This window comes from Nonomuraea sp. NPDC048916 (genome assembly GCF_040649575.1).
Classification (GTDB): domain Bacteria; phylum Actinomycetota; class Actinomycetes; order Streptosporangiales; family Streptosporangiaceae; genus Nonomuraea.
Window position 1 is genome coordinate 54,956 of record NZ_JBEZFS010000023.1, and the last position, 56,730, is coordinate 111,685.

A 56,730-nucleotide genomic window follows, 5' to 3' on the forward strand; every position below is an offset into this window, starting at 1 on the left:
ACCATGCCCTCGACGATCCGCGGCGGCGGCTGCCGTGTCCCGCCGGTCCGCGCGGAGCGCCAGACCCTCACCGGCACGGCGCCCATCCGGAACGCCGACGCGGTGAAACGCGGCGCGGTGGTGGAGACGAGCAGCCGGAACCGCTCCCCCGGCAGCACGCTGACGCGGTCGGCGTAGCCCTCGATCTCGTGCTCGCCACCGCGTTCGGTGATGCGCCACGGCGCGGGCTCGGCGGGCGGCGCCTGCGCGGGCGCGGCGCGTTCGGAAGCGGAGACGGACGCCGAGGCCGGCCCGGGGGCGGCGGGCGCGGAGGCGGCGCCGCAACCGGCGGCCAGCAGGACCAGGACGGCGAGAACATGACGCACGATCACCCATGCTCACGCCCGTCCCGGCTGGGCGCCCGCCCTTGGCGAAGTCCTTACCCGTTCCGGGTCGAACCCCGGCTCAGCAGGGCAGCACGCAGGACGGGCTCCTGACCTCGTACGCCTGCCCGGTCGGCTCGGGGACGCCGTCCTTCAGCGCGAACACCGTGACGGCGTCGGAGTGCTGGTTGGCCACGTACATGCGGTCGCCGTCGATCGCGAAGTGCCGCGGCCAGTCGCCGCCCGACGAGACCTCGGCGACCGGCGAGAGGTCGTCGGCCCGCAGCACCGAGATCGTGTTGGGGCCGCGGTTGCCCACGTAGACGAGGCCGTCCGCCACGGCGAGGTGCGAGGGCTGGTTGACGCCCTCTCGCCGGGAGGCGGGCGCGCCCTGCCTGCTCTCCCCGTCGATGACCGTGACGATGCCGTCGAGCTCGCCCACCACGTAGAGGCGCGAGCCGGCGAAGGCCATGTGCCGCGGACCGGTGCCGGGGGCCAGCCGCAAAGGCTCCAGCGGCGTGCCGTCGAGCGTGTAGCGGCGGATCTCGTCGGCGCCCAGGTCGCTGACGTGCAGGAGGTCCTCGTGGAAGACGCACTGATGGGCGTGTGAGCCCTCCTGCCGGTCGCGCACCGGGCCCGACCCCTCGTGGCGCAGCACGATCGGCTTCCCGGTGAACGCCCCTTCGGGACCGAGGTGGTGCAGGCCGGCGGTGCCGTCGCCGTAGTTGGCGACCGCGAGAAGCGTGCCCGACGGGTGTACGGCGACGTGGCAGGGGCTGTCGCCGTCGCTGGAGCGCTCGTCCAGCGGTTTGAGGCCGCCTTCGGTGGTGAGCGCCGTCAGCCAGCCCTGCGCCAGCTCCCCGGCCGCGTACAGCACCGGCAGCGTGGGGTGCGCGGCGAGGAACGACGGCGAGGCGAGGCGGGTCAGCCCGTCGCCGATCGTCAGGATGCCGGGGCCATAGCCGCCGATGTACAGGCACTTCACAGGCAGGGTCCTCTCATGCTTGACTGAGGCAATGAATTCGTTGACAAAAGCAAGGGTTTCTGAGATCAGGGCCTTCAACCGGTTCTATACGAAGGTGATGGGGATCCTCCAGGCGGGCATGCTCGGCTCGCCCTACTCGCTGACCGAGATCAGGGTGCTGTTCGAGCTCGCGCACGCGGGCCGGCTGGAGACCGGTGAGCTGCGCGCCCTGCTCGACCTGGACGCGGGCTATCTCAGCAGGATCCTCGGCCGGTTCGAGGCCGACGGCCTGATCTCCAGGGAACGTTCGGCCGGCGACGCGCGCAAGCAGGTGGTGTGGCTGACCGAGGCGGGCACGGCCACGTTCGGCGGGCTCGACGAGCGCTCCAGCGAGCGGATCGAGCAGTTGCTGGCCGGGCTGCCCGACGAGCGGCAGCAGCGGCTGGTGTCAAGCATGGCGACGATCCGGGAGCTGCTCGGCGCGCGCCCCGAGCGCGAGCCGTACCTGATCAGGCCGCCGCGCACGGGCGACCTGGGCTGGGTCGCCTACCGGCACGGCGAGCTCTACAGCGCGGAGTGGGGCTGGGGCATGGAGTTCGAGCGGCTCGTGGCCCGGATCGTCGGCGCCTACGACCCGGCGCGCGACGCGGGGTGGATCGCCGAGGTCGGCGGCGAGCGCGCGGGGTGCGTGTTCTGCGTGCACAAGGACGACACGACCGCTCAGCTGCGGATGCTGCTCGTCGAGCCGTCCGCGCGCGGCCTGGGCCTCGGACGCGGGCTCGTCGAGGAGTGCGTGCGCCACGCGCGCGAACGCGGCTACGAGCGCATCACGCTATGGACCCGCGACTGCCTGACCGGCGCCCGGCGCATCTACGAGGCGGCCGGGTTCGAGCTGGAATCGCAGGAGCGGGGGACGGAGAACGGGATCGAGGTCAACGAGCAGATGTGGACCCTCGACCTGCGCCGCCCGTCCTAGCGCGCGTGGGTGAGCCTGGCGGCCGCCGGTCGTCCCGTGCCCGGGGCAGGGGACGTTCGAGCTGATCCGACCGGCCCGCGAGAGTGGGCCCGTCGGCCCGTCCCGCACATTCGCATATCGGTGTAGTAGCGAAAACATTAACGCCTGGGAAATACAAGTGATCTAGATTACGATTCGCGAATTGATCACCTTTATCCGCCGAGGGGGCGACGATGTCGCACACCGACCACGAAAGTATGGAGAACAGCGGCAGACACATCCGTGACGAAGGCGGCCGGCTCGGTTCGGCCGTCGCCCAGCACCGTAAGGACCTGAACTCCCTCGTCGCCTACTTCGGCAATCCGGCGACCGACGAGGCGGCACAGATCTTCCGCAAGGGCCAGGACGGTCATCCCGGCTTCGACAGCGCCGATGACGACCTGGAAAGAGCCGTGAAAAACGTCGAGGCGGCCTACGAGGCCATCGGCCGGGCGCTCCTGGCGATGAGCGAGAACATCAAGATCGCGGACTGGGCCAGCATGGTCGACAACACCCCGGTGAAAGCGGTCATCGAATTCGCCGAGCGCAAGAACGACAAGGTCGGCGTGCCGACCACCCTGGCCGAAAGCCGCTGAGCCGAGGAGGTCATCGTGCCCATCGGGCTGGCAACGAAGGTCGCGCTGGGGGGCATGGCCGGCGCCGGCCTGGCCGGCGCGTTAGCGCCTGAGTTCCTGTTCGGCATCCATTACCTGGAAGGTGATCCTGACCGGATCCGCGAGGCGGCCGACAAACTCGACGCCATCGCCGACAAGCTCGACGAACACCATCGAGAGGCGCACGCCGCCGCCGAAGAGGTATGGAAGAAGAGCTCCGGAGAAGCGGTCGACGATTTCAAGAAGTTCTGGGAGGAGACGTACGGTCCGGCCGTCTTCCAGATCTCCCTCAAACACCGCCAGGCGGCGATGGCGTGCCGTGCCTATGCCCATGTCATCGAGCAGGTGAACCACGCGCTGAAAGTGCTGTGCTGGATCCTGACCGTGGACATGATGTACACCATCGGATATCAGGTGCTCACCTGGAAGTTGTTTCAGGCGATCATGAAAAGGCAGGCGATCCTGCTCAAGATCTCCGCCCATCGATTCGTCTCGTTACTCCTGCCCACTTTTCTCTACTGGGTCGCCGACAGCGCGGCCTACGCCACGGGTGAGGTGGTGCTTCCCCTGGGCCTCAACCATCTGGGCGGGATGAAGACGGACCTGTCCGGCAACGAGGTGAAGTCGGCCGGCTACAACCTCAAAGCCTTCCGCGAGCACTTCGTGGCGAACATGGCCTTCGACGGGATCATCGACGGTGGCGTGCTGCTGATGTCGAAGGTGCCCGGACTGCGGGTTCTCGGCAACAACCTCACCCTGCCGAACGGGGTGACGCTGAACACCGGCAACTTCCTCCCCCGGATGGCGGCCTCGACGACGTACTCGATGACCCTGGACGCGCAACACGGGGACAATCCCCTGCCCGGGTCGGAGAACGGCCTCACCGAGCAGGAGATGTATCAGAAGTTCCTCATCCACGGGACACGCAGTCTCATTCCTCGGATCTTCTGACCTAAGGAAGCCGGACCGCGGGCCCCGCGCCGTTCTGCCTGCACGGCCCTGCCTGCGCCGCGCCGGCCCCACCGCCCCGGGCTGTGCCGCCGTATCCGTGGCGCCTACCGGCGCCGGGGCTGATCGCCCTGTCGGTCGTCGCCGAGATAGGGCCGCGTCACGTCCATGAGGCGCCGCGCCGCGTCCTCGGTCGCGCGCCGGGCCGCGTCCATGATGGCGTCGGCGAGCTCCTGCGAGCCCAGCTTCATCGCCCTGGGGTCGATGCGCAGCGAGGTCAGCTGCCCCGAGGACGAGACCTGGACCCTGATCTTGTCGTCCGCGCTCGTGGCCTGACCGCGCACCTCGCCGACCTGCTCCATGACGTCGGAGAGCTCCCTGGAATTGGCCTTGAACTCCGCCATGAGCCGGTCGAGATCGGGGTCACCGCTTGAACCATCCCGAAGCACCATGAAGTGGGACTTTATCCGATACCGGAGTGAACGCCCAGCGACCCGCGCGTCCAGGATGTGGTCGTGTTCCAGGCGTGTTCCAGGCGCGTTCCAGGCATATTCCAGACGCATCTCCAAACATCCTTCAGGCGCATCTCAGACGCATTCCAGACGTACTCCCGGCGCGCTTCAGACGCGCGGAAGCCCGGGCGCCACGCGGGCTCCCGGGCTTCGGCGGGCTCAGCGCTGCGCCTGGAACATCCAGCGCTGCTTGTCGATGTCCTGGGCGACGCTGATGATCAGGTCCTGGCTGACCGGATCCGGCTCCTCGGTCGCCTCGACCCGCTCGCGCATCCGCTGGCCGATGCCGTCGAGGATGTCGCTCATGGTGGCGATGACCTTGCCGTCCTCGATCCAGCCCCGCTCCGGCTGGGTCAGCTTGGTGGACTTGCCGAGCGTGGTGGAGCGTCCGTCCGGATTCAGGCCGATCGCCGCGGCCCGCTCGGCGATGACGTCGGCGTGCCGCCTCGCCAGCGACGTCACCTCGTCCAACTGAAGGTGGACCGGGCGGAAGTGCGAGCCGATCACGTTCCAGTGCATCTGCTTCGTGACCAGCGAAAGGTCGATGAGATCGACCAGGGCTCCCTGCAGGGCCTCCGCGACCGTGTTCTTCGCGTCGCCCGATAGCGGGCCCGTGATCTTAGCCATGTCGTGTTCCTCCCCGTTGGTTCGACAACATGCTCACCTCTATATGAACCAAATCGGTCGTTCTAATCATCTGGTTGACACTGCAATAGTGACAGTGTCATTGTGAAGGTATGAGCGACACCTGGACCATCGGCGAGCTGGCGGAGCGCGCGGCCGACGTGCTGCGCGGCGACGCCCAGCCGGTCAACGGCCGGGTCCGCGACGTGCCGGGCGAGCGCCTGATCAGGTGGTATACGACGATCGGCCTCGTCGACCCTCCCCTGTCCAGGCGCGGCCGGATCGCCCGCTACGGCCGGCGCCACCTGCTGCAACTGGTCGCCGTCAAGCGGCTGCAGGCGGCCGGGCGGTCGATCGCGGACATCCAGACGGCCCTCGCCGGGGCGACCGACTCCATGCTCGAAGCCGCTGCCCAGCCACTCGACGACGCTCCCGTCCCGGCGCCGGAGACGGCCGGGCTCGACACCGGGGCCGCCCGGGCCCGGTTCTGGACTCGGCCGCCGGACTCCGCGCACGGTCCAGGCGACACCCGAGCGCCAGGCGACGTTCACGAGACGGCCGGGCCGGACGGACGGGGCGGCGCCCGCGACTCGGACGTTCCCTTCGGGCCGGACAACGCACACGATTCGGGCGCACCTCGCGGGCCGGACGACGCGCACCGGGCGGATGGCGTACGGACCTCCGGCGACGGGGCGCGTCGTACCGAGGTGGCGGCGGGCGCGCGGGCCGGTCCCGAGCGCGACGCGACGGACGGGACGCGGCTCACGGCCGGAGGGCTGGTGCGAGGGGTCAGGCTCGCGACCGGGGTGACGCTGGTGCTCGACGACGCCGGCCGTACCCCGACTTCAGATGACATCAAGGCGGTGCTGACCGCGGCCGGGCCGCTGCTGGCGGCGCTCGAAGAGAGGAAGCTCCTATGAAGATCACTTCGCTCGAGCCGGGCCGGTGCCTTCCGGTGCCGGACGCCGGGTTCGGCGCGCTGCGCACCGAACGGGGCAACCTGCCGCTGGAGAGCGTCGACGTGACGGCCGGCATCTCCGGCCTGATCGCCGGCGTCGAGGTGGCGCAGGGCTTCCGCAACCCGTTCGACGTCACGCTGGAGGCCACGTACGTCTTCCCGCTCCCGGACAGGGCGGCGGTGACGGCGTTCAGGATGGAGGCGGACGACCGGGTCATCGAAGGCGTGCTCAAGGAACGAGGCGAGGCCAGGGCCGACTACGACCAGGCGTTGCGCGAGGGCCGCCGGGCCGCGATCGCCGAGGAGGAGCGGCCGGACGTGTTCACGATCAGGGTCGGCAACATCCTGCCCGGCGAACGCGTCACGGTCCGGCTGACGCTGAGCCAGCCGCTGCCGTACGAGGACGGCGCGGCCACGTTCCGCTTCCCGCTGGTCGTCGCGCCCCGTTACGTCCCGGGCACGCCGCTCGACGGCCCGTCCTCGGGTGACGGCACCGTGCCCGACACCGACGCGGTGCCCGACGCCTCACGCGTCACTCCCCCGGTGCTGCTGCCCGGCTTCCCCGACCCGGTGCGCCTGTCGCTCGCCGCGACCATCGACCCGGCCGGGCTGGAGCTGCGCGAGGTGGCCTCCAGCCTGCACGTGGTCGAGGAGGAGGGACGAGAGGAGGGCCACACGGTACGGCTGCGCCCTGGTGAGCGGCTCGACCGCGACTTCATCCTGCGGCTGTCGTTCGAGGCGTCCACGGCGTTGCGGCTCGACGGCGAGGGGACGTTCTCGCTGACCGTCGTGCCGCCGCCGCTGCAGGCCACCCGGACACCCCGCGACCTGGTGCTGCTCCTGGATCGTTCGGGCAGCATGGCCGGCTGGAAGATGGTCGCCGCCCGCCGGGCCGCCGCCCGCATCGTCGACACGCTCACCACGGCGGACCGCTTCGCGGTGCTGACCTTCGACTCGGTGGTGGAGCAGGCGTTCGAGGGGCTCGTGGCGGCGTCCGACCGCAACCGCTACCGGGCCGTCGAGCACCTGGCCCGCCTCGACGCCCGTGGCGGCACCGAGCTGCTGGAGCCGCTGCGCCAGGCCGTTTCCCTACTAAAGCCCGCCGAGGGCAGGGAGCGGGTCCTGGTCCTGGTCACCGACGGGCAGGTGGGCAACGAGGACCAGATCCTGGAGCGGGCGGGCGGCGCCCTTTCGGCCATGCGGGTCCACGTGGTGGGCATCGACCGGGCGGTGAACACCGGATTCCTGGGCCGGCTGGCCGGGCTGGGCGCGGGCCGGTGCGAGCTGGTCGAGTCCGAGGACCGGCTCGACGCCGCCATGGAGCAGATCCATCGGCGGATCGGCGCGCCCCTGGTGACGGACCTGTCGCTCAAGGGCCTCGACGTGGAGCCCGGCACGGTGACCCATCTGGGCTCGATGTTCCCGGGGGTGCCACTGCGGGTGTACGGCCGTCGCCGTTCCGGCGAGTCGGTGACCGTACGCGGCCTGGCCGCGGGCGCGCCGTGGGAGCAGCAGGTCACGGGCACGGTGGTGGACGACCCCGCGCTCCGCGCCGTCTGGGCCCGCGCCCATCTGCGCGAGCTGGAGGACCGCTACGCCATGGGCGAGCACGAGCTGGAGTCCGAGATCGTGCGGGTCTCGCTCGAGTACGGCGTGCTGTGCCGCTTCACGGCCTACGTGGCGGTGGACACCCGGCAGGTCGCCGAGGGCGCGCCGGAGCACAAGGTGATCCAGCCGGTGGAGCCGCCGAGCGGCTGGGAGATGCCCGCCGGCCCGCCGCCGGTGTCCGGGTTCATGGCCCAGGCGGCGGTGATGGCGGCGCCCGGCGGGTTCCGCGCGAGGTCGGCGAGCTTCGAGTCGGCTCTGGAGGACGAGGGCTTCCGCGGCGGGCCGACGGGCCGTCCGGGTGGTCCGATCGGTGGCTCGGCGCCCGGCTCCGCCGGGCCGCGCAGGCCGGTCTTCGCGCCTCCGCCCGCTCCCCGGCCGGCCCCCCGCGCGCCGCACGGCCTGGACGCGGTGCGGCCGCAGCTGACGGCCGAGCTCGACCGGCTCAAGGCACTGCCCGTGGCCGACGCGTTCTACCTGGCCGACCTGGGCTCCCGGCTCGCCGCCCTGGCCGCCTACCTGGGCGATCACGCGGAGCTCTCCGCGCTGGCCCGCGAGCTGGAGGCGGCCGAGCGGCCGGGCGCGGACCTGGAGGCGCTGCGGGCGAAGGCCGTCGAGGTGCTCACCGTGCTCACCGGCGGCGCTCCCCGGGGCGGCCCGTCCCAGGAGCCACGCCGCCCCTTCTGGAAGCGCGCCTGACCGGACGGCGGCCGATCGGGTCCGCGAAGCCGATGCCGAGCCCTCCGGACGCGCGTCATGGACCGGCCTCGTTCCCGGCGCCCCGGGACCGGGAACGAGGCCGGCGCGCGATCACATCAGCGGAGTCCATTCCTTGAGCAGCACGACCTCGTAGCCGTCCACCGCCGTGTAGGGGTCGGTGCGCAGGATGTCGCGGAGTTCCGCCTCGTCCGTCACCTCGTACACGTGCAGGGCACCGCTGTCGTCCGCCCAGGGGCCGGCGGTCACCAGCCGCCCCTCCGCCTGGAGCGCCCGCAGGTGCTCCCGGTGGGCCGGACGGGCCTCGAGCCGCCGAGGGTCGCCGTCGAAGGCCAGTTGCAACACGTATCTCGCCATGCCCGGCACGCTAGGCCCCCGGCCCGCGAGAGCTCAGCATCGCCGGGCACGCGCGTGGTGTATCACCGGACACATGACGTACGCGCTGGACGACCTGCCGATGTTCCGCGACCTGGGCGAGCGGCTCGAACCGTTGGCCCGGCGCCGCCGCTACTCCGCCGGGCAGGTGCTGTGCACCGAGGGCGACCCGGCCGACCACCTGATCGTGCTGCTCGACGGCCAGGTCAGGGCGGAGCGGGTGGGCCCGGACGGCAGGGCGGTGGTGCTCGCCGTGGAGGACGCGCCGGTGGCCTTCGACAAGACGGCGCTGCTGGTGAACGGCCCGCACCGGGCCACGCTGACCGCCGTCACCCCGGTCGGGGTGGCCTACCTGCCCGCCTCGGCCGTGCTCGGCCTGATCGCCGCCGAGCCGGCGGTGGCGGCCCGGCTCCTGCGCACGCTCGCGCGGACCGTCCGCGACCTGGACGAGCGCCTCACGGACGCGGTCGTCCTCGACGTGCCGGGACGGGTCGCCAAGTGGCTGCTCCGGCACACCCCGGCGAGCACAACCGGCGCGGGCCTTGCGGGCGGTGCGGCGGGCGCGGGCGGTGCGGTGCGGTTGTGCGCCGGGCAGGCCGGGCTCGGGGCGGAGATCGGCGCGACCCGGGTGAGCGTCAACCGGGCGCTGCGGTCGTTCGAGCGGCGCGGGCTGATCGAGATCGGCGCCGGTGAGGTGAAAGTGGTCGACGCCGGGACCCTGGCCAGAATCGCCGGTATGCCTATACTCCGGAAATGATCGCGTATGAAGGTTTCGGCGGGCGGGTGGGCAGGACGTTCGCGGGGTCGGAGTCGTGGTGGCCACCGCGGCCCACGCCCGGCCCCGGAGCTCCGAACATCGTGATCGTCCTCGTCGACGACGTGGGCTTCGGCGACCTGGGCTGCTACGGCTCCGAGATCCCCACGCCGCATCTGGACGAGCTGGCCGGGCAGGGCGTCCAGTGGACCGACTTCCACGTCACGCCGATGTGCTCGCCCACCCGGGCGGCGTTGCTGACCGGCGTCGACCCGCACCTGGCCGGGGTGGGGCATGTGGCCAACTCCGATCCCGGGTTCCCCGGTTACGCGGGCGAGCTCGCCCCGGACGCCGTCACGATGGCCGAGATCTTCCGGGCGGCCGGCTGGCAGACGATGGCCGTGGGCAAGTGGCACCTGACCAAGGATTCGGACATGTCGGACGCCGGGCCCCGGCACGCCTGGCCGTTGCGGCGGGGGTTCGACCGGTTCTACGGGTTCCTGGAGGCGTTCACCGACTTCCACCACCCGCATCGGCTCATCCGCGACAACTCCCCCGTCGAGGTGGACCGCTATCCGGACGGTTACCACCTGACCGACGACCTCACCCGGGAGGCCGTCGCGATGATCAGGCAGGCGAGCGGGTCTCAGGCGCCCTTCCTGCTGTATCTGGCGCACGGTGCCGCCCATGCCCCACTTCAAGCCCCGCCAGGCGATATTTCGTGGCACAGGGGTAGGTACGACAAGGGCTGGGACGTGATCCGCGACCGCCGCTTCGCCCGCCAGCTCGACCTGGGCCTCTTCCCGCCCGGCACACGGCTGCCACCCCGCAACCCCGAGCCCGGCGACGACGTCCCCGCCTGGAACGACCTGTCCCCCGACCGGCAACGTGTGTTCGCCCGCTACATGGAGGTCTACGCCGCCATGATCACCGGCATCGACCGCAGTGTGGGCGCCCTGCGCGAGACCCTGAGCGAGCTGGGCGAGCTGGACAACACGATCTTCGTCTTCACCTCCGACAACGGCGCGTCGAGGGAGGGCGAGGAGCACGGCACCACCCAGTACCTGCGCACCCTGCTGTCCGCCAACAGCCGCCACGACAGGGAGGACCCCGCCGCCGACCTGGCCCGCCTCGACCTGATCGGCGGCCCCCGCACGCTCTCGCACTACCCGCGCGGCTGGGCGATGGCCTCGAACACCCCCTTCCGCCTGTACAAGCGCAACACCCACGCGGGCGGCCACGCGGTGCCGTTCCTGATCTCCTGGCCGGCGGGCCTGCCCCAGCGGGGCGAGCGCCGCGGCCAGTGGGCCTACGTCACGGACGTCCTGCCCACCCTGATCGAGCTGACCGGCGTCGACGCGCCCGAGGGGCTGCCCAGGAAGGGCGCCTCGCTGGTCAGGGCCGTCCACGACGCCCAGGCCGTACACGATCACCAGGAGCAGCTCGCCGAACTGCAGGGACACCGCGGCTACCGGCGCGGGGACTGGGAGATCGTCACCCGGCACGCTCCGCTGACCCCCTTCGGCGAGCACGAGTGGGAGCTGTACCACCGGCCGAGCGACCCCACCCAGCTGCGTGACAGAGCGGCCGAACGGCCGGAGAAGGTGCGGGAGCTGGCCGCGGCGTGGGAGGAGGCGGCCCGTGCCGGGCAGGTGTATCCGCTCGACGAGGGCTCGCGCCTGCGCTACCTGCTGCGGCCGCCGTGGCATCGCGACGCCCGGCCGGTACGGCTGACGCCGCACACGCACACGCTGGAGCGGTGGCAGGCGTTGCAGCTCGTCCAGTGGCGCTCGTTCACGGTCGAGGCCCGCGTCGGCGCTCCGGGCCGGGGCGTGCTGGTGGCGCACGGCGGGCAGGGCGGCGGCTACCTGCTCTACGTCGAGGACGAGCTGGTGTTCGCGTACAACGGCTACGGCGAGCTGCGCCTGCTCCGCGCGGGCGCCCCGGGCGCGCACATCAGGCTGGAGGTCACCGCGCCGGGCGGCTGGCGGTGGGACGCGGCCGTGACCGTGGACGGCGAGCCGCGCGGCACGCTGACCGGCCTGCCGATGTTCGCGGCGTTCTGCCCCATGGAGGGGATCGACGTCGGCGTCGACCGCCGCTCCCCCGTCTCCTGGGACGTGTACGAGCGCCACGGCCCGTTCCCCTTCACCGGCGAGCTCCACGAGGTGGTCTACACGCCGGGCGACTTCGCCCCCGACGCCGGTGCGAACTTCGTCGAACTCGTCAGGGAGATCGGCCGGAAATACGAATAGCCGTCTGCCGGCGCCCGGCGGCCTGACCTCCGTGTGGGCATCGGGATATCCGGCCGCGCATTCAATCGGGTAAACGTGAGCGCCCTTTACCGGCGCACCACCCTCCCGGAGAACCCGGTGCATGATGGTCCACCCCGGCCCGGCGGGGACCATAGGCTGAATAGGTGAGCACACTTGTCCTTGACGGCGGGCTGGCCACCCACCTCGAAGCGCTCGGCGCCGACCTGAGCGACGAGCTCTGGTCCGCGCGGCTGCTGCTGGAGGATCCCGGCCTGATCCGGCGCGCCCACGCCGACTACTTCGCCGCGGGGGCTCACGTCGCCACGACCGCCAGCTACCAGGCGTCCCTGCAGGGGTTCGTGAGCAGGGGCATCGGCGTGGCGCAGGCCGAGGCGCTCATCCGGCTGTCGGTGGAGCTGGCCGGGCAGGCCCGCGACGAGGCCGGTGACGGCCTGGTGGCCGCCTCGATCGGGCCCTACGGAGCCTTCCTGGCCAACGGCGCCGAATACACCGGCGACTACGACCTCGACGAGGAGGGCCTGCTGGCCTGGCACCGGCCGCGCTGGGAGATCCTCGCCTCGGCCGGGCCCGACCTGCTGGCCTGCGAGACCATCCCGTCCTATCCGGAGGCGCGGGCGCTGGCCCGGCTGCTGTGCGAGACGCCCTCGGTCAAGGCGTGGGTGAGCTTCTCCTGCCGCGACGGCGAGCACATCAACGACGGCACCCCGATCCGCGACGCCGCCGCCCTGTTCACCGGCAGCACCCAGGTGGTGGCCGTGGGGGCCAACTGCACCGCGCCCCGCCACATCCCCGGCCTCATCGCCTCGCTCACCGGCGGGCTGCCCATCGTCGTCTACCCCAACTCGGGCGAGACGTGGGACGCCGAGCACCGTCGCTGGCTGGGTCTTTCCGACCCGGTGGAGTACGGCCAGGCCGCCAAGGAGTGGGAACGGGCCGGCGCCTCGCTGATCGGCGGCTGCTGCCGTACGGATCCCGCTTTCGTCCGGCAGATCCGCGCCAACCTGCCCTGATCCCCGGGGCCGGCTCCGGCGCGGTCAGGCCGATGGAGTGGCGGCGGGTCATCTGCCCGTCCGACGACAGCAGGGGTGCCGGCCGTGATCATCGGTGACGGGTCAGTTGTTGTGGGCGCGGGCCGCGCGTTCCATCTCGACCTTGGCGCTGGCGGCGTACTTGTCGACGTACTCCTGCTCCGACAGCTCCATGAGCGCGTACATGATCTCGTCGGTCACCGCGCGCAGCACCAGCCGGTCGTCCTCCATGCCGTAGTAGCGGGAGAAGTCGAGCGGCTTGCCGAACCTGACGCCCGGCCGGATGCCGAGCTTGGGCACCGGATGCCCGGGAGGCATCATCTCGAAGGTGTTGACCATGGCCCACGGGATGACCGGGGCGCGCGACTCCAGCGCCAGCCGGGCGACGCCGGTCTTGCCCTTGTAGAGACGGCCGTCGGGTGAGCGGGTGCCCTCGGGGTAGATACCGAGCAGGTCGCCCTCGCGCAGCACCCGCAGGCCGGTGCGCAGGGCGGCCTCGCTGGCCTTGCCGCCGGAGCGGTCGATCGGCACGGTGCCGACGCCGCTGAAGAACAACCGGGTGAGCAGGCCCTTGACGCCGCGGCCGGTGAAGTAGTCGGACTTGCCCAGCGAGATCACCTTGCGGCGCAGCTGGAGCGGCCCGAAGAAGTGGTCGGCGAAGGACAGGTGGTTTCCGGCCAGAATCGCCGGACCATGCCTGGGCACGTTCTCGACACCTTCGGCCCATGGCCGGAAGATGATGTGGAGGAACGGCCCCAAGATGGCCTTGACCACCCAGTAGAACACCCGGCCACCTCACATTCACGGCTTTCTCGGCGAGCAGAGTCATCTTCGCATCTCAGGACCGATGCTCATACACCAGCTCTCGCACAAAGACCCAGGATCGTGCAACGATCGGGCCAATCCGGGATGAAATCCCTTAGAGGAGCTGTTATGCCGCTCATGCCAGGCGCGGAACCTTACCTCCATCACTCGGGTCAGGTCGGTGTGCTGCTCTGCCACGGTTTCACCGGCACCCCGCAGTCGCTCCGGCCGTGGGGCGAGTACCTGGCCGGTCACGGCCTCAGCGTCTCGCTGCCACGCCTGCCCGGTCACGGCACCACCTGGCAGGAGATGAACCACACCCGCTGGGAGGACTGGTACGCCGAGGTGGAGAAGGCGTTCGAGGACCTCCAGGGCCGCTGCGCCGAGGTGTTCGTGGCGGGCCTGTCGCTGGGAGGCTGCCTCGCGCTGCGGCTGGCCGAGGTGCACGGTGACGCGATCAGGGGCGTGGTGGTGGTCAACCCGTCGATCGCCAACGACGTGCCGCTGCTCAGGCTGGCTCCGCTGCTCAAGTGGTTTCTGCGGTCGGTGCCCGGGGTGGCGAACGACATCAAGAAGCCCGGCGTGACCGAGCTGGGCTACGACCGCACTCCGGTCAAGGCCGCCGCCTCGCTGCCGGCGCTGTGGTCACTGGTGCAGGCGGACCTGGACAGGGTCACACAGCCGCTGCTCGTCTTCCACAGCACCGACGACCACGTGGTGAAGCCGACCGGCGTGGCGGCCATCCGCCAGAAGATCCCGCAGGCCACGATCGAGGAGCTGACCGATAGCTACCATGTTGCGACTCTGGACAACGATGCCTCCAGGATCTTTGCCGGAAGCCTCGACTTCATCAGGACACATGCCTCGGTACCCTTGCAGAGGGACTGATCGCACCCAGGGGGAAGTCGCGATCGCTGCGGAGAGGCCCATCTAGGTGACGCCCCAGAGTGACGAGGACGAGGTCTGGCGGCAGATCGTCGCGTCCTTCAACGACACGGCCGAGCGCGACTCGGCCGATCAGCCATGGCCCGACAGCGAGAACCTCCCGGCCGAGCCGGCCCGCCGGGTGGTGAGGCACCCCGAGGCCGGCGAGGCCGAAGCCGAGGATGAGGGCGACGAGGGCCGGGAGCCCGCGGAGTCCGCGACCGCCGACGATGACGACGAGGGGCACTTCCAGCCTCCACCGCCCCCTCCGCTGCCCAAGCTCGACCTGGCCACCAAACTCGCCTGGCTGGCGCTCTTCGGCGGCCCCACCTACCTGCTGGTGGCCGCGATGGCCGACTGGCGGATGGAGGGCTGGGCGCTGTTCACGGCGGTGGCGGCGTTCATCGGCGGCTTCGTGGCGCTGGTGGTGCGCATGGGCGACGGCCCGCCCAACGACTCAGGCTGGGACGACGGAGCCGTGCTCTAGGAGGCTCTAGGAGTCCTTCGGCAGCGGCTCGCTCGGCCCGAACGACTCCACGACGTCGGTGTAGCGGTCGGCGGCGTCGACGGCGTGCCCGACCGCCCACACCGCGCCCTTGCCCGCGAGGTAGGCGACCGCCTGCAGCCGCACGCTGTTCCTGTCGCGCGTGGCTCCCCCTCTGATGATCTCGCAGGCGTCCTTCTCGCAGCGCAGCATGAACGGCTTCGCCGCGTGCGACGGGTCGTAGCCGGAGATCCAGTAGCGTCCCTTGCCGTCGCCGGTCACGCCGTAGAGGCGCGAGTCGGTGCCGGGCAGCTCGACCCGCCGCCAGCGCTTGCCGTTCCACGACAGCACGAGCGGCTCGACGTCGTCGGGCCCGTGATAGACGCCGCCGACCGCCAGCGCCCGCTTGGCGCTGTCGACCTGTACGTCCCGCAGGTAGCCGCCCGGGATGTCGGGCACCCGCATGGTCTTCCACGTGTCGCCAGAGCGGTGCACGATCAACGGCCGGGTGCCGGTGTCGCCGACGGCGAACCCGGCGGACACCGCGTAGAGGGCGCCCTCGTCCTCGGTCTCCTGGATGGTCCAGCGGCCGTCCTGCCCGGTCACGATGAGCCCGGTGACGGCCTTGCCCTGGCCGGCGTCGCGGCTGGTGCCGCTGCCCACGGCCACCACCCGGCCGGGCTCGGCACTGACGCCGCCGAGCCAGTCGCCCGCCCGCAGCCCGTCGGCCCGCACCCGGTCGAAGCCTGTGATGCCGCCGTGGGCCAGATAGGGCAGGCCGTCACGGCCGTCGCCCACCGCCCACACGTCGGCCGGGGAGGAGGCGGCGACGCCGCGCAGATTGCCGGCGGTGGTGGCGTCGCGAACCGGCACCTCCGACCAGGTGGCGCCGTTCCAGTGGCGGATGGTGCCGCGGTTCTTCCAGACGTCCCAGATCTCCTGCTGGCCGACCGCCCACACGTCGTCCGAGGCGAGGGCGAGCACGTCGGAGAGCGAGCCGTCGGCGTCGAGGCGCACGCTCGTCGACTGCTGCCAGGCCTCGACCGAGTCCATCGAGGCGGGGCGTGGATCGGCATGCGCGGCGGGCGTGACCTGGGACAAGGCCACGGACGTCGCCAAGATCAAGGTGAGCGCACGCCGCCGAAAGCGACGGGTCATGACCAAATGCTACGGGTTCGCGACCTGCTCCCCTGCCGTTAGGGGTCAATTCGCAGCTCCGCCACCACCGGCAGGTGGTCGGTGGCCTCGGCCAGATCGGCCGCCGAGGCGTCGACGCCCCCGCACGAGACGACCGTCAGCCCCCCGGCGGCGAACAGCCCGTCGATGCGCGCCTGCGGACGCCTGGCGCTGAAGGTCAGCCCGTCGCCCCTGGGCGCCCTCGGGTAGCAGTCGACGAGCCGTCCGGCCAGATAGCGCCAGGCCGGCTCGTGATCACGCTCGTTGAAGTCGCCGCCCATCACGATCGCGGCCCCGAAGCGGGCCGCCGCCCGTTCCAGCAGCCCCAGCGCCTCGGTCGCGTGGTGCAGCCGGGCCGCGCCGTCGAGGTCGAGGTGGACCGAGCCGATGGCGAGCCGCGACCCGTCCACCTCCACGACCGCGATCGCCAGGCCGCGGATCTCCAGGCCCACGAACACCCGCAGCACGTGGCTCTCGGCGTGCAGCACCCTGACGCGGGGGCCGGCGAGCACCGCCACGCCGCCGAGCCTGCCGCCGGCCACCACCCTCAGCCCGGCCGCCTCGGCCAGCGCCCGCCTTCTGCCGCGCCAGCCGAGCAGCCGGGGGGCCTCCTGGAGGCACAGGACGTCGGCCCGCATCGCGGTGATCACACGCACCAGCGCGGGAACGCTGTCTCTCAGCCCTCGTACGTTGTAGGTGCCCACCCTCACAGTCACGGACGGAATGTAGCCCCGTCAGCGCCGCCTGGCGAGGTCTGCCGCTCCCACCACTCCGGCGGAGGCGCCCAGCTCGGCCAGGCGGATGTCGGCGAGCGGCCGGTGCCCGTTGCCGGTCAGCCGCTCGGCGAACGTCTTGCGGGCCCGGTCGATGAAGAGGTCGGCCGCGCGCGACACCCCGCCCCCCACGATGAAACAGCCCGGGTCGAGGATCGCGGCCAGGTCGGCCATGCCCTGACCGAGCCAGTCGGCGAGGCTGTCGAACGCGGCCAGCGAGACCTCGTCACCGCGCCGCGCGGCCTCGGTGACCTCCTCGCCCTCGATCTTGCCGCCGGCCAGGGCGAGCAGGATCCGGGCCCCTTCGGGCCGCTCCCTGGCGAGCTCCCTGGCCTCGATCACCAGCGCGTTGCCACTGGCGTACTGCTCCCAGCAGCCCTTCTGGCCGCACCCGCACGGCCGGCCGCCGGGCTGCACCTGCATGTGGCCGAGCTCGGCGCCCATGCCCCAGCGCCCCCGGTAGAGGTTTCCGTCGAACACCAGGCCGCCGCCGATGCCGGTGCCGAGCGTGACGCAGACGACGTGGGACTGCCCCCGGCCGGCGCCGAACTTGGTCTCGCCCCAGGCCATGGCGTTGGCGTCGTTCTCCACCACCACGGGCAGCCCGACCAGCCCGCTGATCTTCTTGCGCAGGGGCTCCTCGCGCCAGGCGAGGTTGGGGGCGAAGCGCACCATCGAACGGGTCTCGTCGACGAACCCGGCGGCGCCGACGCCGACGGCCTCGATCTCCCTGCCCGCGGCCAGCTCCCGGACGACGTCGGCCACCGTCTCGGCCACCAGATCGGGCCGGTCGGCGGGAGTCGGCCGCAACGCCTCCTGGACGATCCGACCGCCGTCGTCGACGATCCCCGCCCCGACTTTGGTGCCGCCGATGTCCACACCGATCGTGAGCATGTCGGATGTTCCCCTATCCCAGGTCTATGTGTTCGACGTGGTCGCGACCGTGGTCGTCGTCTCCGCGACCTCGGTCGTCGCGAGGCCTGCGGGGGGCCGGCCTGCTCAGTGTGTCGAGGGTCTGCCGGAAGGCGGCGAACAGCTCGCCACCCGCGGCCACCAGATGCCCGGCCACGTCGCCACCGGATTCGCGCTGCGCCGCCATGGCCCGGCAGACCGGGCAGGCGCGGCAGATGTACTCCTCGTGGGGCTCGGTCACCGCCTCGCTCCACACGTCTCTGTCTCTGCGCCCACCGCCCCCGGTGAACGAGTTGAGCACGGTCTTGCCGACCTGGCGGGTCGCTCGCCCCTGGATCGTGTCGAACAGCTTACGCGCCTCGTCGGCGACGGTCCCGATCGGATCCCGGTCGTTGCTCTCGGTCATCTGACCCTCCCTGACTATGGGTCCCTCACCCTCCTCACTCACGTCGCGTCCGATCCCGGATCGTCGGCTCCGCTCGCTATGTCGGATTCGGCTCCTGAGCTGAACCGTACCCGGAGGAGGCCGTCGCGGAGCACCGCGCCGGCGATCCTCCGGCGGGCCAGCACCGACGGCAGCGCCAGGATCCGGCGGTAGGGGCCCGCGGTGACGATCAGCTCGTCACCTTTGCGCGCCAGGTCGACGTCGGCCCGGTCGGCGCCGGGCAGGGCCAGGGTCAGCTCGTCGGCCGACAGCCGCAGCGGCGGCTCGACCGCGGGGACGGCGAACGGGTCGGTGTCGCCGTAGATCGCCTCGCCGACCGCGGCCAGCGCGCTCCTGCCCACGGGCTCCGCGGGCAGGTAGGGGACGACGTGGACGGGCAGCGGCGCGAACGACTCGCCGGCCTCGGCGAGCAGCCTGGACTGGGCCGCCACCCACTGGCCGCGCCACTCGTCGGCGCCCTCCGCGGGGAAGACCCGGTTGGCGATCACCGCGTCGACGCGGTAGCCGTACAGGCTGAGGGAGGTGAGGGTGCGCCTGGCCTCGGCGAGCACCACGGCCTCGGGCGTGAGCACGAGGCGCACGGAGGCGTGGTCGCCGGTGAGCAGCTCGCGCACCTCGAGCAGGCCGCGGTGGAGACGCTCGCCCGCGCTCATGACCTCCTCGCCGGGCGCGGTGACGTGGGCCACGCTGCGCACGAGCGGGGAGACGAACTTCATGATCCGGCGGCCGACCGGCATCAGCCGGGTCACATGCCAGTCGAGCGCCTCGGGCAGGGCCAGCAGCCGCAGCGTCTCGGCGGTGGGGGCGCAGTCGACGACGATGACGTCCCAGGCGCCCGCCTGGGCGTGCTCGCGCAGCTCCAGCAGGGCGATGACCTCCTCGGCGCCCGGCAGGACGGTGATCTCCTCGGAGGTGATCTCGTCGAGGCCCAGCTCGGCCAGCAGCCCTTTGGCGTAGTCCTGCAGGTCGCCCCAGTGGCGCTCCATCGTCTTCTGCGTGTCGACCTGGTGCAGGTGCAGGCCCGGCGCGATCTCGCCGGGACCGACGCCGAGCGCGTCGGCCAGCGAATGGGCGGTGTCGGTGGAGACGATCAGGGTCTTGAGGCCGCGCGCGGCGGCGAGCGTGGCCGTCGCCGCGGCGGCGGTGGTCTTGCCGACGCCGCCCTTCCCGGTGAAGAGCAGGACCCGGGGACTCACCTCAGCGGCCTTCGACGCGCTTCTTGAGGCCCTTGAGCGCGGTGTCCACGATCACCTTCTCCGCCTTGCGCTTGATCATGCCGATCATCGGCACCTTGAGGTCGACCGAGAGCTCGTACGTCACGTCGGTGCCCCTGCCCGCGCTCGTCAGCAGGTAACTCCCGGCGAGCTCGGAGATCATCTTGCCCGGCTCGACCACCCGCCAGCTGACGCCCTCGTCGTCGCGCCAGGTGTAGCCGAGGGTGTAGGCGTCGCTGATCACTCCGGCGTCGAGGACGAACCGCACCGTCTCGGCCCGGCCGTCGGCTCCGGCGCTGAGGACCTCGGCGCTCTTCACCTGACCGGCCCACTCGGGGTAGGCCGGGAAGTCCGCGATGACCGCCATCACGCCCGCTCGATCGGCGTCGACGGTGATGCTCGAAGTGGTGCGATCAGCCATGCGACCACCGTAGTGCAGAATCCGCTCCTCGCGGTGGACCGCTGGACCAGGCCCACCGTCCCGGTCGGGTCACCATTCGAGGACGTACGGAACGCCCTTTCCGCGGAAGTGGCCGACGTTCACGCACTCCGTGCGGCCGATGCGGGTGCGCCGCGCGAGCGGCTGGTGAACATGGCCGAACAGGGCGTAGCGCGGCTGCGTCCGGCGGATCGCCTCCAGCGTGGCCTCGCTGCCCCGCTCCAGCCGCCGGGCGACCACGTCGTACAGCAGCTCCGGCACCGCGGGCGGGATGTGGCAGCACAGCACGTCGACCTCGCCGACCGCCTCCACCTTCGCGGCGTACTCCTCGTCGCTGATCTCGTACGGCGTGCGGTATTCGGTCTTGAGACCGCCGCCGACGAACCCGAACCGCAGGCCGCCGATCTCCACGCTCTGGCCGTCGAACACCTGGTGGCCCTCGCGGAGGTAGTCGCCCCACAGCCGCGGGATGTCCACGTTGCCGTAGGTCAGGTAGGCGGGCTCGGGCATGGCGGCGAACAGCCTGGCGTACTGGGCCCGCACGTTGCGTTCGATGTGCTCGCGCGGATCGCCGTCGAGGGTGGCCCACAGCCGGGCCGACATGGCCCTGGCCTCGTCGAACCTCTTGGCCGTGCGCAGCCCGATGAACTCCGCTGCCCGCTCGGCCCCGAACAGGTCGGCGAAGATGCCCTGCGCGTGGTCGTCGTAGTCGATGAAGAGGATCAGGTCGCCCAGGCAGACCAGCGCGTCGGCGCCGTCTCCGGCCCTGGCCAGCGCCTCGGCGCTGCCGTGGACATCGCTGACGACATGGACCCTCATGCGGGGAATCCTACGAGTAACGGCTGCTAGCGTGATGAACGGCCTTGATAACGCCTGGATGACGAAGCTACCGGCGCGTAACTTATCCCGGTAACGTCCTGGCCGTCCCCGATGCGTGCACCCGGAGGAGCTGATCCGTGCGCGAGTACAACGTCCCCGTGCTGGTGGATGTGCCTGCCACCGCGAGCCTGCCCGACACGATCTTCGAGCGTGGCGAGCGGGATCCCGGCGCCGTGGTCATGCGCCGCAAGGTCGGCGACGCCTGGCCGGCCGTCACCGCCGGCGAGCTGCGCGACCAGGTCGCCGCGCTGGCCAAGGGGCTCATCGCGGCGGGCGTCGAGCACGGCGACCGGGTCGCGCTGATGTCGCGCACCCGCTACGAGTGGACGCTGATCGACTACGCGATCTGGTCGGTCGGCGCGGTCACCGTGCCGATCTACGAGACCTCCGCCGTCGAGCAGGTCGCCTGGATCCTGTCCGACAGCGGCGCCAAGGCGGTGTTCGTCGAGCTCGACACGCACGAGGCGACCGTGCGCGAGGCGGCGCCCGGCCTCAAGGGCGTCTGGCGGGTCGAGGCCGCGCTGGACGGCTCGCTCGGCGGCGCCGAGGTGGACGAGCAGGTCCTGGCCGGGCGCAGGCAGGGGGTGGGCGGGGCCGACCTGGCCACGATCGTCTACACCTCGGGCACCACCGGCAGGCCCAAGGGGTGCCGCATCACCCACGACAACCTGTTGTTCACCGCCCGCAACGTGGTGAAAGGGCCCCTGGAGCCGCTGTTCGGCGGCCCGGCCCCCGCGGCGCTGTTGTTCCTGCCGCTGGCGCACATCTTCGCCCGGATGATCCAGGTCGCGCTCGTCGAGGCGGGCGCGATCCTGGCGCACACCCCCAACATGAAGAACGTCGCCCCCGACCTGGCCGACTTCAAGCCGACGTTCCTGCTGGGCGTGCCGAGGGTCTTCGAGAAGGTCTACAACGGCGCCGAGCAGAAGGCCGTCGCGGGCGGCAAGGGCAAGATCTTCGCCCGGGCCGTGGAGGTGGCCATCGCCTACAGCAGGGCCGAGGGCTCCGGCGGCGCCGGTCTCGGGCTGCGCCTGCGCCGCGCGCTGTTCGACAGGCTCGTGTACGGCAAGATCCGCGCGGCCACCGGCGGCCGCCTCAGCGCGGCGGTCTGCGGCGGCTCGGCCCTCGGCGAGCGGCTCGGCCACTTCTTCAGGGGCATCGGGATCGAGGTCTTCGAGGGGTACGGCCTGACGGAGACCTCCGCCCCCTGCACGGTCAACATGCCCGGCGCGAACAAGATCGGCACCGTGGGCAAGCCGCTGCCCGGCGTCACCATCCGGATCGGCGACGACGGCGAGATCCTCGCCAAGGGCCGGCACGTCTTCCACGGCTACTGGAACAACGACCAGGCCACGGCCGACGTCTCCGACGCCGACGGCTGGTACCACACGGGCGACGTCGGCGAGCTGGACTCCGACGGCTACCTGCGGATCACCGGCCGCAAGAAGGAGATCCTGGTCACCGCGGCGGGCAAGAACGTCGCGCCGGGCCCGCTGGAGGACACGCTGCGGGCCCACCCGCTGATCTCCCAGGCCATGGTCGTCGGCGACGACCGGCCATTCGTCGCCTCCCTGATCACGCTGGACCCCGAGGCGCTGGAGCAGTGGAAGTCGGCCAACGGCCGGACCGGGGCCTCGCTCGCCGACCTGCGCACCGACCCGCTCATCCAGGCCGAGGTACGAAGCGCGGTGGACCGGGCCAACGCCTCGGTGTCGAAGGCGGAGCAGATCAAGAAGTTCGCGATCCTGGACACGGACATCACCGAGGAGAGCGGTCATCTGACGCCCACCCTCAAGATCAAGCGCAATGTCGTCCTGCGCGACTTCGCCGCCGACATCGAGGCCCTCTACGCCTGAGCCCACCCACCACCTCGCCGGACGCAGAGCCGACACCCACGACCGCGACCCCGACTCGGGCGGGGGCGAGATGCGCCGGTCGGCGGCGGCGGCGGGAGCGACCGGCGACCTACTCCCCTGCTGGGCGGAATCCGGGTTCTCACCCTCGTGCTGCACGGGGAGCGGGACCCGATGATCCGGCCCCGGGCCGCGCGGGAGATCGCGGACGCCGTTCCGGGGTGGGCGTCCGATTTTTTCCCTAACGTTCCTTTCTTCCCTTTCTGGAAATGAGGAGGGGTGAGGTGATGGAGGGAGTGGTGGGATGCGGATCGTTGTGGACCTCACCCGCTGCCAGGGCTATGCGCAGTGCGTGTTCCTTGCGCCGGAGGTGTTCCAGCTGCACGGGGAGGAGGCGCTGCTGTACGCCCCGGCCGTCCCCGACGACCAGCTGGAACGGGTGCCAGGCCGCGGCGGCTTGTCCGGTCCAGGCCATCCTCCTCGGTGAGGAGGTGAGCCCCGGTGGCCGGTGACCTGCGGGAGGGGCGGATCGTCATCATCGGCGCGTCGCTGGCCGGGCTGCGGGCCGCCGAGACGCTGCGCGAGGAGGGTTTCTCTGGCTCGCTGACCCTGGTGGGAGATGAGCCCCATCCGCCCTACGACAGGCCGCCGCTGTCCAAGCAGGTGCTGCTCGGCCAAGCGGCGGCGGACGCCACCGGGCTGCCGATGCGCCGGGACCCGGACGCCGACTGGCGGCTCGGGGTTCCGGCCACCGGTCTGGACCCTCTCGGAAAACGCGTGGTGCTGGCCGACGGCGAGTCGCTGCCCTTCGACCGGCTGCTGATCGCAACCGGGACCCGGGCGCGGCCCTGGCCCAACCCAGAGGAGGCCACCCTGGACGGGGTGTTCACCCTGCGCACCTGCGATGACGCTGGACGGCTGGCCGAGAGGCTGGCCGCCGGACCGCAGCGGGTGCTGGTGATCGGCGGCGGCTTCACCGGCTCGGAGATCGCCTCGGCCTGCCGGGAACGGGGACTGGAGGTCACGGTCGCCGAACGCGGCCCCGCACCCCTGGTGGGCGCTCTCGGCGGCACCCTGTCGAAGCTTGCCGCCAGACTGCAGCGGGCCCACGGCGTGGACCTGCGCTGCGGGGCGATGGTCACCGCCCTGCACGGGGACGGGAACTGCCGTTTCACCGGTGCGGACCTGTCCGACGGCAGCCACGTCGACGCGGACGTGTGCGTCGTCGCGTTGGGAGCGGTCCGCAACGTCGAATGGCTGGCGGACTCCGGGCTGGCAGCGGGCCCGCGCGGAATCGCCTGCGACGCCGGGTGCCGGGCCTTCAACATGTACGGGATCGTCACCGACGACGTCTTCGTCGCCGGTGACGTCTCCCGCTTCCCCCACCCGCTGTTCGAGTACCAGATGCTCTCCTTGGAGCACTGGGGCAACGCGGTCGCACAGGCCGAGGTGGCGGCCTGCAACATGGTCAATCCGGGGCCGCTGCGGCGTCCCCACCTTGCGCTCCCGACGTTCTGGTCGAGCCAGTTCGGGCTCAACATCAAATCGGTGGGCGTCCCCACCTTCTCCGACCAGGTCGTCATAGCGCAGGGCTCGCTGGAGGAGCGCCGTCTGGCGATGGTGTACGGCTACCGGGGCCGGGTCACCGCCGCGGTCACCGTCAACATGGCCAAGTCGCTCGAGTACTACCAGCACCTGATCGAGACCGCCGCCCCATTCCCGCCCGCGCTCGGCGCGGCGGACCGTCCGGTCGCGGCCGACATCCCGCTTCCCTCCGATGTGCCGGATCCGAAGAGGCTTTCCCACAGCCCTACCGTCGCGCTCACCGGTCATCTGCCGGACCGCCGGCTGACCGTGGTGCGGCCTGGCTGACCCTTCCGCTCGTCCACGAGGAGCCGAACCATGACCGCCGACACTCTGCTGGAACGGATCACCGACTACGCCAACCGCCCCAACCCCTACCCCCTGTACGCGGAACTCCGCGAAGCCGGTCCCGTGGTGCGGCAGGCAGACGGCAGCTACCTGGTCGGCACCTACCACGAGATCACCGCCCTGCTCCACGACCCGCGGATCAGTGCCGATCCCCGTAGCCGTGCGGCCCCAGCCCCCGGCCTGTCCGAGGAGGCGCCGCAGCCGCCCTTCCTGCGGCTCGACGACCCCGAGCACCACAGGCTGCGCACCCTGGCCATGCGACCGTTCGGCCCGCCGCACAGCCCCGGCCGGATCGACGCCATGCGCGGCCAGATCACCGAACTCACCGAGGAACTGATCGAGGCGCTCCGGGACCGCCCCCGGATCGACATCGTCGACGACTTCGCCTACCCGCTGCCCGTCACGGTCATCTGCCGGCTGCTCGGCGTCCCGCGCGAGGACGAACCGCTATTTCGGCAATGGTCCGACGCAGTCGTCGCGTCCGCCGACGTCAGGCCGGGAGAGGACACCACCGAGCGGGACCGGGCGGGCCAACAGGCCCGGATCGAGATGGGCCGGTACCTGATTGATCTCGCCGAGCAGCACCGCGGCCAGCACGGTGACGACATGCTCTCCGCCTTCATCAACGAACCGGACCCGGCCATGCGGCTCACCCGCGGAGAACTGGCGGAAACCGCCGTGCTGCTGCTCATCGCCGGACACGAGACCACGGTCAACCTGATCACCAACGGGGCACTCACCCTGCTGCGCTACCCCGACCAGCTCGACCGGCTGCGCCGTGACCCCGGCCTGCTGCCCAGCGCGGTGGAGGAACTGCTGCGCTACGAGCCCCCGGTGCACATGCGCGAGCGCATCCCTCTCGCCGACATCGAGATCGCCGGCTTTACGATCCCCAAAGGCGCGTCCCTGGTACTCGTGCTCGCCTCAGGCAACCGCGACCCCAAACGGTTCCATGAGCCCGACCGGTTCGACCCCACCCGCCCGGACAACCAGCACCTCGGCTTCGGCAGCGGCATCCATCTGTGCTACGGCGCACCGCTCGCCCGGATCGAAGCCCACATCGCACTCGGCGCGCTGATCCCCCGCCTCGGCACCGCAACTCTGGCCCAGGATCCGCCGCCCTACCGGCACAACGCCATGCTGCGCGGACCCCGCCACCTCCCCATCGAGGTGCAACAGCCTGCCTGACACCCGCGCGAGCCGGCCCCGAACCCAGACGTGTCCCTGGCGGCGCCATCGCAGCGCCCCTCAGGGCGGGCGACACGGCGCACCGCGCCGGTGTCGCGGGCCGGCACCGCGTCCCAGTCGAGCAGACGCCTACGTGGCTTTTGCTGCCGCCAGGCCGCCAACCGAGATGGAGATAGATCGTTTTGGACCCTAACGACGGACGGCGGTTGCAGGCGAAGTGCGTCCGCCTCCCGGGGAGGTCCGGTCAGGCGATGACCAGCTCGCCCACGTGCTCGGCCAGCACGCTTCTGGCCGGATCGGGCAGGCCCGCGTCGGAGACGAGCACGTCGGCCTCGCCGAGCCGGGCGATGGTGCTGATCCCGACCGTGCCCCACTTGGTGTGGTCGGCCAGCACGACGAGCCTGCTCGCCGCCTCGACCAGGGCGCGGTCGGTCTCGGCCTCCATCATGTTCGGCGTGGTGAACCCGGCCCGGACCGTCATCCCGTGCACGCCGAGAAACAGGACGTCCACGTTGAGCAGGCGGATCGCGGCCACGGCGACGGGGCCGACGAGCGCGTCGGACGGGGTGCGCACGCCGCCGGTGAGCACGACCGTCTGGTCCGGCCGGCCGGCGTGCTGGAAGACGTCGCCGATCCGCACCGAGTTGGTCACGACGGTCAGGCCGGGCATGTTGACCAGCCGGTGGGCGAGCGTGTAGGTCGTGGTGCCGGCCGAGAGCGCCACCGCGGTGCCGGGCCGCACCATGCTCGTCGCGCGGCGCGCGATGGCCTGTTTCTCGTCCTCCTGCTGCACCGACTTCGCGGCGAAGCCGGGCTCGTCGGTGGAGCCGGTGCCGATGACCGTGGCGCCGCCGTGCACCTTGGCCAGCAGCCCGCGCTCGGCGAGCGCCTCGAGGTCGCGGCGGATGGTGATGTCGGAGACGCCGAACTCGCGCACGAGGTCGACGACCCTGACACCCCCGTTCAGACGGACGAGCTCCAGAATGGCCTGCTGCCGCTGCGGGGCGAGCATCGCATCACCAGATCCCAACACTTTCCGACAGCCGTTGGGGGAATCATGACACGCCCTCGCCGCAGGGCAAGGCTGAGCTTGGGGAACGGGTCCGTGGCGATGGTGAATCCTGAACGGTTGTGGCGGGTTGTGCAGGGCCTTGGCGGCGGCTGCCAGTGATTCGTCATGAAATCGTGCGTTGACAGTGCGAAATGTTGGCTTTTCGATGAATGAAGGTGAGCGAACTCGGGGGAACTTGAGGGTCCGGGCAAGGAGGAACCACCGTGAACCAACGCATGCCCCTCTCCCGCCGCAACTTACTCCTCGGCGCGGCCGCCACGTTCGGCGTGCCCGCCGTCCTGGCCGGCTGCGGCTCCGGCCAGCCCGCCACACCGGGCCAAGCCTCCGGCAGCAGCCTGGGGACCGTCACGATCGGCTCCAACGCCTCCGACGAGGTGCCGAAGAAGTCTCTCGCCACGGTGCTGGAGAGCTTCACCTCCGCCCAGGTGAAGATCAACACCGTGGACCACAACACGTTCCAGGAGAACATCAACCGCTACCTCAGAGGCACCCCGGAGGACGTGTTCACCTGGTTCGCGGGCTACCGGATGCAGTTCTTCGCCGAACAGGGGCTGACGACCGACATCTCGGACGTGTGGCGGGAGATCGGCGGCGACTACACCCCCGCCTTCAAGGCCGCCTCCACCGGCAGCGACGGCAAGCAGTACTTCGTGCCGTTCACCTACTACCCATGGGCGGTCTTCTACCGCAAGAGCCTCTGGGCGGAGAAGGGCTACGAACCACCCGCGACGCTGGACGAGTTCACCGCGCTGGCCAGGAAGATGAAGGCAGACGGGCTGATCCCGATCGCGTTCGCCGACAAGGACGGCTGGCCCGCCATGGGCACGTTCGACATCATCAACATGCGGACCAACGGCTACGACTTCCACATCTCGCTCATGGCCGGCAAGGAGACGTGGACCGACCCCCGGGTCAGGCAGGTCTTCGACACCTGGCGGGGGCTGATGGAGTTCCACCAGCCGGCGGCGCTGGGACGCACCTGGCAGGAGGCCGCGCAGTCGCTGCAGCAGAAGAAGACCGGCATGTACCTGCTCGGGATGTTCGTCGCCCAGCAGTTCCCGGAGAGCGAGCGTGACGACATCGACTTCTTCACCTTCCCCGAGATCAACCCCGCCCACGGCACCGACTCGATCGACGCCCCCATCGACGGCTACATGATCTCGGCCAAGGCCAAGAACGTCGAGGGAGCCAAGGCGCTGCTCACACACCTCGCCCAGGCCTCGTCGCAGAACATCGCCACCAAGCTGGACCCGGGCACGCTGGCCGCCAGCTCCAAGGCCGACACCTCCGGCTACAGCGCCCTGCAGAAGCGCGGAGCCGAGCTGGTGTCCAAGGCGTCGCACATCGCGCAGTTCCTCGACCGCGACACGCGGCCGGACTTCGCCTCCACCGTGATGATCCCGTCACTGCAGTCGTTCGTCGGCAAACCCAACGAGATCGACTCGCTGCTCTCCAGCATCGAGAAGCAGAAGGTCAACATCTTCCGCTGATGGCAGTCAAGACCCGCCGCTACTCCGGCCGCGACGTGACCATCCTGGTCATCGGGCTGGGGGTGGCCATCGTCGTCAACGTGGGCCTCATCTGGGGGCCCACGCTGGCCAGCGTGGGCCTGTCCGGCACCGACTGGAACGGCATCGGGCCCCTCGAGTGGATCGGCGGGCAGAACTACGCCGATCTGGCCGACGAATACCCGCCGTTCTGGTCGGCCGTCCGCAACAACCTGCTCTGGCTGGGCTTCCTCGGGCTGATCGCGACGCCGTTCGGATTGTTCTGCGCGGTGCTCCTGGACCGGCGGCTGCGGCTGTCGCGGGTCTACCAGAGCGCGCTGTACATGCCGGTCGTGCTGTCGCTCGCGGTCGTGGGGTTCATCGCGCAGCTCGTCTACTCCTCCGACTACGGCGTGCTCAACGCCGTCACCGGGCTCACCGTCGACTGGCTGGGCGACCGGTCGATCAACATCTGGGTGGTCATGGTGGCCGCCGGGTGGCGGCACGTCGGCTACGTGATGATCATCTATCTGGCCGGGCTGAAGGCGGTCGATCCCGCGCTGAAGGAGGCCGCGGCCATCGACGGGGCCGGCGAGTCGCAGACGTTCTTCCGGGTGGTGTTCCCGACACTGCGGCCGATCAACGTGATCGTGCTGGTCATCACGGTGATCGAGGCGCTGCGCGCGTTCGACATCGTCTACGCCATCAACCGGGGCAGGAACGGGCTGGAGCTGCTGTCCGTGCTGGTCACCGAGAACATCGTGGGCGAGGCCAGCAGGATCGGGTTCGGCTCGGCCATCGCGGTGATCCTGCTCGCCATCTCGCTCGGGTTCATCGTGACCTACCTGTCGCAGCTGTTCAGGGAGGAACGTTGACGCTCACCGCGCCCGTCCCGGCCAGGACGTCGCAGCAGCCGCCCGCGCCGGCGCGGCACCCGGTGCGGCCGCTGCGGATCCTGCTGCACGTCTTCCTCGTCATGGTGGCGCTGGGCTGGCTGATGCCACTCGCGCTGGCGGTCTACGCCTCGCTGCGCCCGTACGACGAGACGGCCCGGCTGGGCTACTTCTCGCTGCCCGAGCACCTGACCCTCGACTACTACGGGCAGGCGTGGAGCCAGGCGGAGCTGCCCCGCTACTACCTCAACACGCTCATCATCGTGGTGCCCGGCGTGCTGATCACGCTGCTGCTGGCGTCGTTCACCGCGTTCGCGATCGCACGGCTGCGCATCCCCGGCCGCAAGGCGCTGCTGATCGTCTTCACCGCGGGCAACCTGCTGCCGCCACAGGCGCTACTCACCCCGCTCTACACGCTCTACACGATGGTCCCGCTGCCCGGGTGGCTGTCGGACTCCCAGTCGCTGTACGACTCCTACCTCGGGCTGATCCTCGTCCACGTGGCGTTCCAGTTCGGCTTCTGCGTGTTCGTGATCGCGAACTTCATGCGCACGATCCCGGAGGAGATCAACGAGGCGGCGCTGGTCGACGGGGCGAGCGTGTGGCGGCGCTACTGGCAGCTGACGCTGCCGCTGTGCCGTCCCGTGCTGGCCGCGCTGTCCACGCTGCAGTTCACCTGGATGTACAACGACTTCCTGTGGGCGCTGGTGCTGATGTCCTCGGGCGACAAGCTGCCGATCACCTCGGCGCTGAACAACCTGCGCGGTCAGTTCTTCACCGACTACAACCTGCTGGCTGCCGGGTCGGTGCTGGTGGCGCTGCCGACGCTGATCGTCTTCCAGCTCCTGCACAAGCAGTTCGTCGCCGGGCTCACACTCGGCTCCACCAAGGGCTAGGAGGGGACGTCTCAGAGCAGCGCGCGGAAGCGGGCCGCGACCAGGTCCCAGGTCCACTCGCGGACGATCCAGTCGCGGCCGCCCGCGCCCATCTTGCGCGCCCGTTCGGGGTCGCCGAGCAGCTCGACCAGCGCCGCGGCGACCTCGCCCACGTCGGTGCCGTCGACGACGAGGCCGGTCTCGCCGTGGCGCACGGCGTCGGGGGCGCCGCCCGAGGCGCCCGCGACGACCGGCAGGCCGGTCGCCGACGCCTCCAGGAACACGATGCCCAGCCCCTCGACGTCGACCCCGCCCATCCTGGTGCGGCACGGCATGGCGAACACGTCGGCCGCGGCGTAGTGGCCGGGCAGGCTGGCCGCCGGAACGGTGCCGGTGAAGCGGATCGACTCGTGCCCGCCCGCCAGCCTGCGCAGCCTGCCGAGGTAGGGACCGCCGCCCACGAGCAGCAGAACCGCGTCGGGCACCGACTTCAGCACCTCGGGCCAGGCTCTGATCAGGGTGTCCTGGCCCTTGCGCGGCACCAGCCTGGACACGCAGGCCACCACCGGCCGCCCGCCGAGGCCCAGCTCGGCCCTGGGCGCGCCGGGACGGAACTGGCCGGTGTCCACGCCGGGCGCCAGGCGCACCAGCTTGCCCGGCGAGATCGCGGCCGCCAGCCGGCTGCGGGTGTATTCGCCGAGGTAGGTCACCACGTCGGCGTGCTCGCCGATCCGGCGCAGCGCCGCGCGGAAGCCCGGCGCCGCGGCCCAGGCGGCCTCGTGGCCGTGGGTCAGCATCACCACCCGCCGCGCGCCCGCCGCACGCAACCGGGGTGCGAGCAGCCCCAGCGGGGCCGCCGCGCCGAACACCACGGTCTCCGCTCCGTGCTCGGCGACGAGCCTGGCCGCCCTGCGGGCGACGCCGGGGGTGGGCAGCATGAGCGAGGTGGCGTGGCGGACGACAGGGTAGGGCTGGCGGCGGTCGAACTCGGCGCACCCCGGCCAGGCCGGGGCGTAGACGGCCACGCCGGGGGTGCGCAGGGCGAGGCCGTGGACGAACGACTGGATGCCGCCCGGCCTGGGCGGGAAGTCGTTCGTGACGATGACCACGCCGGTCACGGCGCCGGGACGCCGTTCAGCCCGGCCCAGGCGCGGGCCAGGGCGATGCGCTCGGGGGTGGAGGGATGGGAGGCGTAGAGCACGTACTCCACGGCATCCGGTGACAGGTCGGAGATGTTGGTGATCGCCAGGCGTCTCTGCATCGCGACGAACGTGGCCGGATCCCTCGTCAGGTCCAGGGCGTGCACGTCGGCCCGGGCCTCGACGTGGCGGCTGATGGCGTTCTGGGCGGGGCCGGACAGCAGGCCGGCCAGGCTCATCAGGCCCAGGATCACGCCGACCGCCTTCGGGTCGGCCATCGAGCCGGCCTTGGTGCGCCGGCGTACCAGGTCGAAGGCCAGGAAGAGCAGCCCCGCGCCGAAGGCGGCGGCCAGCCCGCCGATGAGCGTGCCGTTGAGCACGTCGCGGTGCTCGGCGTGCCCCAGCTCGTGCGCGGCGACCAGCTCCACCTCGGCCTGCGGGGCCTTGAGCAGCGTGTCGTAGACCACGATCCGGCGCGTGGCGCCGAACCCGGAGACGTAGGCGTTCAGCGCGGTCGTGCGGCGCGAGGCGTCGGCGACCAGCACGTCCTCGACCGGCACGCCGTCGCGTTCGGCCATGGCCAGCAGGTTGGTGCGCAGGGAGCCGGCGGGCATGGAGTGGAAGTCGTTGAAGAGCGGCTCGAACACCACGGGGTAGACGAACGAGGCGGCCACCGTCAGCGCGAACGCTCCAGCCGCGGCCGGGATCCACCAGCGCCTCATCCTGCGCGCCAGCGCCACCACGGCCAGCACCATGACGGACAGCAGCACGATGTTCACGCCCATGCCCTTGAGCCGGTCGCCGGTCCACGCCGCCCAGTCCTGCGTGGACAGGCCGTAGTCACGCAGCCGGACCTCGAACCACATCCCGAGCGGCCACCGTACGGCCTCCACGAGCGCGGTGAGCAGCAGCACGCCCAGGACCACCCGCAGCCACCACGGCCCCCTGAGCCTCCCGAGCAGCCTCGCGCCGAGCGGCGTGAGCACCAGCAGGCCGGCGAACAGGAAGCCGAGCCCGTAGGACAGGTAGCTCGGCGCACTGATGGCGGCGTCGAACGCGGCCGCCCGGGCGATCTGGGCGGCGCTGAAGTCGCGCGCCGGGTCGGGCGCCACGTCCGGAGCACCGGCCGGCAGGGCCTGCCACGGAGTGGTGAACGCCACGACGGCCACGATGGCGGCGCCGAGCACGGCCAGCGCCGCGCCCGCCTCCCACCGCAGCCGCCGCCTCTCTCCGTCGCCGTCCTCTCCTGCCGGCCCGGGGTTCTCGCACGGCGCGCCCTCGGGCTCGGACGGGGTGGCGGTGGAGCCCGCCGGCCCGCCCGGCCCGCCCGGCGCGCCCCTGGTGTCCCTAGTGTCCTTGGTGTCCCTAGTGTCCCTGGTGTCCCTGGTGTCCTTGGTGTGGTCCCTGGTGTCCTTGGCGTCCCTGGCGTCCTTGGCGTCCCTGGCGTCCTTGGCGTCCTGCCGATCGTCCATGCGCGCGTCCCCTTACGCCAGTTGCCGGCGCACGTACGCGCGCCACTGTGCCGTCAACGTGCCGACCGAGAGCCCCGCCGAGGCCAGCGCCCGGTCGACTCCTGCCCTCTGGGCATCACGGTAGAGCCTCACCAGAGTCCCTTCGCCGGACCGCTCGGCCAGGAAGCGACACGCCAGCCACGCCTCCTGGTAAGAGCGGGCCAGGCGCTCGGTGTCGTCCGTGGGCGCGAACGCCGCCGGCCCGGGAAGTTCGCGGGGCGGCCGCCCGGCCCGCACCTCGGCGGCCAGCTCCGCGGCGGCCACCGGCACGGCCAGCCCCGCGTCGCGGTAGCCGACGTAGTCGGCGAATCCCTCGTACAGCCAGGCGGGCAGCCCCTCGGTGCCCGCGGCGACGTGGGTGAGCTCGTGCGCCAGGACGACGTCGCGGCCGGTCGGGGTGAGCCGGGCGAAGTTCTCCGGCACCACGATCACCCGGCCCGCGTCCGCCACGGCCGCCAGCCCGTCCACCCCGGCGACCCCGGCCAGCCGCGCCGCCTCCCCCGCCGAGCCGGGCACCAGCACGACAGGACGCACCGGCTGCCCGAGCACCGCCGCGACCCGCTCGCCGGCCAGGTCGGCCCGGCGGGCCAGGTCACCGAGCAGCTCGCGGTCGGCGCCGGGATGCCCGGCGACGACCGCGCGCACGCCGCGCGAGACGCGCGCGCCGGGCCAGATCCCCCGCGCCTCGGGCGGCAGGCCCTCGGACGAGGACATGATCATCCCGGGATGCGAGCGACCCGGGGAGGGTGTGACGGGTCCGGACGGGGTCACCGGGAGACCGGCGGAGGCGGCGGACGGCACGGCGGACGTGGGGCCGAGCGGCCCGGCCGCGGACGGCAGCGCGAGGAGCAGCAGGGCCGCCAGCACGGCTCGACGGCTCACCTGCGCGGACACGTTGACCGATGGTAGTCGGCCCGGGCACGCGAGAGCCCCGTCCCGGAGGGGACGGGGCTCTCGTGACGAGGTCACACCCCGGGACGTACCGCGCCCACGAACGACGACTTGCGCCACCCGCTGACCTTCTCGATGCGAACCGTGAGGCCGGTCCTCGGCGAATGGATCATCTTGCCGTTGCCGACGAACATGCCCACGTGGCCGAGCCCGCGAAAGAACATCAGGTCTCCCGGCCGGAGGTTCTTCCAGGAGACCTTCTTGCTGATGCGTGCGTACTGGCTGTTCGTCACGCGCGGGATCTTCACCCCGGCCTTCCTCCAGGCGTACTGGACGAGGCCGGAGCAGTCGAACGAACCCGGTCCGGTGGCACCGTACCGGTAGGGGTCACCGAGCTGGTCCTTGGCCACGGCGACGGCCGCGCGGGCCTTCGCCAGTTGCCGTGCGACCTTCGATCTCTTCGCGGTGGCCTTTCCCTTCACCGACTTGACGGCCGCCGACCCGGCGGCCGTCCGCACCGTGGAGGTCACGGTGGACGTCACCGGGGACGTCATGGTGGATGTCACGGTGGACGTCGTCGGAGACGTCACCGTGGTCGTCGCGGAAGATGGGGCCGAGCCGCTCGTCGTCGCCGCCTGGGCCTGGGCGGGGTGCGCCAGACCTCCGGCCGTCACGGTCATCGTGAGTGCCACACCACTCAGGGCAAGGCGGGACAGACGGGGGTTTTGCGAGGTAGACAGGATTTCTCCTTGAATCTTCCACGAACGCCTACCGGGTTAGCTGACGGATTCGGGCCTGGAAGTCGCCCTACGGCGCGATGCGCGCCGATTCACCCCTGATCCCACGGGAGGGATCGATGGGTCCCCGGTTCCGTGCCTCCTGGCTGCACGGATTCGGCAGGTCACCGGCCACGAGTCCGAGGCGAGCGGTGACCGGCGGATCTTTTATCTCGTCCACATCGGAGGACCGATGTCGGTGGGCGGCGAACATGGCGTGCTCGCCGCGACGCCAGAACCTACGCCGGTTTGTCACGAACAAGCAAAGACGGAGTCAACGTGTAAAGATCCGACAAAGGGGTCAGTAAGGTGACGAGCCCCTGTTAACCGGGGGGTTCCGTTATGAGAATGTGACCCTTCTCACACTTGACGAAGCCCTCGCGTGTCAGGTCCCAATTGTCACTTCTGTCCCGCTGCCACCTTGAACCCCGTCGGCTGGAGCGTCCCGGCCGCGATCCGCTCCCGGTCGATCCGCCACAGCTCTCCGGCGATCTCCCCGATGTCGGACGTCAGGCTGCCGCCGAGGCCGCCGAGATAGCGGGACAGGTACGGCTCGCGCCTTACGTCGTCGATCACGCCCTGTCCCGCCGGTGGCGGGAAGTGCCGGCCGCTCCGTCGCCCTGCTCGCGCGCTGAGCGGCTCTCAGGGCCGTACGGCGCCCACGAGGCGGCGGCCGTAGCCGGAGAGGGTGGAGACCTTCACCACGTCGCCCGTCTGCGGGGCGTGGACGATCTGCCCGTTGCCCGCGTAGATGCTGACGTGTCCCAGGCCCTCGCTGAAGATCAGGTCGCCGGGCTGCAGGTCGTCCAGGGAGACCTTCCGGCTGGCGCCCCACGACCACTGCTGCCAGGTGGTGCGCGGCAGCGTGACGCCGCCCGCGCGCCAGGAGGCCTGGGTCAGCCCCGAGCAGTCGTAGCCGCGCGGGCCGGTGCCGCCGAACACGTACGGCTTGCCGACCTGCGCGTAGGCGAACCTGAGCACGGCGGCCGCGTTGCCCGAGGCGGGGCCGGTGTACTTGATGCCGGTGCTGTTGGGGTCGCCTGCCTTGTAGGCGCCCAGCCTGTCGAGCAGCTTGCGCTGCTGGGCGATGAGCCTGAGCACCTCGGCGCGTTCCTTCTGGACCACGTCGCGTTCCTTGTCGGCCGCGGCCAGGGCGCCCTCGGCCTTGTCGCGCTCGGCCTTGAGGCCGCGGTTCTCCCTGTCGAAGGCCGCGAGCTTCTGCGCCCGCTCCTGCGACAGCTGCCCGGCCAGGGCCATGCCGCCCAGCAGGTAGGTGGGGTTGTCGGCGCCGACCATGGCGGGCCAGGAGGTGACGTCACCGCCCAGCTTGTAGGTGTCGACGGCCATCGAGATCACCTGCGAGCGCAGCTCGGCGACCGTGGCGAGCTTGCGCTTGTAACCGGTGTCGAGCTCGGTGTAGCGCGCCTTGGCGTGCTTGTGCTTCTCGGTCGCGGTGTTGTAGCGGTCGACGACCTTGTCGGCCTTGTCGTTGAGCTTCTCGAGCTTGGCCTTCGCCTGCGCGATCGTGGGCCGGGGATCGGCGAGCGCTCCACTCGTGGGAGACAACAGCAGCCCGATCGCGAAACCCGCGGCCACCGGCACCCGGCCTAACCTCACAGCGTCGCCTCCAAGGACTCACCCTGGGGCGAAATAGTACAGAAGTGGTGGGTGTGAACTCACCTAAACGTCAGATTCGTAATCTACGCGCGGCCGAGCCGGCGCAGCAGCACGTTCGCCGGAACCGGTCTGGCTCCCATCCGGCGGACGGACTCGGCCACCTCGCGGTCGGAGGAGACCACGGCGATGGCCCGTCCGGGCGGCTCGGCGCGGACGAGCTGGCGGATCAGGTCGTCGGCGATCTCGCCGGGCGCGCTGAACAGCACCCGCACCCCGCGCGGCGCCACCACCTGGACCGGCGCGTTGAGCTCGGCGCCGTCGAAGACCACGGTCACCTCGACCCGGGTCTGCGCGACCAGCCCGCCGAGGCCGGTCATGAGGCGGTTGCGCTGGTCGGCCAGCGTGAGCGTGCCGTAGCCGGACTTGGTCACGTTGTAGCCGTCGATGATCACATGCACCTGCGGCAGCCCGAGCAACTGGTCGAGCAGTTGCGGGTCGTCGTCGGACAGCGCACGGGCGGGAACCCCGCGCACACCGGGACGCTCGCCCGCGACGCCCGCGACCGAGTCGGCGGGCCTGCTGATCGTGGTGGGCAGGGCCAGCTCCCTGCGCAGCCCGGCCGAGGCGTCCTGCAGCGCGTCGAGCAGCACCCTGACGCGCGCGTCCTCGATGCTCCTGCCCTCGCGGGCGGCCCGGCGCGAGGCCTCGAGCTGTTTCTCCACGTCGGCCAGGCGCTCGCGCAGCCGGCGCAGCTCGGACTCCCCCGCGCTGCCCGCCGCCGAGGCGGCCGACCTCGCCTCCTCGGCCGCCTGCTCCATCTCCTCGGCCCGCCGCACGGCGGCCTTGGCCCGCTCGCGGGCGTCGTGGAGCTTGCGGCGCAGGTCGGAATTCTCCACTCGGGCGATCTTGATCTGCTCGCGCAGCCGATCGGACTCCTCCTTGGCCGCGCTCTTCTGGGCGAGCAACTGCTCGCGCAGCCGGGACACGACCTCCTCGCGCTCGGAGCCCTCGGCCGCGACCGCGGACTGCTCCAGGTCGGCCCGCGCCGCCTCGACGATCTCCGCCCAGCCGGGCGGGCGCGTCAGGTAGGCGGTGGCGGCCACCAGCACGGGGTCGGCGGCGGGCGGCACGCTGCCCTCGGCCAGCGAGGCGACGAGCTCCGGCCAGCCGGCGGTCACCGACTCGGCGACCGCCTCGCGGAACTCCTTGTCGTTCTCCAACTGGGCGGCGATGGGAGCGCTGCCCAGTTTGGCGCGTTTACGGGGGTCGAATTTGGCGATGCCGCGCAACGGCAGCGGCACGGAGGCAGGGGGCATCGAACCGAGAACTTGGGCCGCCAGGTCGACTACATTGAGCCGCACCTGCTCGGGAAGCGGGCGAGACAGGCCTTCACCCGCTGAACTCATCCTCTGTCCCTTCGTGACATGCCCTTTCAGACAAGGGTACGGCTGCCGGGTACCTGACCGTAACGGCCACCCCTGTATGGACAAGCGCTTGGTTGAGGTATACGACTCGAACCTGGACCGGTGTTCACCAAGGAGGCCCCGCCGTGACGAAGGAGATGCGCACGTCCACCCGTGACCTCGACGAACTCCGTCACCGGATGGGAGTCTGGCTCCGCGCGCGAACCGGGGGCCCGGTCGTCGTCTCCGAGCTGTCGAGGCCGTCGAGCAACGGCATGTCCAGCGAGACGCTCTTCTTCACCGCCTCCCACCGGGGGCGGCACGACCGCTTCGTGGCCAGGCTGGCGCCGGCGGCCGAGGCGGTGCCCGTCTTCCCCTCGTACGATCTGCGCGCCCAGTTCGAGGTCATGCGCCTGGCCAGGGAGAAGGCCGGGATCCCGGCCCCGCGGACACTCTGGTTCGAGCCGGATCCGGCGCCGCTCGGCACGCCGTTCTTCGTCATGGAACGCCTGGACGGCGAGGTGCCGCCGGACGTCATGCCGTACACGTTCGAGGGCTGGCTGCTGGACGCCGCGCCCGAGCGCAGGCGCGCGTTGCAGGACGCGACGGTGGGGATCGTGGCGTCGCTGCACGACGCGGCGTTCACCGCGGACGACCTGGGGGTGCTCGGCGCGCTCGGCGGGGGCGGGCTGCGCGAGCACGTGGACGCGCAGCGCGCCTACTACGCGTGGGCGCACGGCGAGCGGCCCATCCCGCTGCTGGAGCGGGCGTTCGACTGGCTGGAGGCGCACTGGCCGGCCGATCCGGGGCCGGACGTGCTCGGCTGGGGTGACGCGCGGATCGGGAACGTGGTCTACGACGACTTCACGCCGGTGGGGGTGCTCGACTGGGAGATGGCCGCGGTGGGGCCGCGCGAGCTGGACCTGGCATGGATGATCTTCCTGCACCGCTTCTTCCAGGACCTCACCGAGTCGATGGGGTTGCCCGGAATTCCGGATTTCATGCAACGCGACGACGTTTGCCAGAAATATCGCGAGCTAACCGGATACATCCCTAAAAATATGGACTTCTACGAGCTGTACGCGGCTCTCAGGCACGGCATCATCATGGCCCGCGTATGGCAGCGCAGGGTCCACTTCGGCGAGCAGCCCCGGCCCGACGACCCCGACGACCTGGTGCTGCACCGGCCCACGCTGGAGCGGATGCTCAGAGGCTAGCGTCGTAGACCAGGAGCGCGATCTGCACCCGGTTGTTCAGCGCCAGCTTGGTGAGGATGCGCGAGACGTGCGCCTTGACCGTCGCCACGCTCATGAAGAGCTCCCGGCCGATCTCCGCGTTGGACCTGCCCTGGCCGACGGCCAGCGCCACCTCCCGCTCCCGCTCGCTGAGCCGGGCGAGCAGGGCGCGCGCCCGGTCGGTGCGGCCGCCCGGGCCGTCCTCGGACACATGCGCGATCAGCTGCCGCGTCACCGCCGGCGACAGGATCGGCTCGCCCGCCGCCACCCTCCGGATCGCCCCGACCAGCTCGGCCGGCGGGATGTCCTTGAGCAGGAAGCCCGCCGCCCCGGCCCGCAGGGCGCGCAGCACCTGGGCGTCGGCGTGGAACGTGGTGAGCACCAGCACCTCGGGCGGCGCCTTGGTGGCCCGCAGCCTCTCGGTCGCGGTGAGGCCGTCGACGCCGGGCATCCGGATGTCCATCAGCACGACGTCGGGCCGGTGCTCGGCCACCAGCGGCGGCACCCGCGCCCCGTCGTCCGCCTCGCCGACGATCGCGATGTCGTCCGCCCCGCCGAGGATCATCGACAGCCCGGCCCGCACGAGCGCGTCGTCGTCCACGATGAGCACCTTGATCGTCATGGCGTCCACGGTAACCAGGCCCGCAGCCGGAAGTCACCCTCGGGCGCGGCGCCGTACTTCAGCCGCCCGCCCGCGAGCTCGACCCGCTCGATCAGGCCGATCAGCCCGGCTCCGGCCCCGGGGATGCGCGAGCTCCGCCCGGCCCAGAGCGGGTTGCGCACCTCGACGGTCAGGCCCTCGCCGGGCGCGCCCGACACGGTGACGGCGACCGGCGCCCCGCCCGCGTGCTTGCGCGCGTTGGTGAGCGCCTCCTGCACGACGCGGTAGGCGTTGCGGCCGAGCCCCTGCGGCACCTCCTGCGGCGCGGGCCCGGGCATCGACAGCGACACCTCCATGCCCGCCCGCCGGCACTCCTCGACCAGCGCGGGCAGGTCGGCGAGCGTGGGCTGGGGCCGGTCGGGCACGGGGTCGTCCTGCGGGGAGGCGGGATGGCGCAGCACGCCGATCACCTCGCGCAGGTCCTGCAGCGCCTGGTGGGCGCTGTCCCTGATCGCGCCCGCGGCCCGGGCGATCTCCTCGGCCGGGGCGTCGGGCCGGAACTCCAGGGCGCCCGCGTGCAGGCTGAGCATCGAGATGCGGTGCGCCAGCACGTCGTGCATCTCCCTGGCGATCCGCTCGCGCTCCAGCCGTCTGGCCTCCCCGGCCGCGATGATCGCGCGCTGCCGGAGCGACCACACCAGCTGCCGCCTAGCCCGCACCACGATGCCCCACGCGAACACGGTCAGCACGATGGCCACCCCGAGGATCAGCTCCCCCGCCGGGCCGAGGTCCGGATCGGGCCTGAGCAGCACGTACGGCACCAGCGCGACCAGGCTGAACAGAACGAACGGGCCCGAGATCCGGAACGGCCGATGGACGGCCACCGTGAACAGGCCGACGACCGCGGCCCCGCCGACCAGCGCCAGGCAGGACGAGAGCGCGGTGGTGACGAGCGCGAACCCGAGCGGCCACCTGCGGCGCAGCCACACCGCCGCGCAGGCCAGCACGCCGGCGACCTGCTCGACGATCACCAGTGGGCGCGGCACCCCGGTCAGCTCGGACGCGGTCAGGAGGGTGAGGCCGCAGGCGGCGAGGAACATCACGACGTCGACGATCCAGTCGCGGGTCGAGCGCCGCGCCGGGGGCCCGTCGCCACCGTCGCCCAGCAGGACGGAGGGCAGCGCCCAGTGGTATTCGTGCTCGCGCCGCTCGCTCACGGGTCCCGAGGTTACGGCCTCCCCCCGGCCGCCGACAGAGACCAAAGTCGATGCCCGGCCCCGGAACGTGGTGAGCCGCGGGATTCCCCTCCGGCTTGCCCATGCCCCTGTAGCGGGCAAGTGGAATCACGCGGCTTACCTGATTAAGGCTATTTGTCTCACTTGCAATGCAGTTGCAAGCGTATTGACCGTTGACGTCAAGAGCGGGGCTGGTAGATGATCCGCGCATGATCATCGGACCGGCGCTCTCCTGCCGAGCCCTGAGTTGCCGCGCCGGCGGCCGGACGATCATCGAGGGCCTCACCCTGGAGCTGGCGGAGGGCGAGCGGGTGGCGCTGATGGGCCCATCGGGGTCGGGCAAGACGACGCTGCTCACCACGCTGGCCGGGCTGCTCCCGCCGGCGTCCGGCCGGGTCCTGGTCCGCGGCGTGCCGCTGGACGAGCAGCCCGGCCTGCGCGCCGAGCTGGCGCTGGTCTTCCAGTCGTACGGCCTGCTGAGCCTGCTCACGGCGGCCGAGAACGTCGAGGTGACGCTGCGGGCCGCCGGTCACGCTCCGAAGCGGGCCGTGGAGGTGGCGGCCGAGGCGCTGGAGCGGCTGCGGGTGGCCAGGTTCGCCGGCCACCTGGTCGAGGAGCTGTCCGGCGGCCAGCAGCAGCGCGTGGCCGTGGCCAGGGCGCTGGCGCTGCGCCCCCGGGTGCTGCTGGCCGACGAGCCCACGGCCGAGCAGGACGCCACGCACCGCGCGGTCGTGCTCGACGAGCTGCTCGCGGTGACCGGCGGCGGCACCACGCTGGTGATCGCCACCCACGACCCCGAGGTGGCCGAGCGCTGCGACCGGGTGATCGAGCTGCGGGAGGCGGTGCTCCGGTGAGCGCGGTCCGCTGCGACGGAATCGTGCAGATCTACACGGCCCAGGACGTCGAGGTCGTCGCGCTGCGCGACGTGGACCTGGTGATCGAACCGGGCGAGACGGTGGCGCTGCTCGGCCCGTCGGGCGCGGGCAAGTCGACGCTGCTGTGGCTGCTGGCCGGGCTGCTGCGGCCGAGCGCGGGGCGGCTCTGGCTCGACGGCGTCGAGGTGGGCCGGCTCGACCAGCGCAGGCTCGACCGGCTGCGGGCCGCGCACATCGGCATGGTCCTGCAGAACCCCGCGCGCAACGTGATCGGCTACCTGACGGCCGCGCAGAACGTGGCGTTCGCCCAGCGCGCGGTCAGGACCGACCGGCGCAGGGTGCGCGACCTGCTGGCCAGGGTGGGGCTCGACGGCGCGGACGGGCGCCCGGCCGGGCGCATGTCGGGCGGCGAGCAGCAGCGCCTGGCCGTGGCCGTCGCGCTGGCCAACGCGCCCCGGCTGCTGCTGGCCGACGAGCCCACCAGCCAGCTCGACACCGCCTCGGGCGGGCGGGTGATCGACCTGATCAAGGGCGCCGCGGAGCGGGACGGCACGACCGCCGTGGTGGTCACCCACGACCTCGCGGTCGGCGAGGCGCTGAGCCGTACCGTGACCATCAGGGACGGCCGGGTCGGCGCGGAGGGCAGGCGCGGCGAGGACTTCGTGGTCGTGGGCCGGGAGGGCGCGGTGCAGGTGCCGCCCGAATACCACCACCTGCTGCCGCCCGGCTCGATGGCCAGGATCGAGCCGATCGAGGACGGCGTGACGCTCAGAAGGGCCGACCCGTGATCCTGCGCGGTCTGTGGGAGCGCCGGGCACTTTCGCTCATCGTGCTGCTCATCGCCATCGTGCCGATCGCGTCGGCCGCCGTCGGGCCGCTCTACTCGGCCGCCGCGCGCACCACGATCGTCCGGGACGCGATCGCCTCGGCGCCCGTCGAGGGGCGCGGCTGGCGCTACACGACCACCCGCGGCGACCTGCCGGCCCGGCTGGCCGCGTTCACGGCGGGCACGGACCTCACCGCCCCGCCCATCTTCGGCATGGAGACCAACAGCGGCCGGCCGGGAGACAAGCTCAGCTACCCGATCATGTGGCAGGGCGGCCAGTGTGAGCACCTGAAGCGGGTCGCGGGCCGCTGCCCCACCGCGACGAAGGAGCTGATGGCCAGCCGGACGTCCGGCTTCAAGGTGGGCGACGAGATCCTGCTGTCGTCCATCGTCACCACCCAGCCCGGCGGCATCACGTTCGTGCCCGCGCCGCTCCAGGTGGTCGGCCTCTACGAGCCGATCTCGGCCGCCGACCCGTTCTGGTTCGGCCGGACGTTGTTCGACACCGGCGGCGAACCGGGCGGCGAGCGGACCGACCCGCTGTTCACCGTGCCGCAGACCCGTTACGACACCTACGCCATCAATGCCGGCAACGCCAAAGGCGAGGGCTGGACCGACTACGGCATCGTCTACCTCGATCCGCGGCGGCTGACCGGCTCCGACGTCGGCACGCTGACGCGCATGCAGGCCACCGCCGAGGCGGTCGGCCGCGACTCCGACGCCATCGTCTTCTCCTACCTGGCCGACACGCTGAAGGCGATCACCACGCAGACCGGCTCGCTCGGCGTGCCGACGCTGCTGGTCATCGCGCAGCTGGTCGGGCTGGGCTGGCTGCTGCTGTTCCAGACCGTGGGCGACCTGGTCAGAGCGCGAGCCCCGGAGATCGCGCTGGCCAGGCTGCGCGGGCACGGCAGGATCCGGGTCTGGTTGTTCGCGCTGGCGGAGCCGCTGCTGGTGCTGGCCGCGGCGGTCCCTCTGGGCCTCGCTCTGGGGCGCGGCGCGGCCGGCCTGATGGTCGGCGCCCTGCTGCCCGCGGGCATCCCGGTCGACATCCCGCCGGAGGCGCTGTGGGCGGGCGCGGCGGCCACGCTGGGCGGCGTGCTCGCCGCCGCCCTCGCGGCCTACCGTACGGCGACGCGGCCGATCATCGAGGAGTGGCGGCGCACGCCGCGTAGGAGCGCCCGCGGCTGGGTGCTCGACGCCGTCGTGCTCGCGGTCACCGCCATCGGCCTGGTCGAGCTGCTGGCCACCGGAGTGATCACGGACGTGTCCGGCCAGAGTTCGAGCGCGCTGGCCGTGCCCGGGCTGATGGCCCTCGGGGTGGCGTTGCTGGCCGGCCGGGCGCTGCCGGTGCTGAGCGGGCGGCTGTTCCCGGTGACCAGGCGGCACGGCGGGATCGGGCCGTTCCTCGCGCTGCGGCAGGTCGCCAGAGGGCCGGTCACCGCGGGCAGCGTGATCGTGCTCGGCACCGCGTTCGGGCTGGCCACCTTCGCCGTGTCGGCCTGGACGGCCACGCAGGGCGACTATCGCGCGGTCGCCGCGTTCCACAACGGCGCCGCCACCGCCCTGACCATCCAGCCGGTGGAACCCCGCGCGCTGGCCGCCGCCCTCGACGAGATCGACCCGGCCGCCACCCTGGCCGCCCCGGTGATCAAACTGCCCGGCCCGCCGCAACTGGTCGCCACCGATCCCGTACGGCTGGCGATGGTCGGCCACTGGCAGCCCGAGCTGGCCGGCGGCACGTCGCTGGCCAAGGCCGCCGCGGGGCTGAGCGGGCCGCGGACGCCCCGGGTGTGGGTGCGGGGCGACAGGTTCCGGCTCAGCCTCAGCCACGGTCCGCCGCCCAAGTCCTACACCGCACGGCTGCTCGTCACCCTCCGGATCCCCGGCGGCCCGCAGCCGGTGGCGATCCCGCTCGGGCAGCTACGCGGCGACGAGGGCGGCGACTACGCCTGGAATCTGCCTCCCGCCTGCGCGCGGGCGGCCTGCGAGCTGCGGGCCGTGCACGGCGAGCTGATCGGCCCGCAGAACCTGGAGACGACGCCCTTCCTCCCCGTCAAGGTCACCGGGCTCGCGGTGCGCGACGCCGGCGTCTGGAACACCCTGGACACCCCCACCTGGCGCGTGGACGACGATCCGGACGAGAACGACGGCCGCTTCACCATCTCGACGATCGGCAACCAGACGCTCCGCCCGGCCACGTACGGCGCCGAGATCCCGGCCATCGTCGTCGGCCCGGTCGGGAGGCGGCTGCTCCCCGGGCTCGACCAGGCATTCGCCGTCCCGGCCAAGCAGGTCGCCGCCGCCGCCGCGGCTCCCGGCCTCGACGCCCACGGCGTCCTGGTGGACCTGGAGGAGGCCGACCGGATCGCCTACGGCGTGCACCCCAAGGCCACGTACGAGGTCTGGACGACCGCGACCGACACCACCGCGCTGGAGCGGGCGCTGCGCGAGCAGGGCATCACCGTCGTGTCGGCGCGCCATATGGACGACCTGGTGGCGAGCTACGCCGGCGAGGGGCCGGGGCTGGCGCTCATGCTGCTGCTGGTGTCCGCGCTGGCCGCGGCCGTGCTGGCGCTCGGCAGGACCGTGCTCGCGCTGCACACGGCCGCCCGGCGGCGCGGCTACGAACTGGCCGCGCTGGAGGCGTCCGGCGCGCGGGTGGCGGCGCTGCGCTCCTCCCTGCTCCTGGAACAGGTCCTCACGATGGCGGTCGGCACGCTGGCCGGGCTGGCGGCCGGGCTGCTCGCGGCCAGGGTCGCGCTGTCACGCGTCCCCCAGTTCGCGCAGCCGCCCGTCACCCCGCCGCTGCCGCACGAGGTGGCGCCCGAACCGGTCGCGCTCGTCATCGGCGCCGCGCTGCTGGCCAGCCTGCTCGCCGCCGCCGTCGTCTCGGAGCTGCTGCTGCGCGGCATCAAGGTCGAACGCCTTCGCGATCAGCCCTGAGTCCGCCGGGGCCGATCGTGTGGGCGCGGCGAGGAGGTGCGCTTTCCTCGCCGGTTCCCCGCCGGTTCCCCGCCGCCGAGCCGATCGGCCCGTCGGACGCCCCTCAGCCGTCGCGCCCCCGCGTCCCGCCCGTTCGTCGGGCGCGAACAGCGATTCGTTCGGAATCCGCAACTGTCCGGAATCCGCAACTGTCGGTCTCCCTCTCTATGGTCTTGGGTCGTGGACGCGGTTCAAGGCACACTCGACGAGCTCGGCACCCCGCTGAGTGACGTCACGTTCGTGGTGTTCGACCTCGAGACGACCGGAGGGTCGCCCGCCGATCACACGATCACCGAGATCGGCGCGGTCAAGGTGCGGGGCGGCGAGGTGCTGGGCGAGTTCTCCACGCTGGTCGACCCCGGCGGGCCGATCCCGCCGTTCATCTCGGTGCTCACCGGCATCACCGACGCCATGGTCGTGGCGGCTCCCCGGATCGAGTCCGTGCTGCCGAGCTTTCTGGAGTTCATCCACGGCACCACGCTGGTCGCCCACAACGCGGGCTTCGACACCCGCTTCATCAAGGCGGCCTGCGCCGCCCACGGCTATCCACCGCCGGCCAACCCGGTGGTCGACACCGTCGACCTGTCCCGCCGGGTGCTCACCCGCGACGAGACGCCCAACAGCAAGCTCGCGACGCTGGCCAGGTTCTTCCGCAGTGCGACCGAGCCGTGCCACCGCGCCCTGCAGGACGCCAGGGCGACCGTCGACGTGCTCCACGGGCTGATCGAGCGGGCCGGTTCCTTCGAGGTCCACACGCTGGAGGAGCTCAAGTCGTTCGTCCGCGCCCCGACGCCCGAGCAGCAGCGCAAGCGTCACCTGGCCGAGTCGGTGCCCCACTCCCCCGGCGTCTACCTCTTCGAGGACGAACGCGGCGAGATCCTCTACATCGGCAAGAGCACCAACCTGCGCAACCGGGTCCGCTCCTACTTCACCGCCAGCGAGACCCGGCCGCGCATCCGCGAGATGATCGGCATCGCCGACCGGGTCCGCCACATCGTCTGCTCCACCGCCCTGGAGGCCGAGGTCAGGGAGCTGCGCCTGATCGGCGGGGCCAAGCCCCGCTACAACCGCAGGTCCCGCTTTCCCGAGAAGGTCGTCTGGCTCAAGCTCACCCAGGAGCCGTTCCCCCGTCTGTCGATCGTGCGCGAGATCAAGGACGACGGCGCCGCCTATCTCGGACCGTTCGGCAACAACCGCGCCGCCGACGACGCCCGCATCGCGCTGCACGAGGCGGTGCCGCTGCGCCAGTGCACCCAGCCCGTGACCCTGCGCACCCGCCGCTCGGCCTGCGCCCTGCTCGAGATGGGCCGCTGCGGAGCCCCCTGCGCGGGCCTGGAGAGCCAGGCCGACTACGCGGTCCACGCCGAGAACGCCCGCCGCGCCATGACGCTCGACGCCTCGCCGGTCTTCTCGGCCGTGTCGGCCCGCATGGAACGCTTGTCGGTGGAGCAGCGCTACGAAGAGGCCTCGGTCGACCGCGACCGGCTCGCGGCCTTCGTCCGCGCGGCCGCCCGCATGCAGCGGCTGACCGCGATCACCAGGATCCCCCAGCTCATCGCCGCCAGCCCGGCGTTCGACGGCGGCTGGGACATCCACGTCGTCAGATACGGCCGGCTCACCGCCGCCGGCGTCATGCCCAGGGGCGCCCACCCCACGCCCTACGTCGAGTCACTGGTCGCCACCGCCGAGGCCGTCATCCCCGGCCCGGGCCCCGTCCACGCGGCCAGCGCCGAGGAGACCGAGTGCATCCTGCGCTGGCTCGAGTCACCGGGCGTGCGGCTGGTCGAGGTCGACGGCGAGTGGAGCCTGCCCGCCCACGGCGCGGCCCGCCACAAGGCCCGCATCGACCTCGCCTACCGGCCCCTCGCCACCCGCTCCCGCGAGCGCCGCCCTTTCCGCTGACCTGCCCTGCGGGCCACCGAGATGGGCGAGGCCCGCGGCGAACCGATAGGGTTGGGCCATGGTCACGGCTATCGTTCACATCAATGCCGAAGTGGACCGGATTCCGGAGGTCGCGCAGACGATCGCCGAGATCGACGGGGTCAGCGAGGTCTACTCCATCACCGGCGAATACGACCTGCTGGCCATGGTCCGGGTCGCCGCCTACGAGCAGATCGCCGAGGTCATCCCCGGCCGCCTCAACAAGGTTCCCGGCGTCCTGCACACCGAGACCCACATCGCCTTCCGCACCTACTCCAAGCACGACCTCGACGCGGCCTTCTCCATCGGCTTCGCCGAATCCGACTGACACCGGCCACCGTCTGACACCGGCCATCGCCCGCGCCACCCCGGCGCCACCCGGCGAGATCCTCCCGCACGGCCACCGGCTGCCCTCTCGCGCGATGCGCCCGCACCGGCGACTACGCGACCGCCAGACCCCGGCCGCGCTCGCTCGTCACCTCAAGCCCTCGGGCACCACGTGGATACCGGCGGCCGACCCACAGTCGCGCACCTGGTGGCGGGCCGACGAATGGGCTGGGCATGGGACAGGCCGGCAAGCATCGCGGGCGGCCCCGCGCACCTGGCTGGAGACGACGCAGCGAGCCGACGGCGGCGCGCTCTTCGATCTCCTCGTGAGGGTGACCCTCGTCGAGGGGGATCTTCTCGCCACCGTACGCCTTGGACATGAGGGCACGCAGCTTGCCGAGCGGACCGCGCATCCCCTTGGGCGGGATGCCCGAGGTGTCCTCGCGGACCGCGAGCATGGGCACCGGCTGCTTGCCACGCAGGTGCGCCTCGATGTCCTCGGCGGGCGGCGTGTGGACCTCGATGAACTCACCGTGCGGCAGGCGCTTGATCACGCCGGACTCCACACCGTGCGAGATGACCGCGGCGTCGGAACGCTGCAGGCCCAGGCAGATGCGGTAGGTGATGACGTAGGCCAGCGCCGGCCCGACGATCACCAGCACGCGGCCGATGTAGGTCGTCCAGTTGAGGCTGATGTGGAAGAACGCCGAGAGCTCGTCGTTGGCGCCGAGCAGCCAGAGCACGCCGTAGAACGTGATGGCGGCCATGCCGATCGAGGTGCGGTGCGGGTTGTTGCGGGGACGCTCCACGACGTGGTGCTCACGCCGGTCGCCCGTGATCCATTGTTCGATGAACGGATAGAGGGCGAGGCCGGTCATGATGATGCCCATCGGCACCAACGCCGGGATGATCACGCTCAGTGGCAGCGTGCCCGCGTGGGCCGTGCCGAAGAGGTTGATCTCCCAGGCCGGCATGAGTCGCAGCGAGCCTTCGAGGAAGCCCATGTAGAAGTCGGGCTGCGAACCCGCCGAGATGTCCGCCGGTGTGTAGGGGCCGTACAGCCAGATCGGGTTGATCTGGGCGAACGTCGCCAGCCCCGCGACCACCGCGAACGTGAACAGGAAGTAGGCGCCGGCCTTGGCCATGAAGGCCGGGTAGAACGGTGCGCCGACCACGTTGCGATTGTTGCGGCCCTTGCCGGGCATCTGGGTGTGCTTCTGCACCCACATGAGGACCATGTGGGCGGAGATGAGCGCCAGGAGGATGCCCGGGATGAGCAGGATATGCAGGGAGTAGAACCGGGCGATGATATCGGTGCCTGGATACTCGCCGCCGAACAGGAAGAACGAGAGGTAGGTGCCGACCAGCGGCAGGGAGATGATCACTCCCTGGGTGATCCGCGCCCCCGCGCCGGAGAGCAGGTCGTCGGGCAGGGAGTAGCCGGTCAGGCCCTCGGCCAGCGCCAGCGTCAGCAGCAGGACACCGATGACCCAGTTGAGCTCGCGCGGCTTGCGGTAGGCGCCGGTGAAGAACACCCGGAGCATGTGCACCATCATGCCGGCCACGAACATCAGGGCGGCCCAGTGGTGCATCTGCCGCATCAGCAGGCCGCCGCGGACGTCGAAGCTGATCTCCAGCGACGACGCGTAGGCCTGGGACATCATGACGCCCTTGAGCGGCGCGTAGGAGCCGTCGTAGACGACCTCGCTCATGCTGGGCTGGAACCAGAACGTCAGGAACGTACCGGTCAGCAGCAGGATGATGAACGAGTAGAGGGCGATCTCGCCGAGCAGGAAGGACCAGTGGTCGGGGAAGACCTTCCGCAGGTTGCGCTTGAGGAAGTTGCCTGCTCCGAGACGGTCGTCGAGGTAGCTCGACGGACCGCCGATGGCCTTGGGGACCGCTGTCAGGTCACTCATGCGTGGCCTCCCTTGGACCTGGCCTCCGCCTCGGCGTCGCCGCGCTCCCAGTAGCTGGGGCCGACCGGCACGTTGAAGTCCCCCTGGGCGATGAGGAACCCCTGATCGTCGACCGAGATCGGCAGCTGCGGCAGCGGCCGGGCGGCCGGACCGAAGATGACCTTGGCGCCGTCGGCGGCGTCGAACGTCGACTGGTGGCAGGGACAGAGGATGTGGTGGGTGGTCTGCTCGTAGAGGGCCGCCGGGCAGCCCACGTGCGTGCAGATCTTCGAATAGGCCACGATGCCGTCGTGCGTCCAGTTGCGGTTGGTGCCCGACTTGATCTCGTCGGGCCTGAACTTGATCAGGATCAGGGTGGCCTTGGCGAGTGCGTTGAGGTCGTGCTCGTAGCCCTCGGGCACGACCGACAGGATGCCGCCGGGCGAGTTGAAGTCGGCCGCGCGGATGGGCTGGCCGGTGCCCTCGACGAGGAGTCGAAGCGGCTTGCCCTCCTTGGTCTTCTCGCCCCACACGGTGTGGCGCAGCGTCTCGTTGAACTTGGCGGCGGGCATCTTCGAGTTGTCGAGGTCGCGCAGCAGCACCAGCGGGAGCAGGCCCAGCGGCGCGGCGGCGAGCAGCAGGGTGCGGCGCAGCAGCGGGCGCTTGACGAACCCGCTCTCCCTCGCGCCCTGCACGAACGTGTCGGCGACGTTCTCGCGGGTGTCCTCGTCGGAGGCCATCGCGTGGCGCTCCTGGATCAAGGTGTATTTCGGCATGATCTGGCGGACCCAGACCACGATGCCGAAGGCCAGCGCCAGCAGCGCGATCGTCAGCGTGCCGCCGAGCGCGAGGTTGGACGTGCCGGTCGACTCGGGGTCACCGACCTGGAACACCACGTAGGAGATGATGAAGGCGATCGCGGCCAGGAACGTGACCGTGAAGCAGAGCGCCACGATCTTCTCGGCCCTGCTCGCCTTGTGCTCGTCCTGGAACGTGACGCCCGGGACGTCACCCTCCTCCACGACGGGGACTTCGTCGCCGAGCATCGAGGTGCCCGGCGCGGGGGTGCCGATCACGCGCTTGGGTACGCGTTCGTCCGGCTGCTCGATCTCGTGCTCGTTGTCAGTCATGACTTCTGTCGCTTCTTCGCGGTGATCCAGATGGCGGCGAGAGCCAGGGCGCTGATGCCTGCGATCCAGCCTACGAGACCCTCGGTCACGGGGCCAATCCGCCCCAGGCCGAAGCCTCCCGGGTCTCGCTGCTCACGGACCTGGGTGATGTAGGCGATCATGCTGCGCTTCTCTTCGGGCGTGATCGTCGTGTCGTTGAAGACCGGCATGGCCTGTGGACCCGTGATCATCGCCTCGTAGATCTGCGTGGGCGAGGCGTCGTTGAGGTTGGGCGCGTACTTGCCCAGGGTCAGCGCACCGCCCGCGCCCGCCCAGTTGTGGCACTGGATGCAGTTGGCGCGGAACAGCTCACCGCCCCTGCCCGCGTCACCCTTCGCCGGGTCGACCTGCTCCTTGCCGGGCACCTGCGGGCCGCCGCCGAGCGACTGCACGTAGGCGCCGAGCTGGCGGATCTTCTCGTCGGTGACCCACTTGGCGACCGGCTTGCGGGGCGCCTGGGCTCCGGGGTTGGCGGCCGGCATGCGGCCGGTGCTCACCTGGAAGTCGACGGCCGCCGCGCCCACGCCGATGAGCGTGGGCCCCGTGGAGGTGCCCTGCGCGTTGAGGCCGTGGCAACTGGCGCAATGGGCCTCGAACAGGCTCCTTCCCTTTGCCACATCATCGACCTTGCCGGACGCGAGTGCCGCGTCGGCAGGCCTGCTCGCCTGGATAAAGGCGGTGTATACCATCCCGACCAGCGCCAACGCCAAAATCAGGACGGCGTATCTCGCGAGGGGATGCCGCCGCCAAGCGGTGATCCTAGTCACAGAGATCCCGTTCCTTAACGAATAATGTAGATGGTCGCGAAAAGACCGATCCAGACGACGTCAACGAAGTGCCAGTAGTAGGACACGACGATGGCGCTGGTGGCCTGCTCATGCGTGAAGCGCTTCGCGGCGTACGTGCGTCCCAGCATGAACAGGAACGCGATCAGGCCACCGGTCACGTGCAGGCCGTGGAAGCCCGTCGTCAGGTAGAACACCGAGGTGTAGGCGTTGGCGGACAGAGTCGCACCCGCGCTCGCCAGCTCGTAGTACTCGAACAGCTGACCCGCGATGAAGACCGAGCCCATCAGGAAGCTGACGATGTACCAGAAGCGGAGCTTGCCGACCTGTCCCTTCTCAGCGGCCCACACGCCCAGCTGGCACGTCACACTCGACAGAACCAGGATGGTCGTGTTGACCGTCGCGAACGGGATGTTCAGGTGAGCGGCTCCTTCAGCGGACGCGCCCTGGGGCAGGAGCGCGGGCCCCCACTCGAGGCCTTGCCCCTCACTCACCGACCGGATGGTGAAGTACATCGCGAACAGCGCCGCGAAGAACATGAGCTCAGAGGACAGCCAGACGATCGTCCCTACGCTGACCAGGTTGGGTCTGCGGGACAAGTGTGCTGTCGTCGTCGAAGTAATTGCGGATGCTGTCGCCACGAGCAGCATTATTGCGGCTCTGGTGGTCGGTCCGGCGCACGACCCCCCGTTAGAGGGAACAAACCGGCGATCAACCTGCGATAATCGGCATAAAACCCCCACCAGGGACAGCGGTCTGGGATTGCACGCCGGAGCACCGGTACGATCCTGGTGACCATACAGCTACGACCGATAGTGAGTGCGACCGTGAGCACCGACGACACGATGAGGGTCCTCGTCTACAGCGACGACGCCGCCACCCGTGAGGAGGTACGGCTCGCGATCGGCCGGCGGCCCGCCGCCGACGTCCCCCTCGTGGAGATCGTAGAGTGCGCCACCGAGCCCAAGGCGCACCAGTGGCTGGGCTCCGGCGAGATCGACGTCGCCGTCCTCGACGGCGAGACCCAGCCCGCGGGCGGCATGGGCGTCGCCCGGCAGGCCAAGGACGAAGTCTACGACTGCCCGCCGATCTGCCTGATCATCGCCAGGCGCGACGACCGCTGGCTGGCCGAATGGTCCAAGGCCGACGCCGTCGTCCCGCAGCCGCTCGAGCCCATGGTGCTGGCCGACGCCGTCGCCGACCTCATGCGCCGCCGCAACTCGACCCGACTCAACGCTAAGTAGGTGCCTTCCGTGGATGCCCGGACGACCTGGCCAGCCCTGCTGTCGGCTCTCCTCTCCGGTGAGCACCTGACCGCCGACGAGACCGCCTGGGCGATGCGCGAGATCATGTCCGGCTCCGCGACGCCCGCCCAGATCTCCGGCTTCGCGATCGCGCTGCGCGCCAAGGGCGAGACCGTGGCCGAGGTGGTGGGCCTGGCCCGCACCATGCTGGAGTTCTCCACGCCGCTGCACGTCGAGGGCCCCGTCGTCGACATCGTGGGCACCGGCGGCGACCGCGCCCACACGGTCAACGTCTCGACCATGGCCGCCATCGTGGCCGCCGCCGCGGGCGCCCGCGTGGTCAAGCACGGCAACCGGGCCGCCTCCTCCTCGTGCGGCGCCGCCGACGTCCTGGAGCACCTCGGCATCCACCTCGACCTCACCCCCGAGCAGACCGCCCGGGTCGCGCGCGAGGCGGGCATCGCCTTCTGCTTCGCCCCGGTCTACCACCCCGCCCTGCGCTTCGCCGGCCCGCCGCGCAAAGAGATCGGCGTGCCGACCGTCTTCAACTTCCTCGGCCCGCTCACCAACCCGGCCCGCCCCGCCGCCCAGGCCATCGGCGTCTACGACAAGGCCATGCTGCCGGTGCTCGCGGGCGTCTTCGCCGAGCGCGGGGTGTCGGCGCTGGTGTTCCGCGGCGACGACGGGCTCGACGAGCTCACGATCGCCACCACGTCCACGGTGTGGATGGTCAGGGACGGCGCGGCCACGCAGACCGTGTTCGACCCGACCGTGCTGGGCATCCCCCGGGCCGACGCGGGCGCCCTGCGGGGCGGCGACGTGGCGTTCAACGCCCAGGCGGTGCACGACCTGGTGCGCGGCAAGACGGGCCCGGTGCGCGACGCCGTCCTGCTCAACACCGCCGCGGCCCTGGTGGCCCTCGACGGGCCGGCGGACGACCTCGACTCGGCCATGATCGACGGCTACGCCCGGGCGGTCCAGGCGATCGACTCCGGCCGTGCCGCCTCCACCCTCGACCGCTGGGTCGAGGTCAGCCGCTCCCTGCGCTCCGCCTGAGACCACGCCGCTACGGCTCAGGGGGCGGGGTTCAGAACTCCATCGTGGGGCCGTCCTTGATGGAGCTCCACTGCAGCCACTGCTTCCAGTTCTCCTGCCAGTGCCCCCATCCGTTGGTGGGCTCCAGCGGCCGAGGTGAGCCGGTGATGATGATCGGATCCCCGATCAGCGTGTTCTTGATGAACCAGGCCGCGTTCTCAGGGCTGATGTTGACGCACCCATGGCTGACGTTCGAGTTGCCCTGCGCCCCCACCGACCACGGCGCGCTGTGCACGTACTCGCCGCTGTTGGAGATGCGGACCGTGTTGTAGACCGTCAGCTGGTAGTAGCCGGCCGATCCCGGGCCGATCCCGGGCGAGGTCATGACGGTCACCGGCTCCCGTGACATGGCCAGGTGCACGCCGGAGGTCGTGTAGTACTTCCACGCCCCGCCCTGCCCGGCGCTCATCGGCATCGTGCGGATCTCCTTGCCGTCGCGCCTGACGACCAGGACGTGGTTGTTGGTGCTGCCCTTGGTGATCTGCGAACGGCCGATCTTGAAGTCGAGCTTGACGTCGCGCTTGCCGTACAGGCCGTCGCCGCCGCGCACTCCCGCCAGATGGGCCTCCACGCGGACCTTGGTGTGGGCGGGCCAGTATTCGGCGGGCCGGAAGTCCACGTGCTTGTCGTCGAACCAGTGCCAGGCGCCGTGGACCGGTTTGGAGGTGAGCACGACGAGGTTGCGCTCGACCGACACCCGGTCGGTGACGGGCTGGTCGAAGGCGATCATGATGGGCATGCCGACCCCGACCGTCAGGCCGGTGTCGTACTTGTTGGGGGTGATCTGCGCGATGTCGAAGAGCTTGGTCGCCTTGACGGTGGAAAAGGTGGTGGACGTCTGCTTCTCCTTGCCGTCGGCGTTGACCGCGACGGAGGTGACCGTGTAGGTGCTGCCCGGCTTGGCGGTGCCGCTGCTGCGCCAGCGGGTGCCGTCGGCGCTGAGGACGCCCGGCAGGCCGCCCTGCTTGCCCGTGACGCGGACACTCTTGAGTGTGCCACCGGACGCCGCGACGACCACCGTCTGGTCTGTCGGCACATTTCTGGACTTGTCGAAGGGGAAAACACTCGCCGAGGCATCCGGGACCGCGGCCTTGCGGGCCTCCTCGGCCGCGCTGATGCTCGTCGAACACGCCGTAAGCAGCGACAGGGCAAGCAGACCGGCAGATCCATGTGCTAGACGCCCCATGAGTCACTCCCCCGTCCCGTTACATCCGTTCTACCTCCACTATTACCCTGCGTGATCGATTCGTCACATCCGCGTTCTGGTAAAGATCGCCAAAAAGCGGGTGACCTCCACAAAGGAGGACACCCGCTTCGGCGGTGCGGCTCAGTGCGAGAAGTTGCCCCGGTAGTACTGGAACACGAACCCGATCATGGCCATGATGATCGCGAACAGGCCGATCAGGAACATCCAGAGGCCGATCACGAACCCGGCGAAGGCGAAGGCCGCCGCCAGGCAGAGGAACAGCGGCCACCAGCTGCTGGGGCTGAAGAAGCCGATCTCACCGGCGCCGTCGCTGATCTCGGCCTGCTTGTTGTCCTCCGGCTGGTCACCGATGCGCCTGGCGGTGAACATCAGGTAGTAGCCGATCATGAAGGCGAAGCCGACCGAAATGGCCATCGCCGTGGTGCCGACCGGCTCACCGACTCCCGTGTCGGCCTTGGTCCAGAACCAGTAGGCGACGTCGACTCCGGCGAAGAACAGGCCGCACAGCAGGAACAGCCAACCCTGAACCCTCATCAGGCCTCCACTTCCTGGGCGGACTTGGCGGACATATGCGGATAGTGCAGGTCGAACGCGGGACGCTCGGACCGGATGCGCGGCAGCGAGGTGAAGTTGTGCCGCGGCGGCGGGCAGGAGGTCGCCCATTCGAGCGAGCCACCGAAGCCCCAGGGGTCGTCGACGGTGACCTTGGGCGCGGTGCGCCAGGTCTTCCAGACGTTGTAGAAGAACGGCAGCGTCGAGGCTCCCAGCACGAACGCGCCGACCGAGGAGATCATGTTCAGGTCGGTGAACCCGTCGATCGCGCTGTAGTCGGCGTAGCGGCGCGGGAAGCCGAGCACGCCGAGCCAGTGCTGGATGAGGAACGTCGCGTGGAAGCCGACGAACAGCAGCCAGAACTGGACCTTACCCAGCCGGTCGTCGAGCATCTTGCCGGTGAACTTGGGCCACCAGAAGAAGAACCCGGCGAACATCGCGAACACCACCGTGCCGAACACCACGTAGTGGAAGTGGGCGACGACGAAGTAGGTGTCGCTGATGTGGAAGTCGAGCGGCGGCGAGGCCAGGATCACACCGGTCAGACCGCCCAGCAGGAACGTCACCAGGAAGCCGATGGAGAACAGCATCGGCGACTCGAAGCTGAGATGGCCCCGCCACATGGTGCCGATCCAGTTGAAGAACTTCACGCCCGTCGGCACCGCGATGAGGAACGTCATGAACGAGAAGAACGGCAGCAGCACCTGCCCGGTCGGGTACATGTGGTGCGCCCAGACCGTGATGGACAGGCCCGCGATCGCGATGGTGGCACCGACCAGGCCGATGTAACCGAAGATCGGCTTGCGGCTGAACACCGGCAGGATCTCGGTGACGATGCCGAAGAACGGCAGCGCGATGATGTAGACCTCTGGATGGCCGAAGAACCAGAACAGGTGCTGCCAGAGCAGCGGCCCGCCGTTGTCGATGGCGAAGATGTGGGTGCCGAACTTGCGGTCGGCCTCCAGCGCCAGCAGCGCGGCGGCCAGCACCGGGAAGGCCATCAGCACGAGTATGCTGGTCAGCAGGACGTTCCAGGTGAAGATCGGCATCCGGAACATCGTCATGCCGGGCGCCCGCATGCAGATGATCGTGGTGATGAAGTTGACCGAGCCGAGGATCGTGCCGAGGCCGGACAGCGCCAGACCCATGATCCACAGGTCACCGCCCAGACCCGGCGAGTAGATCGAGTCGGACAGCGGGGCGTAGGCGAACCAGCCGAAGGAGGCTGCGCCGTTGGGGGTGAAGAAGCCCGACACCGCGATGATGCTGCCGAACAGGTAGAGCCAGTAACTCACCATGTTGAGCCGGGGGAACGCCACGTCGGGCGCGCCGATCTGCAGCGGCATCAGCTCGTTGGC

At 71.0% G+C, this 56,730-nt stretch carries 54 protein-coding genes, 1 pseudogene and 1 riboswitch (2 of these 56 only partly in view); of the genes and pseudogenes, 25 read left to right on the plus strand and 30 right to left on the minus strand.

Features of this window, described 5'->3' with window-relative positions; all coding sequences use genetic code 11:
* Both AB0C16_RS24460 and AB0C16_RS24465 read right to left on the minus strand, forming a co-directional pair.
* A protein-coding gene (locus AB0C16_RS24460) for a N,N-dimethylformamidase beta subunit family domain-containing protein (RefSeq protein ID WP_357686220.1) crosses the window boundary here: on the minus strand, nt 1–365 show its 5' portion. The gene continues 1,009 nt to the left of window position 1, outside the view; only the first 365 of its 1,374 coding nucleotides appear in the window; it begins with the start codon at nt 363–365; its stop codon lies beyond the left edge, outside the window.
* Nucleotides 366–444: 79 nt separating this feature from the next.
* Entirely contained in the window at nt 445–1,347 is a 903-nt protein-coding gene (locus AB0C16_RS24465) for a beta-propeller fold lactonase family protein (protein WP_357686221.1), read from the minus strand.
* Between the two features lie 97 nt (nt 1,348–1,444).
* On the opposite strand from AB0C16_RS24465, the gene AB0C16_RS24470 reads away from it, so the two are divergent.
* The 3 genes from AB0C16_RS24470 to AB0C16_RS24480 all read left to right on the plus strand — a co-directional run bounded on the left by AB0C16_RS24470 (nt 1,445) and on the right by AB0C16_RS24480 (nt 3,885).
* The gene (locus AB0C16_RS24470; RefSeq protein ID WP_357686222.1) at nt 1,445–2,302 is read left to right on the plus strand and encodes a helix-turn-helix domain-containing GNAT family N-acetyltransferase; all 858 of its coding nucleotides are present in this window, start codon (nt 1,445–1,447) and stop codon (nt 2,300–2,302) included.
* 212 nt (nt 2,303–2,514) lie between these two features.
* Complete coding sequence (locus AB0C16_RS24475; protein ID WP_357686223.1) at nt 2,515–2,916, plus strand: hypothetical protein; 402 nt, start codon at nt 2,515–2,517, stop codon at nt 2,914–2,916.
* Nucleotides 2,917–2,931: 15 nt separating this feature from the next.
* Nucleotides 2,932–3,885 (plus strand): hypothetical protein, encoded by a 954-nt coding sequence (locus AB0C16_RS24480; RefSeq protein ID WP_357686224.1) that lies wholly within the window; start codon nt 2,932–2,934, stop codon nt 3,883–3,885.
* Nucleotides 3,886–3,989: 104 nt separating this feature from the next.
* Here AB0C16_RS24480 and AB0C16_RS24485 read toward each other — a convergent pair whose 3' ends face one another.
* Entirely contained in the window at nt 3,990–4,334 is a 345-nt protein-coding gene (locus AB0C16_RS24485; protein WP_357686225.1) for a YbaB/EbfC family nucleoid-associated protein, read from the minus strand.
* Nucleotides 4,335–4,553: 219 nt separating this feature from the next.
* Entirely contained in the window at nt 4,554–5,021 is a 468-nt protein-coding gene (locus tag AB0C16_RS24490) for a DNA starvation/stationary phase protection protein (protein ID WP_357686226.1), read from the minus strand.
* A 110-nt stretch (nt 5,022–5,131) separates the two neighbouring features.
* On the opposite strand from AB0C16_RS24490, the gene AB0C16_RS24495 reads away from it, so the two are divergent.
* Both AB0C16_RS24495 and AB0C16_RS24500 read left to right on the plus strand, forming a co-directional pair.
* Nucleotides 5,132–5,938 carry a helix-turn-helix domain-containing protein gene (locus tag AB0C16_RS24495; protein WP_357686227.1) on the plus strand — a complete coding sequence of 269 codons (807 nt, stop codon included), beginning with the start codon at nt 5,132–5,134 and terminating at the stop codon, nt 5,936–5,938.
* Entirely contained in the window at nt 5,935–8,280 is a 2,346-nt protein-coding gene (locus tag AB0C16_RS24500) for a VIT domain-containing protein (protein WP_357686228.1), read from the plus strand. The genes AB0C16_RS24495 and AB0C16_RS24500 overlap by 4 nt, the downstream gene beginning before the upstream one ends.
* A gap of 111 nt (nt 8,281–8,391) precedes the next feature.
* Here AB0C16_RS24500 and AB0C16_RS24505 read toward each other — a convergent pair whose 3' ends face one another.
* A complete protein-coding gene (locus AB0C16_RS24505; protein ID WP_357686229.1) occupies nt 8,392–8,655 on the minus strand; it encodes a YciI family protein in 264 nt (87 codons plus the stop codon).
* A gap of 73 nt (nt 8,656–8,728) precedes the next feature.
* Between AB0C16_RS24505 and AB0C16_RS24510 the strand changes: the two genes are divergently transcribed.
* From AB0C16_RS24510 to mmuM, 3 genes are all read left to right on the plus strand, one after another.
* Nucleotides 8,729–9,430, plus strand: coding sequence for a Crp/Fnr family transcriptional regulator (locus AB0C16_RS24510; protein ID WP_357686230.1), 702 nt, complete (start codon nt 8,729–8,731; stop codon nt 9,428–9,430).
* The gene (locus AB0C16_RS24515) at nt 9,427–11,682 is read left to right on the plus strand and encodes an arylsulfatase (protein ID WP_357686231.1); all 2,256 of its coding nucleotides are present in this window, start codon (nt 9,427–9,429) and stop codon (nt 11,680–11,682) included. The genes AB0C16_RS24510 and AB0C16_RS24515 overlap by 4 nt, the downstream gene beginning before the upstream one ends.
* 164 nt (nt 11,683–11,846) lie before the next feature.
* A complete protein-coding gene (mmuM, locus tag AB0C16_RS24520; RefSeq protein ID WP_357686232.1) occupies nt 11,847–12,713 on the plus strand; it encodes a homocysteine S-methyltransferase in 867 nt (288 codons plus the stop codon).
* A gap of 102 nt (nt 12,714–12,815) precedes the next feature.
* On the opposite strand, the gene AB0C16_RS24525 is transcribed toward mmuM, so the two are convergent.
* Nucleotides 12,816–13,517, minus strand: a complete 702-nt coding sequence (locus AB0C16_RS24525) for a lysophospholipid acyltransferase family protein (protein ID WP_357686233.1) — start codon at nt 13,515–13,517, stop codon at nt 12,816–12,818.
* 147 nt (nt 13,518–13,664) lie between these two features.
* Between AB0C16_RS24525 and AB0C16_RS24530 the strand changes: the two genes are divergently transcribed.
* A complete protein-coding gene (locus AB0C16_RS24530) occupies nt 13,665–14,423 on the plus strand; it encodes an alpha/beta fold hydrolase (protein WP_357686234.1) in 759 nt (252 codons plus the stop codon).
* 46 nt (nt 14,424–14,469) lie between these two features.
* Nucleotides 14,470–14,946, plus strand: a complete 477-nt coding sequence (locus AB0C16_RS24535; RefSeq protein WP_357686235.1) for a hypothetical protein — start codon at nt 14,470–14,472, stop codon at nt 14,944–14,946.
* Between the two features lie 6 nt (nt 14,947–14,952).
* Here AB0C16_RS24535 and AB0C16_RS24540 read toward each other — a convergent pair whose 3' ends face one another.
* The 7 genes from AB0C16_RS24540 to AB0C16_RS24570 all read right to left on the minus strand — a co-directional run bounded on the left by AB0C16_RS24540 (nt 14,953) and on the right by AB0C16_RS24570 (nt 20,721).
* Nucleotides 14,953–16,101, minus strand: coding sequence for a hypothetical protein (locus tag AB0C16_RS24540; protein ID WP_357686236.1), 1,149 nt, complete (start codon nt 16,099–16,101; stop codon nt 14,953–14,955).
* Nucleotides 16,102–16,139: 38 nt separating this feature from the next.
* Entirely contained in the window at nt 16,140–16,835 is a 696-nt protein-coding gene (locus AB0C16_RS24545; RefSeq protein ID WP_357686237.1) for an endonuclease/exonuclease/phosphatase family protein, read from the minus strand.
* Between the two features lie 18 nt (nt 16,836–16,853).
* Nucleotides 16,854–17,786 carry an ROK family glucokinase gene (locus AB0C16_RS24550; protein ID WP_357686238.1) on the minus strand — a complete coding sequence of 311 codons (933 nt, stop codon included), beginning with the start codon at nt 17,784–17,786 and terminating at the stop codon, nt 16,854–16,856.
* 13 nt (nt 17,787–17,799) lie between these two features.
* Nucleotides 17,800–18,210, minus strand: coding sequence for a DUF5304 family protein (locus AB0C16_RS24555; RefSeq protein WP_357686239.1), 411 nt, complete (start codon nt 18,208–18,210; stop codon nt 17,800–17,802).
* Between the two features lie 38 nt (nt 18,211–18,248).
* Nucleotides 18,249–19,445, minus strand: a complete 1,197-nt coding sequence (locus AB0C16_RS24560; protein WP_357686240.1) for an ArsA family ATPase — start codon at nt 19,443–19,445, stop codon at nt 18,249–18,251.
* Between the two features lies 1 nt (nt 19,446).
* Complete coding sequence (locus AB0C16_RS24565; protein ID WP_357686241.1) at nt 19,447–19,884, minus strand: SRPBCC family protein; 438 nt, start codon at nt 19,882–19,884, stop codon at nt 19,447–19,449.
* A 69-nt stretch (nt 19,885–19,953) separates the two neighbouring features.
* Nucleotides 19,954–20,721 carry a metallophosphoesterase gene (locus tag AB0C16_RS24570; protein ID WP_357686242.1) on the minus strand — a complete coding sequence of 256 codons (768 nt, stop codon included), beginning with the start codon at nt 20,719–20,721 and terminating at the stop codon, nt 19,954–19,956.
* A gap of 137 nt (nt 20,722–20,858) precedes the next feature.
* Here AB0C16_RS24570 and AB0C16_RS24575 point away from each other — a divergent pair, with 137 nt between their 5' ends.
* From AB0C16_RS24575 to AB0C16_RS24590, 4 genes are all read left to right on the plus strand, one after another.
* On the plus strand, nt 20,859–22,637 hold the full coding sequence (locus AB0C16_RS24575; RefSeq protein ID WP_357686243.1) for an AMP-dependent synthetase/ligase: 1,779 nt from the start codon (nt 20,859–20,861) through the stop codon (nt 22,635–22,637).
* A 301-nt stretch (nt 22,638–22,938) separates the two neighbouring features.
* On the plus strand, nt 22,939–23,121 hold the full coding sequence (locus AB0C16_RS24580; RefSeq protein WP_357686244.1) for a ferredoxin: 183 nt from the start codon (nt 22,939–22,941) through the stop codon (nt 23,119–23,121).
* Nucleotides 23,122–23,135: 14 nt separating this feature from the next.
* Nucleotides 23,136–24,506, plus strand: a complete 1,371-nt coding sequence (locus AB0C16_RS24585) for an FAD-dependent oxidoreductase (protein WP_357686245.1) — start codon at nt 23,136–23,138, stop codon at nt 24,504–24,506.
* A gap of 30 nt (nt 24,507–24,536) precedes the next feature.
* Nucleotides 24,537–25,754, plus strand: a complete 1,218-nt coding sequence (locus tag AB0C16_RS24590; RefSeq protein WP_357686246.1) for a cytochrome P450 — start codon at nt 24,537–24,539, stop codon at nt 25,752–25,754.
* A gap of 244 nt (nt 25,755–25,998) precedes the next feature.
* Here AB0C16_RS24590 and AB0C16_RS24595 read toward each other — a convergent pair whose 3' ends face one another.
* Nucleotides 25,999–26,766: a DeoR/GlpR family DNA-binding transcription regulator gene (locus tag AB0C16_RS24595; RefSeq protein ID WP_357686247.1), complete on the minus strand. Its 768-nt coding sequence runs from the start codon at nt 26,764–26,766 to the stop codon at nt 25,999–26,001.
* Between the two features lie 263 nt (nt 26,767–27,029).
* Between AB0C16_RS24595 and AB0C16_RS24600 the strand changes: the two genes are divergently transcribed.
* From AB0C16_RS24600 to AB0C16_RS24610, 3 genes and pseudogenes are all read left to right on the plus strand, one after another.
* Nucleotides 27,030–28,316 (plus strand): ABC transporter substrate-binding protein, encoded by a 1,287-nt coding sequence (locus tag AB0C16_RS24600; RefSeq protein ID WP_357686248.1) that lies wholly within the window; start codon nt 27,030–27,032, stop codon nt 28,314–28,316.
* Between the two features lie 44 nt (nt 28,317–28,360).
* Nucleotides 28,361–29,188 (plus strand): annotated as a pseudogene (locus AB0C16_RS24605) (sugar ABC transporter permease); the annotation flags it as partial.
* Nucleotides 29,185–30,102, plus strand: coding sequence for a carbohydrate ABC transporter permease (locus AB0C16_RS24610; RefSeq protein WP_357686249.1), 918 nt, complete (start codon nt 29,185–29,187; stop codon nt 30,100–30,102). The pseudogene AB0C16_RS24605 and the gene AB0C16_RS24610, both read left to right, overlap by 4 nt.
* An 11-nt stretch (nt 30,103–30,113) precedes the next feature.
* Here AB0C16_RS24610 and AB0C16_RS24615 read toward each other — a convergent pair whose 3' ends face one another.
* The 7 genes from AB0C16_RS24615 to AB0C16_RS24645 form a co-directional block, all read right to left on the minus strand.
* Nucleotides 30,114–31,199 (minus strand): glycosyltransferase family 4 protein, encoded by a 1,086-nt coding sequence (locus AB0C16_RS24615; RefSeq protein WP_357686250.1) that lies wholly within the window; start codon nt 31,197–31,199, stop codon nt 30,114–30,116.
* On the minus strand, nt 31,196–32,692 hold the full coding sequence (locus tag AB0C16_RS24620) for a M48 family metallopeptidase (RefSeq protein WP_357686251.1): 1,497 nt from the start codon (nt 32,690–32,692) through the stop codon (nt 31,196–31,198). The genes AB0C16_RS24615 and AB0C16_RS24620 overlap by 4 nt, the downstream gene beginning before the upstream one ends.
* Nucleotides 32,693–32,704: 12 nt before the next feature.
* Nucleotides 32,705–33,625, minus strand: coding sequence for a hypothetical protein (locus AB0C16_RS24625; protein ID WP_357686252.1), 921 nt, complete (start codon nt 33,623–33,625; stop codon nt 32,705–32,707).
* A gap of 71 nt (nt 33,626–33,696) precedes the next feature.
* Nucleotides 33,697–34,314, minus strand: coding sequence for a C40 family peptidase (locus AB0C16_RS24630; protein WP_357686253.1), 618 nt, complete (start codon nt 34,312–34,314; stop codon nt 33,697–33,699).
* Between the two features lie 58 nt (nt 34,315–34,372).
* Nucleotides 34,373–34,531: riboswitch (cyclic di-AMP (ydaO/yuaA leader) on the minus strand.
* A gap of 266 nt (nt 34,532–34,797) precedes the next feature.
* The gene (locus tag AB0C16_RS24635; RefSeq protein WP_357686254.1) at nt 34,798–34,974 is read right to left on the minus strand and encodes a hypothetical protein; all 177 of its coding nucleotides are present in this window, start codon (nt 34,972–34,974) and stop codon (nt 34,798–34,800) included.
* Between the two features lie 66 nt (nt 34,975–35,040).
* Nucleotides 35,041–36,015, minus strand: a complete 975-nt coding sequence (locus AB0C16_RS24640) for a C40 family peptidase (protein WP_357686255.1) — start codon at nt 36,013–36,015, stop codon at nt 35,041–35,043.
* 83 nt (nt 36,016–36,098) lie between these two features.
* A complete protein-coding gene (locus tag AB0C16_RS24645) occupies nt 36,099–37,421 on the minus strand; it encodes an NYN domain-containing protein (protein ID WP_357686256.1) in 1,323 nt (440 codons plus the stop codon).
* 143 nt (nt 37,422–37,564) lie between these two features.
* On the opposite strand from AB0C16_RS24645, the gene AB0C16_RS24650 reads away from it, so the two are divergent.
* Nucleotides 37,565–38,635 carry a phosphotransferase family protein gene (locus tag AB0C16_RS24650; RefSeq protein ID WP_357686257.1) on the plus strand — a complete coding sequence of 357 codons (1,071 nt, stop codon included), beginning with the start codon at nt 37,565–37,567 and terminating at the stop codon, nt 38,633–38,635.
* On the opposite strand, the gene AB0C16_RS24655 is transcribed toward AB0C16_RS24650, so the two are convergent.
* Complete coding sequence (locus AB0C16_RS24655; RefSeq protein ID WP_357686258.1) at nt 38,625–39,275, minus strand: response regulator transcription factor; 651 nt, start codon at nt 39,273–39,275, stop codon at nt 38,625–38,627. The genes AB0C16_RS24650 and AB0C16_RS24655 overlap by 11 nt on opposite strands.
* Nucleotides 39,272–40,471, minus strand: a complete 1,200-nt coding sequence (locus AB0C16_RS24660; RefSeq protein WP_357686259.1) for a histidine kinase — start codon at nt 40,469–40,471, stop codon at nt 39,272–39,274. Before AB0C16_RS24660 ends, AB0C16_RS24655 begins: the two co-directional genes overlap by 4 nt.
* 227 nt (nt 40,472–40,698) lie before the next feature.
* On the opposite strand from AB0C16_RS24660, the gene AB0C16_RS24665 reads away from it, so the two are divergent.
* From AB0C16_RS24665 to AB0C16_RS24685, 5 genes are all read left to right on the plus strand, one after another.
* Nucleotides 40,699–41,343: an ATP-binding cassette domain-containing protein gene (locus AB0C16_RS24665; RefSeq protein WP_357686260.1), complete on the plus strand. Its 645-nt coding sequence runs from the start codon at nt 40,699–40,701 to the stop codon at nt 41,341–41,343.
* Nucleotides 41,340–42,152, plus strand: coding sequence for an ATP-binding cassette domain-containing protein (locus AB0C16_RS24670; protein WP_357686261.1), 813 nt, complete (start codon nt 41,340–41,342; stop codon nt 42,150–42,152). Before AB0C16_RS24665 ends, AB0C16_RS24670 begins: the two co-directional genes overlap by 4 nt.
* Complete coding sequence (locus tag AB0C16_RS24675) at nt 42,149–45,136, plus strand: FtsX-like permease family protein (protein WP_357686262.1); 2,988 nt, start codon at nt 42,149–42,151, stop codon at nt 45,134–45,136. The genes AB0C16_RS24670 and AB0C16_RS24675 overlap by 4 nt, the downstream gene beginning before the upstream one ends.
* A gap of 219 nt (nt 45,137–45,355) precedes the next feature.
* Nucleotides 45,356–47,077: a DEDD exonuclease domain-containing protein gene (locus tag AB0C16_RS24680; RefSeq protein ID WP_357686263.1), complete on the plus strand. Its 1,722-nt coding sequence runs from the start codon at nt 45,356–45,358 to the stop codon at nt 47,075–47,077.
* A 58-nt stretch (nt 47,078–47,135) separates the two neighbouring features.
* Nucleotides 47,136–47,423, plus strand: coding sequence for an Lrp/AsnC ligand binding domain-containing protein (locus AB0C16_RS24685; protein WP_357686264.1), 288 nt, complete (start codon nt 47,136–47,138; stop codon nt 47,421–47,423).
* Nucleotides 47,424–47,535: 112 nt separating this feature from the next.
* On the opposite strand, the gene AB0C16_RS24690 is transcribed toward AB0C16_RS24685, so the two are convergent.
* Genes AB0C16_RS24690 through AB0C16_RS24705 form a run of 4 tightly spaced genes read right to left on the minus strand, consistent with a single transcriptional unit; the run spans nt 47,536 to nt 51,924 of the window.
* Nucleotides 47,536–49,341: a ubiquinol-cytochrome c reductase cytochrome b subunit gene (locus AB0C16_RS24690; RefSeq protein ID WP_357686265.1), complete on the minus strand. Its 1,806-nt coding sequence runs from the start codon at nt 49,339–49,341 to the stop codon at nt 47,536–47,538.
* Nucleotides 49,338–50,450 (minus strand): Rieske 2Fe-2S domain-containing protein, encoded by a 1,113-nt coding sequence (locus AB0C16_RS24695; protein WP_357686266.1) that lies wholly within the window; start codon nt 50,448–50,450, stop codon nt 49,338–49,340. Before AB0C16_RS24695 ends, AB0C16_RS24690 begins: the two co-directional genes overlap by 4 nt.
* Nucleotides 50,447–51,256 carry a c-type cytochrome gene (locus tag AB0C16_RS24700; RefSeq protein ID WP_357686267.1) on the minus strand — a complete coding sequence of 270 codons (810 nt, stop codon included), beginning with the start codon at nt 51,254–51,256 and terminating at the stop codon, nt 50,447–50,449. The genes AB0C16_RS24695 and AB0C16_RS24700 overlap by 4 nt, the downstream gene beginning before the upstream one ends.
* A gap of 14 nt (nt 51,257–51,270) precedes the next feature.
* Complete coding sequence (locus AB0C16_RS24705; protein ID WP_357686268.1) at nt 51,271–51,924, minus strand: heme-copper oxidase subunit III; 654 nt, start codon at nt 51,922–51,924, stop codon at nt 51,271–51,273.
* 195 nt (nt 51,925–52,119) lie between these two features.
* Between AB0C16_RS24705 and AB0C16_RS24710 the strand changes: the two genes are divergently transcribed.
* Entirely contained in the window at nt 52,120–52,518 is a 399-nt protein-coding gene (locus AB0C16_RS24710; protein WP_357686388.1) for a hypothetical protein, read from the plus strand.
* Nucleotides 52,519–52,527: 9 nt separating this feature from the next.
* On the plus strand, nt 52,528–53,574 hold the full coding sequence (gene trpD, locus AB0C16_RS24715; protein WP_357686269.1) for an anthranilate phosphoribosyltransferase: 1,047 nt from the start codon (nt 52,528–52,530) through the stop codon (nt 53,572–53,574).
* 31 nt (nt 53,575–53,605) lie between these two features.
* Here the strand turns inward: trpD and AB0C16_RS24720 are convergent, their stop codons facing one another.
* The 3 genes from AB0C16_RS24720 to ctaD form a co-directional block, all read right to left on the minus strand.
* On the minus strand, nt 53,606–54,649 hold the full coding sequence (locus AB0C16_RS24720) for an Ig-like domain-containing protein (protein ID WP_357686270.1): 1,044 nt from the start codon (nt 54,647–54,649) through the stop codon (nt 53,606–53,608).
* Between the two features lie 291 nt (nt 54,650–54,940).
* On the minus strand, nt 54,941–55,354 hold the full coding sequence (locus AB0C16_RS24725) for a cytochrome c oxidase subunit 4 (RefSeq protein ID WP_357686271.1): 414 nt from the start codon (nt 55,352–55,354) through the stop codon (nt 54,941–54,943).
* Nucleotides 55,354–56,730, minus strand: partial view of a cytochrome c oxidase subunit I gene (ctaD, locus tag AB0C16_RS24730; protein ID WP_357686272.1) — the 3' portion only. 285 nt of this gene lie beyond the right edge of the window; only the last 1,377 of its 1,662 coding nucleotides appear in the window; the start codon falls outside the window, past its right edge — the gene reads right to left on this strand; the stop codon is at nt 55,354–55,356. The genes AB0C16_RS24725 and ctaD overlap by 1 nt, the downstream gene beginning before the upstream one ends.

Bases quoted from the DNA above. Each gene is read 5' to 3' on its own strand.
- AB0C16_RS24470 (WP_357686222.1), top strand. From the start codon at position 1,445: ATGGGGATCCTCCAGGCGGGCATGCTCGGCTCGCCCTACTCGCTGACC.
- AB0C16_RS24475 (WP_357686223.1), top strand. From the start codon at position 2,515: ATGTCGCACACCGACCACGAAAGTATGGAGAACAGCGGCAGACACATC.
- AB0C16_RS24485 (WP_357686225.1), bottom strand. From the start codon at position 4,334: ATGGTGCTTCGGGATGGTTCAAGCGGTGACCCCGATCTCGACCGGCTC.
- AB0C16_RS24490 (WP_357686226.1), bottom strand. From the start codon at position 5,021: ATGGCTAAGATCACGGGCCCGCTATCGGGCGACGCGAAGAACACGGTC.
- AB0C16_RS24495 (WP_357686227.1), top strand. From the start codon at position 5,132: ATGAGCGACACCTGGACCATCGGCGAGCTGGCGGAGCGCGCGGCCGAC.
- AB0C16_RS24500 (WP_357686228.1), top strand. From the start codon at position 5,935: ATGAAGATCACTTCGCTCGAGCCGGGCCGGTGCCTTCCGGTGCCGGAC.
- AB0C16_RS24505 (WP_357686229.1), bottom strand. From the start codon at position 8,655: ATGGCGAGATACGTGTTGCAACTGGCCTTCGACGGCGACCCTCGGCGG.
- AB0C16_RS24510 (WP_357686230.1), top strand. From the start codon at position 8,729: ATGACGTACGCGCTGGACGACCTGCCGATGTTCCGCGACCTGGGCGAG.
- AB0C16_RS24515 (WP_357686231.1), top strand. From the start codon at position 9,427: ATGATCGCGTATGAAGGTTTCGGCGGGCGGGTGGGCAGGACGTTCGCG.
- AB0C16_RS24530 (WP_357686234.1), top strand. From the start codon at position 13,665: ATGCCGCTCATGCCAGGCGCGGAACCTTACCTCCATCACTCGGGTCAG.
- AB0C16_RS24540 (WP_357686236.1), bottom strand. From the start codon at position 16,101: ATGACCCGTCGCTTTCGGCGGCGTGCGCTCACCTTGATCTTGGCGACG.
- AB0C16_RS24550 (WP_357686238.1), bottom strand. From the start codon at position 17,786: ATGCTCACGATCGGTGTGGACATCGGCGGCACCAAAGTCGGGGCGGGG.
- AB0C16_RS24555 (WP_357686239.1), bottom strand. From the start codon at position 18,210: ATGACCGAGAGCAACGACCGGGATCCGATCGGGACCGTCGCCGACGAG.
- AB0C16_RS24565 (WP_357686241.1), bottom strand. From the start codon at position 19,884: ATGGCTGATCGCACCACTTCGAGCATCACCGTCGACGCCGATCGAGCG.
- AB0C16_RS24570 (WP_357686242.1), bottom strand. From the start codon at position 20,721: ATGAGGGTCCATGTCGTCAGCGATGTCCACGGCAGCGCCGAGGCGCTG.
- AB0C16_RS24580 (WP_357686244.1), top strand. From the start codon at position 22,939: ATGCGGATCGTTGTGGACCTCACCCGCTGCCAGGGCTATGCGCAGTGC.
- AB0C16_RS24590 (WP_357686246.1), top strand. From the start codon at position 24,537: ATGACCGCCGACACTCTGCTGGAACGGATCACCGACTACGCCAACCGC.
- AB0C16_RS24595 (WP_357686247.1), bottom strand. From the start codon at position 26,766: ATGCTCGCCCCGCAGCGGCAGCAGGCCATTCTGGAGCTCGTCCGTCTG.
- AB0C16_RS24620 (WP_357686251.1), bottom strand. From the start codon at position 32,692: ATGGACGATCGGCAGGACGCCAAGGACGCCAGGGACGCCAAGGACGCC.
- AB0C16_RS24645 (WP_357686256.1), bottom strand. From the start codon at position 37,421: ATGAGTTCAGCGGGTGAAGGCCTGTCTCGCCCGCTTCCCGAGCAGGTG.
- AB0C16_RS24655 (WP_357686258.1), bottom strand. From the start codon at position 39,275: ATGACGATCAAGGTGCTCATCGTGGACGACGACGCGCTCGTGCGGGCC.
- AB0C16_RS24665 (WP_357686260.1), top strand. From the start codon at position 40,699: ATGATCATCGGACCGGCGCTCTCCTGCCGAGCCCTGAGTTGCCGCGCC.
- AB0C16_RS24685 (WP_357686264.1), top strand. From the start codon at position 47,136: ATGGTCACGGCTATCGTTCACATCAATGCCGAAGTGGACCGGATTCCG.
- AB0C16_RS24690 (WP_357686265.1), bottom strand. From the start codon at position 49,341: ATGAGTGACCTGACAGCGGTCCCCAAGGCCATCGGCGGTCCGTCGAGC.
- AB0C16_RS24695 (WP_357686266.1), bottom strand. From the start codon at position 50,450: ATGACTGACAACGAGCACGAGATCGAGCAGCCGGACGAACGCGTACCC.
- AB0C16_RS24705 (WP_357686268.1), bottom strand. From the start codon at position 51,924: ATGCTGCTCGTGGCGACAGCATCCGCAATTACTTCGACGACGACAGCA.
- AB0C16_RS24710 (WP_357686388.1), top strand. From the start codon at position 52,120: ATGAGGGTCCTCGTCTACAGCGACGACGCCGCCACCCGTGAGGAGGTA.
- AB0C16_RS24725 (WP_357686271.1), bottom strand. From the start codon at position 55,354: ATGAGGGTTCAGGGTTGGCTGTTCCTGCTGTGCGGCCTGTTCTTCGCC.